The 57,671-nt window shown below is 28.0% G+C and carries 50 protein-coding genes, 1 pseudogene and 1 riboswitch (2 of these 52 cut by a window edge); of the genes and pseudogenes, 6 read left to right on the top strand and 45 right to left on the bottom strand.

The features are described from left to right. The 5 genes from KGF46_RS06500 to KGF46_RS06520 form a co-directional block, all read right to left on the bottom strand. On the bottom strand, positions 1-1,179 hold the beginning of the coding sequence (locus KGF46_RS06500; RefSeq protein WP_227861872.1) for an ABC transporter permease. Its footprint begins 1,368 nt before the window's first position; only the first 1,179 of its 2,547 coding nucleotides appear in the window; the start codon lies at positions 1,177-1,179; its stop codon lies off the left edge, out of view. 7 nt (positions 1,180-1,186) lie between these two features. Then, positions 1,187-1,864, bottom strand: coding sequence for an ABC transporter ATP-binding protein (locus KGF46_RS06505; RefSeq protein ID WP_227841658.1), 678 nt, complete (start codon positions 1,862-1,864; stop codon positions 1,187-1,189). A gap of 82 nt (positions 1,865-1,946) precedes the next feature. Continuing rightward, positions 1,947-2,936, bottom strand: a complete 990-nt coding sequence (locus KGF46_RS06510; protein WP_227861873.1) for a sensor histidine kinase — start codon at positions 2,934-2,936, stop codon at positions 1,947-1,949. After that, positions 2,923-3,609 (bottom strand): response regulator transcription factor, encoded by a 687-nt coding sequence (locus tag KGF46_RS06515; protein WP_227828074.1) that lies wholly within the window; start codon positions 3,607-3,609, stop codon positions 2,923-2,925. The genes KGF46_RS06510 and KGF46_RS06515 overlap by 14 nt, the downstream gene beginning before the upstream one ends. A 174-nt stretch (positions 3,610-3,783) precedes the next feature. After that, entirely contained in the window at positions 3,784-4,518 is a 735-nt protein-coding gene (locus KGF46_RS06520) for a class I SAM-dependent methyltransferase (protein WP_227828075.1), read from the bottom strand. A 376-nt stretch (positions 4,519-4,894) separates the two neighbouring features. Between KGF46_RS06520 and KGF46_RS06525 the strand changes: the two genes are divergently transcribed. Further along, a complete protein-coding gene (locus tag KGF46_RS06525; protein WP_227861874.1) occupies positions 4,895-5,944 on the top strand; it encodes an ABC transporter substrate-binding protein in 1,050 nt (349 codons plus the stop codon). Between the two features lie 130 nt (positions 5,945-6,074). Here the strand turns inward: KGF46_RS06525 and KGF46_RS06530 are convergent, their stop codons facing one another. After that, positions 6,075-6,422 carry a cupin domain-containing protein gene (locus tag KGF46_RS06530; RefSeq protein ID WP_227828086.1) on the bottom strand — a complete coding sequence of 116 codons (348 nt, stop codon included), beginning with the start codon at positions 6,420-6,422 and terminating at the stop codon, positions 6,075-6,077. A gap of 931 nt (positions 6,423-7,353) precedes the next feature. Between KGF46_RS06530 and KGF46_RS20315 the strand changes: the two genes are divergently transcribed. Beyond that, positions 7,354-7,461 carry a hypothetical protein gene (locus KGF46_RS20315; RefSeq protein WP_413840325.1) on the top strand — a complete coding sequence of 36 codons (108 nt, stop codon included), beginning with the start codon at positions 7,354-7,356 and terminating at the stop codon, positions 7,459-7,461. A 60-nt stretch (positions 7,462-7,521) separates the two neighbouring features. On the opposite strand, the gene KGF46_RS06535 is transcribed toward KGF46_RS20315, so the two are convergent. From KGF46_RS06535 to KGF46_RS06685, 32 genes and pseudogenes are all read right to left on the bottom strand, one after another. Next, a complete protein-coding gene (locus KGF46_RS06535) occupies positions 7,522-8,316 on the bottom strand; it encodes a YdcF family protein (RefSeq protein WP_227861875.1) in 795 nt (264 codons plus the stop codon). A 16-nt stretch (positions 8,317-8,332) separates the two neighbouring features. Beyond that, positions 8,333-11,788, bottom strand: a complete 3,456-nt coding sequence (locus KGF46_RS06540; protein WP_227829925.1) for a PAS domain-containing protein — start codon at positions 11,786-11,788, stop codon at positions 8,333-8,335. Between the two features lie 33 nt (positions 11,789-11,821). Beyond that, on the bottom strand, positions 11,822-13,174 hold the full coding sequence (locus tag KGF46_RS20320) for a putative bifunctional diguanylate cyclase/phosphodiesterase (RefSeq protein ID WP_413840484.1): 1,353 nt from the start codon (positions 13,172-13,174) through the stop codon (positions 11,822-11,824). 54 nt (positions 13,175-13,228) lie between these two features. After that, positions 13,229-13,906: pseudogene (locus KGF46_RS20325) on the bottom strand (cache domain-containing protein); the annotation flags it as partial. 372 nt (positions 13,907-14,278) lie between these two features. Next, positions 14,279-15,118: a prephenate dehydrogenase gene (locus KGF46_RS06550; protein ID WP_227829927.1), complete on the bottom strand. Its 840-nt coding sequence runs from the start codon at positions 15,116-15,118 to the stop codon at positions 14,279-14,281. 15 nt (positions 15,119-15,133) lie between these two features. Continuing rightward, positions 15,134-15,667: a shikimate kinase gene (locus KGF46_RS06555; protein ID WP_227829928.1), complete on the bottom strand. Its 534-nt coding sequence runs from the start codon at positions 15,665-15,667 to the stop codon at positions 15,134-15,136. Between the two features lie 11 nt (positions 15,668-15,678). Further along, positions 15,679-16,488, bottom strand: coding sequence for a shikimate dehydrogenase (gene aroE / locus KGF46_RS06560; RefSeq protein WP_227829929.1), 810 nt, complete (start codon positions 16,486-16,488; stop codon positions 15,679-15,681). A 46-nt stretch (positions 16,489-16,534) separates the two neighbouring features. Continuing rightward, a complete protein-coding gene (pheA, locus tag KGF46_RS06565) occupies positions 16,535-17,731 on the bottom strand; it encodes a prephenate dehydratase (RefSeq protein WP_227829930.1) in 1,197 nt (398 codons plus the stop codon). A 2-nt stretch (positions 17,732-17,733) separates the two neighbouring features. Then, on the bottom strand, positions 17,734-18,813 hold the full coding sequence (gene aroC / locus KGF46_RS06570; RefSeq protein WP_227829931.1) for a chorismate synthase: 1,080 nt from the start codon (positions 18,811-18,813) through the stop codon (positions 17,734-17,736). After that, entirely contained in the window at positions 18,791-20,104 is a 1,314-nt protein-coding gene (gene aroA / locus KGF46_RS06575) for a 3-phosphoshikimate 1-carboxyvinyltransferase (RefSeq protein WP_227829932.1), read from the bottom strand. Before aroA ends, aroC begins: the two co-directional genes overlap by 23 nt. After that, positions 20,104-21,168: a 3-dehydroquinate synthase gene (gene aroB, locus KGF46_RS06580; RefSeq protein ID WP_227829933.1), complete on the bottom strand. Its 1,065-nt coding sequence runs from the start codon at positions 21,166-21,168 to the stop codon at positions 20,104-20,106. Before aroB ends, aroA begins: the two co-directional genes overlap by 1 nt. A gap of 21 nt (positions 21,169-21,189) precedes the next feature. Beyond that, a complete protein-coding gene (gene aroF, locus KGF46_RS06585; RefSeq protein ID WP_227829934.1) occupies positions 21,190-22,203 on the bottom strand; it encodes a 3-deoxy-7-phosphoheptulonate synthase in 1,014 nt (337 codons plus the stop codon). A 468-nt stretch (positions 22,204-22,671) separates the two neighbouring features. Then, a complete protein-coding gene (locus KGF46_RS06590) occupies positions 22,672-23,628 on the bottom strand; it encodes a CorA family divalent cation transporter (protein WP_227829935.1) in 957 nt (318 codons plus the stop codon). A 313-nt stretch (positions 23,629-23,941) separates the two neighbouring features. Next, a complete protein-coding gene (locus KGF46_RS06595; RefSeq protein WP_227829936.1) occupies positions 23,942-24,640 on the bottom strand; it encodes a response regulator in 699 nt (232 codons plus the stop codon). A gap of 34 nt (positions 24,641-24,674) precedes the next feature. Then, a complete protein-coding gene (locus tag KGF46_RS06600) occupies positions 24,675-27,377 on the bottom strand; it encodes a sensor histidine kinase (RefSeq protein WP_227861876.1) in 2,703 nt (900 codons plus the stop codon). A gap of 297 nt (positions 27,378-27,674) precedes the next feature. After that, positions 27,675-29,492: an ATP-dependent zinc metalloprotease FtsH gene (gene ftsH / locus KGF46_RS06605; protein ID WP_227829938.1), complete on the bottom strand. Its 1,818-nt coding sequence runs from the start codon at positions 29,490-29,492 to the stop codon at positions 27,675-27,677. A gap of 30 nt (positions 29,493-29,522) precedes the next feature. Continuing rightward, positions 29,523-29,966: a MarR family transcriptional regulator gene (locus KGF46_RS06610; protein ID WP_227861877.1), complete on the bottom strand. Its 444-nt coding sequence runs from the start codon at positions 29,964-29,966 to the stop codon at positions 29,523-29,525. Positions 29,967-30,262: 296 nt separating this feature from the next. Next, a complete protein-coding gene (locus KGF46_RS06615; RefSeq protein ID WP_227829940.1) occupies positions 30,263-30,895 on the bottom strand; it encodes a TetR/AcrR family transcriptional regulator in 633 nt (210 codons plus the stop codon). A gap of 153 nt (positions 30,896-31,048) precedes the next feature. After that, positions 31,049-31,939: a homoserine O-succinyltransferase gene (locus KGF46_RS06620; protein ID WP_227861521.1), complete on the bottom strand. Its 891-nt coding sequence runs from the start codon at positions 31,937-31,939 to the stop codon at positions 31,049-31,051. A gap of 29 nt (positions 31,940-31,968) precedes the next feature. Then, positions 31,969-33,234 carry an O-acetylhomoserine aminocarboxypropyltransferase/cysteine synthase family protein gene (locus KGF46_RS06625; RefSeq protein WP_227861878.1) on the bottom strand — a complete coding sequence of 422 codons (1,266 nt, stop codon included), beginning with the start codon at positions 33,232-33,234 and terminating at the stop codon, positions 31,969-31,971. 109 nt (positions 33,235-33,343) lie between these two features. Further along, positions 33,344-33,446: riboswitch (SAM riboswitch) on the bottom strand. Positions 33,447-33,499: 53 nt separating this feature from the next. Then, positions 33,500-36,157 (bottom strand): cation-translocating P-type ATPase, encoded by a 2,658-nt coding sequence (locus tag KGF46_RS06630; RefSeq protein ID WP_227841668.1) that lies wholly within the window; start codon positions 36,155-36,157, stop codon positions 33,500-33,502. Positions 36,158-36,286: 129 nt separating this feature from the next. Next, a complete protein-coding gene (gene yaaA / locus KGF46_RS06635) occupies positions 36,287-37,030 on the bottom strand; it encodes a peroxide stress protein YaaA (protein ID WP_227829944.1) in 744 nt (247 codons plus the stop codon). Positions 37,031-37,039: 9 nt separating this feature from the next. Further along, entirely contained in the window at positions 37,040-37,504 is a 465-nt protein-coding gene (gene bcp, locus KGF46_RS06640) for a thioredoxin-dependent thiol peroxidase (RefSeq protein ID WP_227829945.1), read from the bottom strand. Positions 37,505-37,771: 267 nt separating this feature from the next. Next, positions 37,772-39,469 (bottom strand): adenine deaminase, encoded by a 1,698-nt coding sequence (gene ade / locus KGF46_RS06645; protein ID WP_227841669.1) that lies wholly within the window; start codon positions 39,467-39,469, stop codon positions 37,772-37,774. Positions 39,470-39,786: 317 nt separating this feature from the next. Continuing rightward, complete coding sequence (locus KGF46_RS06650) at positions 39,787-40,941, bottom strand: putative manganese transporter (protein WP_227841670.1); 1,155 nt, start codon at positions 40,939-40,941, stop codon at positions 39,787-39,789. Positions 40,942-41,201: 260 nt separating this feature from the next. After that, positions 41,202-42,041 (bottom strand): 4-hydroxy-3-methylbut-2-enyl diphosphate reductase, encoded by an 840-nt coding sequence (locus tag KGF46_RS06655; RefSeq protein WP_227841671.1) that lies wholly within the window; start codon positions 42,039-42,041, stop codon positions 41,202-41,204. 12 nt (positions 42,042-42,053) lie between these two features. Next, positions 42,054-42,650: a lysophospholipid acyltransferase family protein gene (locus KGF46_RS06660; protein ID WP_227841672.1), complete on the bottom strand. Its 597-nt coding sequence runs from the start codon at positions 42,648-42,650 to the stop codon at positions 42,054-42,056. 51 nt (positions 42,651-42,701) lie between these two features. Beyond that, entirely contained in the window at positions 42,702-43,352 is a 651-nt protein-coding gene (gene cmk / locus KGF46_RS06665) for a (d)CMP kinase (protein WP_227841673.1), read from the bottom strand. Between the two features lie 53 nt (positions 43,353-43,405). Further along, positions 43,406-44,659 (bottom strand): NAD(P)/FAD-dependent oxidoreductase, encoded by a 1,254-nt coding sequence (locus tag KGF46_RS06670; protein WP_227829951.1) that lies wholly within the window; start codon positions 44,657-44,659, stop codon positions 43,406-43,408. Positions 44,660-44,683: 24 nt separating this feature from the next. After that, on the bottom strand, positions 44,684-45,325 hold the full coding sequence (locus KGF46_RS06675; RefSeq protein ID WP_227829952.1) for a histidine phosphatase family protein: 642 nt from the start codon (positions 45,323-45,325) through the stop codon (positions 44,684-44,686). A gap of 210 nt (positions 45,326-45,535) precedes the next feature. Next, the gene (locus KGF46_RS06680; RefSeq protein ID WP_227829953.1) at positions 45,536-45,955 is read right to left on the bottom strand and encodes a DUF1653 domain-containing protein; all 420 of its coding nucleotides are present in this window, start codon (positions 45,953-45,955) and stop codon (positions 45,536-45,538) included. A gap of 241 nt (positions 45,956-46,196) precedes the next feature. Then, entirely contained in the window at positions 46,197-46,538 is a 342-nt protein-coding gene (locus KGF46_RS06685; protein WP_227829954.1) for a LytTR family transcriptional regulator DNA-binding domain-containing protein, read from the bottom strand. A gap of 508 nt (positions 46,539-47,046) precedes the next feature. On the opposite strand from KGF46_RS06685, the gene KGF46_RS06690 reads away from it, so the two are divergent. After that, positions 47,047-47,217 (top strand): LUD domain-containing protein, encoded by a 171-nt coding sequence (locus tag KGF46_RS06690; protein ID WP_413927278.1) that lies wholly within the window; start codon positions 47,047-47,049, stop codon positions 47,215-47,217. A 1,514-nt stretch (positions 47,218-48,731) separates the two neighbouring features. Here KGF46_RS06690 and KGF46_RS06695 read toward each other — a convergent pair. After that, complete coding sequence (locus KGF46_RS06695; protein WP_227829955.1) at positions 48,732-49,109, bottom strand: BlaI/MecI/CopY family transcriptional regulator; 378 nt, start codon at positions 49,107-49,109, stop codon at positions 48,732-48,734. A gap of 365 nt (positions 49,110-49,474) precedes the next feature. On the opposite strand from KGF46_RS06695, the gene KGF46_RS20330 reads away from it, so the two are divergent. Next, positions 49,475-49,777 carry an HXXEE domain-containing protein gene (locus tag KGF46_RS20330; RefSeq protein ID WP_413894758.1) on the top strand — a complete coding sequence of 101 codons (303 nt, stop codon included), beginning with the start codon at positions 49,475-49,477 and terminating at the stop codon, positions 49,775-49,777. A gap of 278 nt (positions 49,778-50,055) precedes the next feature. Here KGF46_RS20330 and KGF46_RS06700 read toward each other — a convergent pair whose 3' ends face one another. Together KGF46_RS06700 and KGF46_RS20335 are read right to left on the bottom strand one after the other, a co-directional pair. Continuing rightward, entirely contained in the window at positions 50,056-51,027 is a 972-nt protein-coding gene (locus KGF46_RS06700; RefSeq protein ID WP_413927277.1) for an MFS transporter, read from the bottom strand. A gap of 33 nt (positions 51,028-51,060) precedes the next feature. Further along, positions 51,061-51,258, bottom strand: coding sequence for a multidrug transporter (locus KGF46_RS20335; RefSeq protein ID WP_413840309.1), 198 nt, complete (start codon positions 51,256-51,258; stop codon positions 51,061-51,063). 243 nt (positions 51,259-51,501) lie between these two features. On the opposite strand from KGF46_RS20335, the gene KGF46_RS06705 reads away from it, so the two are divergent. Then, positions 51,502-51,975 carry a DUF2798 domain-containing protein gene (locus KGF46_RS06705; protein WP_227829956.1) on the top strand — a complete coding sequence of 158 codons (474 nt, stop codon included), beginning with the start codon at positions 51,502-51,504 and terminating at the stop codon, positions 51,973-51,975. A 535-nt stretch (positions 51,976-52,510) separates the two neighbouring features. Here KGF46_RS06705 and KGF46_RS06710 read toward each other — a convergent pair. Further along, entirely contained in the window at positions 52,511-53,722 is a 1,212-nt protein-coding gene (locus KGF46_RS06710; protein WP_227861879.1) for a pyridoxal-dependent decarboxylase, read from the bottom strand. A gap of 488 nt (positions 53,723-54,210) precedes the next feature. Between KGF46_RS06710 and KGF46_RS06715 the strand changes: the two genes are divergently transcribed. Next, a complete protein-coding gene (locus KGF46_RS06715) occupies positions 54,211-54,813 on the top strand; it encodes a flavodoxin family protein (RefSeq protein ID WP_227829958.1) in 603 nt (200 codons plus the stop codon). A 141-nt stretch (positions 54,814-54,954) separates the two neighbouring features. Here KGF46_RS06715 and KGF46_RS06720 read toward each other — a convergent pair whose 3' ends face one another. From KGF46_RS06720 to KGF46_RS06730, 3 genes are all read right to left on the bottom strand, one after another. Further along, complete coding sequence (locus KGF46_RS06720) at positions 54,955-56,703, bottom strand: cell wall-binding repeat-containing protein (protein ID WP_227841676.1); 1,749 nt, start codon at positions 56,701-56,703, stop codon at positions 54,955-54,957. A gap of 249 nt (positions 56,704-56,952) precedes the next feature. Beyond that, on the bottom strand, positions 56,953-57,414 hold the full coding sequence (locus tag KGF46_RS06725; protein ID WP_227828541.1) for a methyltransferase family protein: 462 nt from the start codon (positions 57,412-57,414) through the stop codon (positions 56,953-56,955). A gap of 88 nt (positions 57,415-57,502) precedes the next feature. Further along, a protein-coding gene (locus tag KGF46_RS06730) for an MBL fold metallo-hydrolase (RefSeq protein ID WP_227828540.1) crosses the window boundary here: on the bottom strand, positions 57,503-57,671 show its final stretch. 722 nt of this gene lie beyond the right edge of the window; 169 of the gene's 891 nt are visible here — the last part of the coding sequence; its start codon lies off the right edge, out of view; it ends in the stop codon at positions 57,503-57,505.

The raw sequence follows: 57,671 nt of genomic DNA on the forward strand, positions 1-57,671 counted from the left end.
CTTTCTGGCCGGAATATAAGCCGAGATTAAGATGGTAACCATGCTGACCACTGCCGCAACGACGATTGCGGGGATGGACAACGTCAAGGTCAAAGAGACGTTGGTGTAGAGAACATTTGCAAAATTTTTTGCGATAACAGAAATCACAAGCCCAATACTGACTATACCAACCGCAACACCAATCGGTATTCCAACAGCACCAATGCAAAGACCCTCAAACAGCACCGAATTACGTAGCTGCTTTGCTGTTGCTCCAACAGATGAAAGGATTCCGAACTGCTGTGTGCGTTCGTTCAACGACATGTTAAACGAATTATAGATTAGAAAAATCGAGCCGAGCATGATGATGGCGACCACAATACCCCCAACTGAGTACAAAAGCATATTGAACAAGTTGTTGTCGGAAATGCCCATAAAACGTAACACATTATCATTTAAAACGTAAGCATGGTCTCCAGTGTTTCTTGTATAGGAATGAACCTTATGTGGATTTTTCAACGTGACAAACAGGCTGAGGCTATCCGCTTTGACTTGTGCATCCGCTTTGGTTATCAATGTGTATCCTGGTGCGGAAGATTCCTCAAATACAGGCTTTCGGTAGGTACCAACAACTGTATAGCTTCTCTCGCCTTGTGACACAAGAGTTTCATCCCCAGCAGTATATGGATCACTCTGACTAAGCTTCTTATTTCCATTCATACGGTTTCCCACGGGCAAGGAAATAGTATCACCCACCGCGAATTTGACGCCACCGTCTGTTGCAACTTTCCCAGAAACAAGAATCTCACCACTGTTTTCAGGTAATCTTCCAGAAATCAAAGTTATAGGCAAAGTATCAAAGGCTTCTTTGCTGAATCCGGCTATAAAAAGATATGGCTTGCTCGGATTTCTGTTGCCATCAAGCGTTGCATAGCCAATATTTTCAAATGTTGCGGTATTTGCAACTTCATCGTTTCCTGTCTGTTCCTGTACGAAAGAGGGATTAACGTCCAAAAACTCGACATGCCAATCGCCATACTTCTCAATCGAGCCATTTACCATATAGTTTTGCAGGGAAATGGCAAGTGTAGCAACTGCTGTAATCATGGCAGCAGACAGAACAACTCCGATAACCGTTACAATCGTTCGTGTGCGCCTCTTTTTCATGTTTTGCAGAGCAACTTTGTTGAAAATGTTCATGACCTATCTACCTCCTCTCATCTCGTGTCACTTTGCCATCTGATATGCAGATAATGCGGTCTGCTTGCAGGGCTATATTTTCGTCATGTGTGACGATGATAAGGGTTTGACGATATTTTTTATTACTTAATTTCAGTAGATTGATAATTTCATGACCATTTCGGCTATCCAAACTGCCTGTGGGTTCATCAGCAAGCATGACCGCTGGAGCGTTCATCAAAGCACGTCCTATGGAAACTCGCTGTTGCTGACCTCCAGAAAGCTGATTGGGTAAATGTGTTTTACGGTCTTTTAGCCCAAGCAGATTCATCAAGTCATTCAAGCGTTCCTCGTTGACCTTTCGCTTGTCCATCAGTATAGGTAAAGTGATGTTTTCCACAACATTCAGAGTGGGAATGAGGTTGTGAAACTGGTAAATCAGACCGACTTGTCGTCTGCGGAAAATGGCTAGCTTTTCATTGCTTTGGGCGTATACATCCTGCCCGTCCAAATACACCTTTCCGCTTGTTGGTACGTCCACTCCACCGATGATGTGAAGCAATGTAGATTTTCCAGAGCCAGATGAACCTATGATTGCGGTAAACTCCCCCTTTTCTATTGTAAGTGAAACATTGTCAAGTGCAGTAACTTGGTTCTCGCCCTTGCCGTAGACCTTGCATAGATTTTCAATTTTTAAGAACTCCATTATGTAAGTCTCCTTTCTTATGGTTTACCCATATAATATAACTTTCAACTTACATCTCTGTGACTTTCAGGTGAGAGATTAGTCACTTTGGGAAACGAATGACAAATATCGCGCCACCTTGTTGGTGATTTTTTGCGGTAATCGTCCCACCCTGACGTGTTATAATTATCTTACAGAGAGCCAATCCAATTCCATATCCTGTGGCTTCTGAGTTTTTCCCACGATAAAACCTGTCAAACAAGTAGGGTAAATCTTCTTTTTCAAAGCCTGCTCCACTGTCATGGATAGCAATTTCAGTAAACAGTGGGTTGTCCTCACAAACAATCTCAATCTTCCCACTATCACCTGCACTTTCTATGCAATTTTTGAGAATATTTTGAATTGCTTCCGAAAGCCAACCTGAATCGCCCTGAATAATCATTCCTTTAGACACGTCTATTTGCAAAGCAGTGTTATGCAGTTCAATTGGGATTAGAAATGGTCGAAGTGAGTTGCATATCAAGTTGTTCACATCTATCTGCTCGCTTTGGAAAACTACAATACCTGCGTCCAAGCGAGATAATTTCAATAGGGAAGTAATCAGCCAATCCATCTGTACAAATAATTCCTCTGTTTCCCGCACTAATGCTTTTCGTTGATTTTCATCAGGGTTATTTGATAGCAATGACAGAATAATGTTCGCAGATGTGAGAGGTGTGCGGAGTTGGTGGGCTATGTCAGCTAACGAATCGGCAAGATGTTCTTTTTCTTTTTTTAGCGCATCATTTTGTTCCCGAATACACAGCGTCATTTTTGTTATCTCGCTGTGCAGAATGGAAAGTTCGCCTTCATCCGATTCACCAATATACAGATGGTCATCATTATGAAGCACAAGATCGATTTGATTTGAAATCTGTGCAATGCTTTCATATCGAGCTTTGGTAAAAGCGAAAAACGCTATGCCAAAAGCAGTAACAGAAGCAATGGCAAGGATTCCCGCAGCCATATTTATTGCAAATCCAAGTGTTACAGTGGTGACAGCCATTAAAGAGAATAAAATGGCAAACTTCTTAAACTCTCTATTCCGAAGCATAACCGCCCCCCAATCTATATCCTGTACCACGAACGGTCAGAATTATTTGTGGGTTTGCTGGGTCACTCTCTATCTTCTCCCTCAAGCGCTTTATGTACACAGTCAATGTATTATCATTGACAAACTCACCCGCCGCGTCCCATAATTCGTCAAGTAGCCTGCTTCTTGTAATAATACTTTTTGGGTTACTGATAAACACCAACAACAAGCGGTACTCTAAAGCTGAAAGAAAAACCTCATTTCCATTTTTTTTCACGACACCACTTGCCATATCTACATGAAGTCCACAGATTTCAAAAGCCGATTCTGAACGTCCGCTTTTTCGTAGGGCAGTTCCAATTCGCGCAATCAATTCACGCGGACGAAAAGGCTTGGTTATATAGTCATCTGCCCCTATATTCAGTCCAGTAACAACACTCGCCTCATCGCCTGAAGCTGTCAGAAAGATAACGGGAACATCTTGCATTTCTTTAATTTCCGTGCAAACTGTAAAGCCATTTCCATCAGGCAAGGAAATATCAATCAATGCCAAGTCAAACTTATTACTGGCAAGTGTGGCAATAGCTTCACCTCGCGTAGGAGCGTGGGTAACTGTAAATCCCTCCGATTGTAGCAAAAGCATAAGATTTTTAGCAATTGCCTTATCATCCTCAACCAAAAATATTCGTTTCATTTATTTTCACCATCCTTTAGTTTATACTACTATGTAGTCTGTTAGCTGAAACAAACCACATATTCCTCATTTTTTTGCCCACTTAATCCGCATAGCAGAGCAACGGCAGATTACCATCCAGGTTTGCCCCAATTTGCCCATAATCACTTGCAACCAAAATTCCACTATTTTTTATTACTTTTTTCTTGCAGAAACAAGTAACATCATAGGTCTACGTAATTCATCTTTCATTTCAGGAATTGTATTTAATAATTTCTCTTCTGGTTGAGGTTCAATGATTTCTAATATCTCAAATCCAGCTTTAACTAAAGTATTTAGATAAGTAGTTAATGTTTTATGATATTTTATAACTTCTTCACCTAAAAAATTTGATTTTCGAAGTCCCTCTGTAAAATAGTTATCTACTGGCCAGTGTAAATTGTTTCCATCTTTATCACAGTACCATTCTTGAGTTCCATATGCAGTGAATATAGGATGTTCAACCGAAAATACAAAATCTCCTCCGCTTGAAAGACAATTACTTATATTTTTACATATCTCTTCAAATGATTGAATATAATGAAAAGCCAAAGAACTAATTACTACATTAAAACAATCTTTTGGGAAATCTATATCTTCAATAGGCATACATATGTATTTTATATTATCAGATTTTGTTTTATTTCTTGCTTCTTTTAGCATCTTTTCTGAAATATCAATTCCAATAGCAGACTCTGCACCATTTTCAACTGCATATTGACAGTGCCATCCAAAACCGCACCCTAAATCTAATACTCTTTTTCCCTCGAAATCAGGTAACATTTTTTTTAGAGTGTGCCATTCTCCAGCACCTTCAAGCCCTTTTTTAGAGCGGTCCATATTACTGTATTTGCCAAAAAATTCATCATTGTCATATTTATTTTTTTTCATTTAATTTCCTCCATTTTAACTGTACTTGTTTAAATATATTCGTTAGAGTATAAAATGTAAACTTTCACTATCTTACATAAAAATATTTTTAAATTTATAGAATTAAATTATTGTTTATATGGATTAATTTAATATCTATTATTAATAAACTTTATGCCTATATAATTTATATAAAAATATTACTGTTTTAATTTTATATCTTAATTTACAAATAATCAATACAATCTATTTAATATAGTTGATTACTTGAAATCAAACATAAAAATTATTTTTAAATTCTTGTAGAAATAAATTCTATATATATGTATTTTTGTAACAACTACAATAAATATTTAATATTATATATTATTCGGATGTCTTATAGGAGGTATTTATTATGTTTAAAAAAATAATCGCAATTGCAAGTTCTATTGTTATGAGTACAATATGCTTAACTGGATGTGATTTTAACTCTAACGATAAAAATGATAACTCTGATTCAGCTAAAGACTTAGATAAAGTAACTATTGCAGAAGTTACTCATTCTGTTTTTTATGCTCCACAATATGCTGCTATTACAAAAGGATTTTTTGAGGATGAAGGAATAAATGTTGACCTTATAAATACTCAAGGTGCGGATAAAACTATGGCAGCTTTAATTTCAGGTGAAGCAAATGTAGGCTTAATGGGTCCTGAAGCTTCCATATATGTATATAATCAAAACAAAAACGATTATGCTGTAAACTTTGCTCAATTAACTAAAAGAGATGGGAGTTTCTTAGTTGCTAGAGAAAAAATGCCTAATTTCTCCTACGATGATTTGAAAGGTAAAGAAATATTAGGTGGTAGAAAAGGTGGAGTTCCATTAATGACTTTTGAATATGTTTTAAAAGACAAAGGGCTTACTATTGGAGAAAATTTAAAAGCAGGCAATGTTAATGTAAGAACTGATGTACAATTTGGAGTAATGGCTGGAGCTTTTGCAGGTGGTGAAGGTGACTTTACAACAGCATTTGAACCTACAGCAACTGCTATGGAAAAAGAAGGTAGTGGATATATAGTAACATCTATAGGAAAAGATTCTGGAGAAATACCATTTACAGCTTACTCTACTACTAGATCTTACATGAAAAATAATAAAGATTTAATTCAAAGATTTACAAATGCTGTTTATAGAGGTCAATTATGGGTTCAAAAAGCTCCTAGTAAAGAAATCGCAGAAGCTATGCAACCTTTCTTTGAAGATATCTCTCTAGAAGATTTAATAACAGTTGTAGATAGATATAAGTCAATAGATGCATGGTCTCAAAACCCTGTATTAAAAGAAGAAGGCTTAAATAAACTAATGGATGTTATGAAAGAAGCTAAGGAATTAGATAAAGAAGCACCTTATAAAGACATCGTAAACACTGAGTTTGCAAATAATGCAATAAAAAATATAAAATAAATATGTATCAATTTTAACTAAAAGCTTACAAAACTTATAAAAAGAGTCTTTTAAAAGACTCTTTTTATAAGTGAGATTAAAGTTTATATTAAAAAATAGAAATCAAAGTATTGTAAGAATACCTATATATCTATCCTCTGTATTCTGCTCCAGCATTGATTTTTGTGATTTGAACAGCAACCATTTCCTCATTGCTTCCATTAGTAATTTCATGCCATTCTCCTGTTGGCACAAAAACAGTGTCACCTTTTTTTACATCACATTCATGTTCCCCAAGTTTCATTTTCCCTGCTCCTTTTAAGAAAACAAATATTTGTTCACCATTAGGATGTCTATGGGCATTAAGAACTTGATTAGGTTTAAAATAATAAACTTCTGAAGTTATATCATTACCAGCAAATACTGGTATTTTTGGTACTGCTGCATCATTATATTGAGCTAAGCTTCCATCTAATAGATTCTTTTTATTTTCATGCATACTATAAATACCTCTTTTCTATATTATAGATTTACTATTATTATTCCAATATAAAAAAATAGTATTCTCCTCATATACAATAGGAATAAAATTCTTTTCTAAATATAATGAATATGTGTTACTATATTTTAAATAGTATATATCCATATATTTATAAAAAAAAGGCATAAAATATACTATTTTATGCCTTTTTTTATAAATGCAGCTTTTTCAATACTTACATAAATATAATTTATTTATTTGTCAGTGAAATGTCAGTAATTTTTTTGGATTTTTTTATTGATTTTTCCTCTTTTTATGATTCTCATAAACATTATCTTTGTATTTATATTTTTAAAATTTATAGAAATCAAACATATTAATTTATTACTCTAAATAGTTTTTGCATTGAATTATTTATACTTTATAATTTTTTTGTTTTAGCTATACCATATTTCTATCATAAAGAGTTCATCTAATTTTATTTCCATTCAAATTCTTTTTAAATTAAAAATTAGTTATACTACATAAATTTCCATCGAAAATATTTGCGTTTCTGTTTTTTTATTTTAACAAACTTCGCTTTTAATTTTTTAATTAAATTCATAAATTTTATTTTTTATAAATTTCATCTAAAATTTACCTCTTTGTATTTTAGATTTTAAATACATTCTATAAAATCATGCGGTGTTTTATACCTATCCCATATAAAATTCCTTAAAATCCATTTAAATGTGTAATTAGATGCTTGGGTTATAAATGTGCCTAAAAAGTTAACTATATTTATATTATGTAAACTTAAATGGATTTTGAAAGCTTCATTTATATTTTTAAATAATCAAGATAAACTTGCAATTATTTTCGTAGTGATTTATATTAATATTATGAATATTTATTTTATATTCATAATATTAATATAAAACATAAAGGGGGTTTAGTTACGGAAAAAATAATGAATTTTTTTAAAGAAAATCCAATCTTCTACTTTGCTACAGTTGAAGATAATAAACCAAGAGTCAGACCATTTGGATTCCTTTATAATTATTGGATTTTTACATAAAAAATACTAGATATAAATTTATGATTTATATCTAGTATTTTTATTTGTCGCCTACTACTTTCATCTATCAAAAACAATTGTTTTCCATATTGCAAAAAATTCTCTTGTATAATATGTCGGAACAAATGAAAGCTTTGACTTACTAGCGTAAAAAGCAATATTTTTATATTCATTTCTAGATGCTAGTATTTTACTTCTAAGAACATGAAAATCAGTTGTTACAATTTTTACTTTTATATCTTTTATTCTTTTTCTACTATGCTCTTCTATCTTTAGCTTTGAATATTTAAAGTTTTCATAAGTATTTGTAGATTTATCTTCTTCTATTATTCTATTATTATCTATACCATTTTTAACAAGATAATCCTTCATAGCTTTTGCCTCAGTTATATTTTCTCCATTACCCTTTTTAACAAGATAATCCTTCATAGCTTTTGCCTCAGTTATATTTTCTCCATTACCCTTACCACCTGATACTACTACATAGCACTCATTATTAACTTTTAAATATTTTAAAGCAGTGTTTAATCTTCCCTTTAATGTAGTACTTGGCGTAGTCTTTTTTACAGAAGCTCCTAAAATCAAAAGATAATCACTTTTTGTCTCAAAACTATTTTTAGGATAAAAGATTATTAAGCTTTCAGTAATTATGAATACTATTAAGAAAACACTAATTAGTATTTTTAGCACTTTATAAAAAACCTTCTTTTCTTTAATTTTCTTTTTTAAGATTTGATAAACAATTAATAGCGTTCCTATAACTAAGAAAAATCCACTAAATGAAATACCACCAAAAACTATTTTAAGATAGAAATAGTAAATTATAAATATTAAACCCAATATTAAATTAATCATATTTCCATAATCCTTTTTATTTGTTTTTATTTTTATATAAAGAAATATCTATGCACTCTATAAGACAGTTATATTCTCCATCTATCCAATTAATCCAACTTGCCATCGATACATTTTCTCCAAATATATTTGTCTCCGTTTTAAATTTTGAATCTTTATTTTCTTTTAATCCATTAATCGGACAATTATTACAAGGAATATTAGATTTTAATAACGACTTATAACATTTATCTCCTATTTTTATTTCTAAACCTAAACTTGAGACCTTGTTATTAACAAAAAGAAGTTCATAAGTATTCGTATTTACTATATATATATAATTATCAATAGAATCAAGAACTTCTTTTAGTGATAGATTAGAATCCTCATATTCAATTTCCTCTTTAAGATTTTCTTCTTTCACGCTATCATTACTTATATTAGTTTCGAGTTTATTTTCACATATGCAATCATTATAAAGTGCATACTTATCTTTCCCTTTACTCTTTGCATAGTAAAGTGCCATGTCTGCTTTTTGATAAAGCTCTTCAAATACAGTTCCATGTTCTGGTACAAATGAAATTCCAACTGTACCAGATATCTTATACGTTTTTTTATTTTCAGTATAAGAATTTCTAAATATATTACATATTTTATCTGCTTTACTTTTAGCATTTTCAAAAGATTGTATATTCTTTAAGAATACTATAAACTCATCACCACCAATACGCCCCACTATATCATCTCTTCTAAATATAGGCTTTAATTGTTTAGAAACTTCATACAGAACTTTATCTCCAAAAACATGTCCTAAATTATCATTTATTGATTTAAAATTATCTATATCAATAATAAAGAAAGCATGAATCCCCGAATTTGATTCTTCTGAATTTAGAAAATCTTTAATAAGATTTTCTGTAGTACCTTTATTATATAATCCCGTCAAAGTATCTCTTTCAGCTTTTAATTTTAATTTGATTTCTTCATTTTTCTGTTCGTCGATGTCTTTAATATAAGCAAGTGCTTTTATATCATTCGTAATAGAATCTTTTATTAAATGCATTGTACAAAGCACCCAAATCATTTTATCATCTTGATTCATTCTTCTATATTCTAACTTTATTTCACTTATATTATTTTTATAGGCTTCTAATAAATGTTTACATAAAAATGTATTTAAAAATACTTCTTTATCATCTTTATGAATAACAGTCTCTGATATAGACTTCACAATTTCAGAGTAGTCATTACTTGGTTTAATTCCAAATTGTTGATACCAATTTTCATTTCCCATTATAAAAATATCCTTTGATACATTTATTTCATAGGTTATTATCGCTTCTGATAATATAGCAGAATGATATTTGTCTGCTTGATTATATCTTATTTCTGCTTCTTTTTGTTCACTTATATCTTCTTGTATCCCAATAGCTCTTATAGGTTTACCATCTTCATCAAAAATAGTAGTTAGTGTAATTTTGTTCCATATGTAGCCTTCATCTGGAACTCTTATTTTGACAACACAACTTGCAGTTTTTTCTCCATTTATTATCTTCTCATACATTTTTATAAAATCTTCACTAAAATCTTTATAAATAATTCCCGCTTCAACTAAAGAGTAAGGAACATTTTCATTTATTTTATCAATATTATAATTTCCCATGCTCTTATTAGTATTTACAAGCGATTTTGTATTTATATCATACTCAAATATAATATTTGATGTTTGATTTAATGCAATTCTAAATCTTTCTTCATTAATTTTGAGTTTTTGTTCTGCATTTTTTAAATCAGTTATATCAGTTAAAATCCAAATTCCTTTTTTACTACCATCGCTATCAGTAATGAGCCTTCCTTTGAGAGAAACCCATATAATATTACCATTGCGTTTTTTTATTCTATGTTCACCTACAGCAATATTTCCAATAATCAACTGATGCCTTATATTTTCAAGAATCTTTTTTCTATCATCATAAAAAACAAGATTACATGATTTATATTGAAGTTCCTCTTCTAACTGTTTACGTGTATATCCAATCATTGATAGATAACCAGAGTTAGCATATTGTATAGTAAAATCCTCATCAAATTCTGTTATAAGTATTCCACCTAATATATTTTCTGATACCATTTCAAGTTCTAAATTCTTTTGTTCCATCTCTTTTTCTAATTGTTTTGTTTTAGTAATGTCTACTGTAACACAACAAAGATATTTTTTACCATTAGGTTCTACTATAAGTTCCCCCTTATCAGCTATCCATACTGTATCACCACTTTTAGTTATAACTCTGTATTCCAATTCAATGGTTTTATTTTTATAGAGTTGTTCAGAAATTTCTTTTTTTACTCTTTCAACATCATCTTTGTGTATTATTTTATAAAAACTATTATTAAATAGTGTTTTTATTTCTTCTCTTGTATAACCAAATAAATCAACAAATCCATCACTTAAAAATTCAAACTCACATTTTTCATCAACAGTACATTTTTGAACTCCTCCAGGAATGCTATTTGTAATAGATGATATTTCCTTATTAGCTTTTAGAATATGCTTTTGCGATTTATTATTTTTATAAAAGATATATATTATTAGTACAATAAATAATAAGAACACTTTACAAATTAAAGAAAATGCTAATTGATTTATTTTATCAATATTTTTTCTTACAGTGTATTGTGGTATTACTGAAAGGACATACCAGTCATTTACACCTATTGGTGTATATGTTGCATAACGTTCTTTACCTTTATATTTATATGAAATAAAGCCACTCTTTTTATGTTTTGTATCTTCATATACTTTTTTATAGCTATAACCAATATCAAAAGAAGCTTCCTTGAATATATCATATATATTACTACTTGCTCCAACTATAGCATTTGTATGTGAAGATTTCAAAACAAATTGTCCACTAGATTCAAATATATCTATATATCCTTCACTATTGAAACTTGTTATATCAATAAATTCAGCTAACTTGTCATTATAGTATGAACCATATAAAACACCAATAACTTTATTGTTTTTATATACAGGTGTAGCTATAACAAAAGTATCCTTCCCATCAATAGGAGATTTTACTACTTCAGATATATTACTATCTCCACTAATTGCTTTCTTAAAATATTTATAATTTGATATATCAACAACTTTTCCATCGCTAGTATGACTTCTTCCATCAGGAGAAGCAATAGAAATTCTTTGAAAATCAGATTCCTTTGATATTTTAGCCAACAATGGAATTATCTCAGGATTATCTATAGTATCAAAATATGAAACCATATTCGCTACACTCTTAACAAATGATAATGAACTGTCTAGTTTTATTTTTATGGCATTAGAGCTCTGTAAAGATATTTCTTTTAAATTAACTCTATTGTTTTCTTCTTCTTGAACATTAGTTTTAAATGCAAAATCAGAAAAAGAAATTATTGTGAATAAAAATATTAAAATAATACTCATTGCGCTTTTTAACGATTTTGCTCTTATCACTTACTTACCACCTCCAAATTAAAATTCATTGACCTATATTTTATAGACTAATTTTTCAAATTCTTTAACTGGTAATGGTTTTGAAAAATAATAACCCTGAATAATATCACAATTTGCTTTTCTTAACATTTCTACCTGACTTTTAGTTTCAATTCCTTCAGCAACTACTCTTATTCCCAATTGCTTAATAAGCGAAACTATACTTTTTATGACAATTTGACTTTTATCAATATTCTTATCATCAATAAAAAATCCTCTATCTAGTTTAATTACGTTTAAAGGTATATTTTTAAGCATATTCACAGAAGAATATCCTGACCCAAAATCATCCATCGAAAGTATAAATCCAATATCTTGTAGACTTCTACTTACCTCAAACAGAGTATCCGTATCTCCAAACATACTAGATTCAGTAATTTCAATTTCTATTAAACTATATGGTATTTTATATTTATCACATATATTAACTATTTTTGTAATAAAATCTTTTTTAAAAAAATCAACTCTTGAAAAGTTTACAGATATAGGTAAAGGTGAAATACCTTTATCAAATAAAGTTCTAATTTCTTTACAAGCTTGTTCTAATATGTACATATCAATTTTTGTAATAAACCCATTCTTTTCAAATATAGGAATAAAATCACTTGGATATATAAATTCTTTTTCTGTATATTGCCATCTAACTAGTGCCTCACTTCCACAGAATTTCTCTGATTTAATATTGTATTTTGGTTGTAAATACATTATGAATTGATTATTTTCAAGTGCATATTCCATCTTTTTTTCTATTTTATCTTCAAGTAATAACTTATCTCTTAGCTCGTCATTAAAAAAAGCAAAATTTATATCTCTATTATTTTTTATTGATAATTTAGCAAGTGAAGCTCTATCACTATATGCACTTATAGATAAGCTCTTATCCTTAATTTCATATATTCCAAAAGATAAGTTTACAACATCATTATTGATAATGATTTTTTTAATAACATTTATTATATCTTCTCTTGTGTCATACGATAACAACATATTAAAATTATCAGAACTCACACGAGCAAAAGTTTCATTATTATGAGTTATACTATCTAATGTATCCGCAATATCTTTTAAAATTGAGTTTCCTTTTTTATGACCATATATATCATTAATTGCTTTGAATTTATCAATATCAAATATAACCATTGCATGTTTATCATTTTGTGATGCTTTCTTTAGCAGATTTCTAACATCTAACTCAAATTTTCGCCAGTTTGAATAACCAGTTACAAAATCTGTATATGCCATTTTTTCTATAGTTTTTTGACTCTTTGCTTTTGAATATAATATGTACAGTATAACACCTAAAAACAAAAATGAAAGTATAATCCATCCAATAATTGTAATTATCATTAAATTATTTAGTTTTTTAGATACGACCATCTTTGGAACGACTGATATTATAAACCAATCATTTATTCCTAAAGAAGTATATGCCATATAAAATTCTTTTCCTGATTCTTTAGCCTCTACTACGCCTTTATCTGATATTTTCATATTTTTAAAAGTAAATATTTTTTTAAAATTAACTTGTGAAAGATTTGTAATATTTGAATTTGAATTTTTATGATAAGATGGAATGATTATTTCACCATTGCTATCACATATAAGCGAAAAACCTTCACCATTAAAGGTTGAAATAGACAAAAATTCAGATACAAACTCAACATCATAATCAGCTGCAATAACAGCAACAATTTTACCATTATTGTATAATGGGACTGCATATGTTTTAGTCAATTTTCCAGTATCTTTATCTATTAGGGGCTTTGATATATTAGCTGTACCTTTAATGGCCAACTTAAAATAATCCCTATCTGAAAAATCTGTTCCAAAAATACCTTTAGCATAACCTTTACCATTCGGTAAAATCATACCAATGTTATTATAGTTGCTATTTTTATTATATGATTCCAAAATTTTCAAAGTTTCTTCTAAATCAAATTTATCTTCTATTTCTAAAAGCTTAGAAATATTTTCCAATTCGTTTAAATTACTTTTTAATTTACTATTAATTGCAATTTTACTCTCTTCACTAATTTCTGACAAGTAATTTTTTGTTTCATATTCAAGTACATCATCCATATTACTTATATAAAAAAACGCAAATACACTAAAAAAGAATACTACTATAAATGATATTAATATACTTTTTAATATTTGCCTACTGTATTTCAAGTGGCTACACCTCACCCTCTCAATTAGTTATATTTAGTTGATTCACTTTATTTTACTATTAAAAACTCTTTTTTACAATTGAGTTTCATAAATTGTTAATAAAGAACAAGTTAAATAAATATATTACTTATGGAATAATAAATTTAAAGGGTATAAATACAACAATAACATATTTAATCATATTAGTCTTATAGTTACTAATGTAATTAAATATGCTATTTTTTATATTTATACCCATTGACATGTACTTTTAAATTTATATAGCTTATATGAAGGTTTCTATTTTTCCAAATGTTCTCTTCTTATTGAAGATGTTTTAAAATATTCAACTAGTTTATTTTTATCGTTATTAAAGATAGCCTCTTTTATTAAATTTACTTCTATCTCAAAATTTTCTATACATTTTAATAAATTATCTCTGTTTCCTAAAAAAAGTTCACTCCATAGGTCTTCATTCATATTTGCAATACGAGTTAAATCTCTATAACTATCTCCAATAAATTTACCTGTATCTCTACCTTCTTCGTCACTATTTATAAGAGCAACTGCCATTACATGAGGTAACTGAGATGTAAAAGCTATCATTTCATCATGTTTTTGTGCAGTCAATTTTTTTACTCTTTTAAAACCTATTTCTAAAATTAAATTCTCAACAAACTCTAAGTTTTTTATATTATTTCTGCCAGTTGGAGTAATTATATAATTTGCTTTTTTAAATACCTCATCGCTAGCAAAATCAATTCCCTTTTTTTCTCTACCTGCCATTGGATGACCAAATATAAAATCTACATCATCTGGAATAATTTTCAAGACATCATTTATAAGAACTTCTTTTATTCCTGTGGTATCAGTAATTATAGTTCCTTTTTTGAAAAATTCTTTGTTATTTTCTAAAAAATTTACAATTAATCTAGGATATATAGACAATATAATCAAATCAGCTTGTTTAAAAAACTCCTTACCTGTAGTACATCCTTTTTTGATAATTTTTAACTCTTCTGCTTTTTTCAGAGTTTCAGAATCTATATCTACTCCAAACACATCTTCATATCCAGCTTTTTTTAATGCCTTAGCAAAAGAACCTCCTATAACTCCTAATCCTACAACAACAATATTCATTATTCTTATTTCCCCCTAGATTATTTTTTCGTTAAATTCAAATTTAAGATTTTTATTAATTGCATTTTTGATATTATATACAGCATCATTTAATGATTTAGCATTTAAAATTTCTATATCTGCAGCATTTTTATAAAGATTTATCCTTTCATTATAAAGATTATATAATTTCTCTTTTCCATCTTGTAATAAAGGTCTTGAATTAATATTTATATCCTCTAAAATTTTTTCTATAGGTCTATTAATAAAAAGTATTATTCCTACTTCTTTGAGTATCTCTATATTAATATCTTTTTTTATTACACCACCACCAGTAGAAACTACTGTTTTATCACTAGCAGAAAGTTCTCTACATGCTTGTGTTTCATAATTTCTAAAAACATCTTCTCCTTCCAAAAATAGCTCTGCTATACTTTTTTGAGATATTTTATTTATATAATCATCCATATCACAAAAACTACAATTATATTCCTGTGATAAAAGTTTTCCAATTGTAGTTTTTCCACTACCCGGCATACCTATTAATATTACCTTTTCTTTGTTTATCATAATCAATCCCCCTATAAAAAGTTTAATTTTATTTCTTCATATATAATATTTAAAGCACCACTATCTATTTTAATATTTTGCCATATTTCTTGAGACTTTACTGCTTGCCCAACCAACATATATAATCCATCACACGTTTTTTTACCTAGACTCTGACCAATTTCTAAAAAATAAGTTTTTTTAGGATTGTAAATCAAATCTACTAACATATCAAAATTCTGTATAATAGATTTTGGGACAGGTGATACTCCTACATTAGGATACATTCCTACTGGAGTTGCATTTAATATTATATCTCCTTTTATATTCTTAAGCTCTTCATAATCTATTAATATAGCTGAATTATTTGATAGCTTTTTATTATCTTTTTTTCTAGTTGAAACATAAACTTTACCTATTCCAGAATCAAGAAGGTATGTAATGGCTGCTTTAGATGCACCGCCAGTACCTAATATAACAGCTGTCTTTCCTTGAATATCAATATTAGCTACTTTGAACATAATATCAAGTCCAAAATAATCTGTATTATAGCCATATAATTTGTTCTCTTTAAGTAAAATTGTGTTAATTGCCCCTATACGCTTTGCTTCTGGAGATATAAAATCTAAAAACTCCATGACTCTTTCTTTATATGGGACAGTAATATTTACACCTTTGATTCCCAATAATTTTATAGCATCATCCAACATTGGTATATTTTCTTTTGAAATCTCAAAGTTCTTATAAGCACCTTCAATATTCAATATTTCAAATAACCTCTTATGAATTTGAGGGGAAACACTATGAGATAGCTTTTCACCTATTAGACCAAAAAAATTCATCTTTACACCTCCTAATCATTCTGTTTAAATAAAAAATTATATTTATCTATTCAATTTTATTTCTATATACACCGATAAATTTAAAGTATGCTGTATTACGTTCTATCATGTCTAACAAACTACATACTTTTGAATCATATATAGAACATTCGAAATCTATATAAAAGAAATATCTCCAAGAAGCATTTTTCATTGGTCTTGATTCTATTTTTGTCATATTTATATTGTTTTCAGCAAAGTATCCAAGTATTTTATAAAGCTTTCCAGCTTCATGCTCAACAGAAAATACGATACTCATCTTGTTTGACTCTTCTTCAATGTGTATCTCATTACTAATTACCACGAATCTAGTATAATTGTCTGTCATATCATTTATACATGGACTTATTATTTCTAATCCATAAATCTTTGCAGCTTTTTTACTAGCAATTGCTGCCTTTGTTTTATCCTGAAGTCTCTTAACAAGTTCAGCACTAGTTGCTGTGTTATTAAAAGGTATCAATTTCCATTGACTATTTTGTTTTAAAAATTCACTACTTTGACCTATTCCTTGTGGATGTGAATATATTTCTTTAATATCTTCAAGCTTTGTACCCTTTATCCCAATTAAATTTTGATTTATTTTTATACATTCTTCTCCAACTATATAAAATCCATATTTTCCTAAAAGGTCATAAGTCTCAGAAATCGCTCCTGTAGACGAATTTTCTATAGGTATTATTCCATAATTTATTTCTTTATTTTGAAGTGCTATAAAGACATCTTCAAATTCTTTAAATTGTTTTTTTATGATTTTAGTATTAAAAAATTTTGTTAGTGCTTCTTCTGTAAATGAACCTGACATACCAGGAAACCCTACTAGGAGATTTTTTTTATTAAGTTCGCTTTTTACTGATTTATATTTATATATATTTAACAAATCAAAATTTTCATTTAATGAATTTGAACTATTTTCATTTTTTTCCTCTACATTATTATCTATTAATCTTTTTTGCAAATTCTTACTAACTTCCATTATTGAATTAAAAAATTGCACAGTCTCTTGTGAATATTTTTTATCTTCTAGATTATTTACTGCTTTACTCAATACTTTTTCTTCTCTATCTTTTTGAAGTATAGTAGTATTATTTCTCATTTTATGCCTAGCAATTTCGAGAACTATATTCATCCTTTTTTCAAATAATTTGACAAGTTCCTTATCTATATCATCAATTTTATTTCTATATCTCGTTAAATCCTCCATTATTATCGTCCTTTCATCAAATCAAAAATTCCAATAGCTGTTACTGCTTCTATTACAGGTATAGCTCTTTGAACTATACAAGGGTCATGTCTACCTTTAATAGCTAAAACATCATCTTTTTTATCTTCTATATTAACAGTGTTTTGTTGTTTACTAATTGATGGAGTTGGCTTAATTGCTACTTTAAAAATTATTGGCATTCCATTTGTAATCCCTCCAATAACCCCTCCATTATTATTAGTTTTACTTTTTACTGTATCTCCAACGTAGTACATTTCATCATTGCTTTGAGAACCATACATATCTGTAATATCAAATCCCAATCCAAATTCTACACCTTTTATGGATGGAACAGAAAATAGTAAATGTGATAGAGTAGATTCAACAGAATCAAAAAACGGATTTCCAACACCTACATTGACACCTATCACTGCACATTCAATTATACCTCCAACTGAATCTCCCTGATTTTTTGCATCTAGAATAGTATTTTTTATGGCTTCTTCCTTTGATAAATCAAGTAAAGGTAATTCTAAATTTTGTAAATTTAATAATTCTTGTTTTGAAATGTCTACATAATTAAAACCCTTATCCTCTATATTCTTGATTTTTTTAATATGAGCTCCTATCTCTATACCTTCTTGTGATAAAATTTGTTTACATATAGCACCACAAAATACTAATGGAGCAGTTATTCTTCCTGAAAAATGTCCTCCTCCTCTATAGTCATTAAACCCAGAATATTTTATATGACCTGTATAATCTGCATGACCTGGTCTCATCAAGTTTTTAACTTTTCCATAATCTTTTGAACGAGTATCACTATTTCTTATAATCGCACATAATGGAGTTCCTGTAGTTTTTCCATCAAAATATCCACTTAAAATTTCTGGTATATCACTTTCATTTCTTGAAGTTGATATAGAATTTTTTCCTGGTGCTCTTCTTTTCATTTCTTTGTCAATCTTATCAAGGTCTAACTCGATACCTGCAGGAAGTCCATCTATATTTATACCTATAGCATTTCCATGAGATTCTCCAAAGATGGATATTTTCAAATTATTTCCCCATATTCCACTCATCAATTCTTCCTCCTAACATCTCAAAATCTTTAAAAAAATGTGGATAAGACTTTGATACACACTCAAAATCTTTCAATATGATTGGCTTATCACATCTACAAGAAGCAATTGCAAGTGTCATTGCAATCCTGTGGTCTTTGTGACTCCATACTTCTACACCTCCATTTAATTTGCTTACTCCTTCAATTATCAAACTATCCTCTTTTTCTTCTATATTCGCCCCTAGCTTACTCAACTCAATATTTATTGCATGAAGTCTATCACATTCCTTAATTCTAAGTCTTCCAGCATTTATTATGGTCGTCTTCCCTATACTTAAAGCTGCTACCACAGATAAAACTGGTATTATATCTGGACATTGAGATGCATCTATCAAAGTACTATTTAAACAGTTTGCTATTCCTTTGATTTTGTTGTCTTCTCTTAAAATTTCCATACCCATTCTTGATAAAATCTCGATAACTTCACTATCTCCTTGAAGAGAATTTTCTTTAAGGTCAAGTATGTTAATATCTTCTCCAATAGCATCTGCTGATAAATAAAATGCACCTTGAGAATAATCTCCTTCAACTTTATAATCTCTAGCTTTATAAGTTTGATTTCCTTTTATGATAAATTCTTTATAATTATTATTTACAATTTCTACTCCAAAATCTTTCATAGTTGAAATAGTTAAATCTAAATACCCTTTAGATTCTAGTTCAGTGGTAATTATTATCTTTGAATCACTATCTAATGTAGGCAATATAAATAATAATCCTGTTATAAATTGAGAACTTATATTTCCTTTTACTCTAAATTCATCTGGTTTAAGTTTTCCTGATACAATTAAATCCAGTTTATTTTCTTTGTAGCTATATTCTATCCCCTGTCTGTCAAATATCTCATAATAAGTATCAAGTGGTCTTTTTCCAAGATTACCTCTTCCTATAAATCTTTTTACTCCATCAAAAGCTAAAGATATAGGTACCAGAAATCTTAAAGTAGAACCTGACTCATTACAATCTATAGTCAGTTTAGGTTGATTCAATTGATTCTCTTTATTTAAGATTGCTTCTTTAGAATAGATTCCTGTGATTTCTAAAATATCTTCTTTTTTTTCTATAGTTGCTCCTAATGATATCATTGCTCTTATAGTAGCTATAATATCATCAGAAAAATCTATATTAGAAATTCTACTTTTTCCATCACTTAAAGCTGCACAAATAACTGCTCTATGTGCCATACTTTTTGATGGAGGAATTTTTACATTGCCTGATAATTTGCTTGGATATATTTTTAAGCTTCCCATCATTTTACCTCCTGAAAAAATTTAGAAGTAGTATCATATATAATACTTTCTCCAATATCCTTTAAAAGTATTATTTTTAGTGTATCACCTAGATTTTTTTTATCGAGAGATATAGTATCTATTATAGATTTATTATCTCCTAATTCAACTTCATAAGGTAAATCATAATTTATTAAAATTGATTTTATAAGTTCTGATGTACCTTGTTTTGTAATCCCTCTTTTTTCACTCTCTAATGTTATCTTATACATACCTACACCAACAGCTTCTCCATGAGTATAACCTGTAAAGTTATAGTGTTTCTCAATAGCATGACCTAGTGTGTGCCCAAAATTTAAAAGCATCCTATCTCCTAAATCTTTCTCATCAGCTTCAACTACAGTTTTTTTGAGAAGGCAACATTTGTGTATAATGTATTCTATATGGTGCATCACTTCTTCCCTGTTTTTTAAGTTTACAAGCTTATTAAAAAAAGTTTTATCTTTTATACATCCATACTTTATAACCTCTGCCATTCCATCTCTATAAAATTTTTCTGGAAGAGATGATAATACATCTGGGTCAATAAATACTGCTTTAGGCTGATAAAAACTTCCCACTAAGTTTTTTCCTCTTTCAAGGTCAACTCCAACTTTTCCACCTACAGAACTGTCCACTTGAGCTAATAAAGATGTTGGAATTTGAATAAAATTTACACCTCTTAAAAAAGTTGCTGCTGTAAATCCTCCTAAATCTCCAATTACCCCTCCTCCTAGTGTAATAATCAAATCTTTTCTAGTTAACTTAAAGTCAAGTAAACTATCATATATTTTAGGTAGAGTGTTAAATGACTTTGTCTCTTCACCAGCTTCTAATATTATAGCTCTAGTTTCAAATCCAGATTCAATCAAATTATTTTTAACTTCATCTAAATATAATTTTGCTATATTTTCATCTGTAACAATAAAAATCTTATTCCCAGAATATATTTTTTTAATTTCTTTGCCTATATTTTTTAATATACTTTTTTTTATAAATATATTGTAACTATTCTCTTTTAGATTAACTAATAATTTTTCTTCCACGTTTAACCATCCTTCTATAGATTATATTTCTCTTCCAACTGCTGATGCGATAGTTTTTAGTTCATTTATTAATCCATCATACTCATCTGGTTTAATTGATTGTTTACCATCACAAAGTGCATGAGCTGGGTCATTATGAACTTCTATTATTAAACCATCTGCTCCAACCGCAATTGCTGCTTTAGATAGAGAGTCAACCATCCATGATTTTCCTGCTGCATGACTTGGGTCAACTATGACTGGTAAATGGCTAAGTTTTTTTACAGCTAAGATTGCACTTAAATCCAAAGTATTTCTAGTGTATGTTTCAAAAGTTCTTATACCTCTTTCACAAAGAACTACATTTTCATTTCCTCCAGCCATTATATATTCAGCTGACATTAGCCACTCTTCAATTGTAGCAGATAATCCTCTTTTTAAAAGTATTGTTTTATTTGTTTTTCCTAATTCTTTTAATAAATCAAAGTTTTGCATGTTTCTTGCTCCAACTTGAATTACATCTACATTTTCTTCAAATATATCTATATCTTGTGTTGACATTATTTCTGTAACTATAGGAAGACCTGTTTTTTCTTTTGCTTTTTTTAATAAATCTAATCCATCATATCTTAATCCTTGGAAAGCGTATGGAGATGTTCTTGGCTTGAATGCTCCTCCTCTTAAAAATCCTGCTCCTGATTTTTTTACATCTTCAGCTATAGAAACTATTTGTTCTTCTGTTTCAACAGAACAAGGACCAGCTATCATAGTAAGTTTTTTTGACCCAATTTCCATACCATCGACATTTATAATTGAAGGTTCTGGATGAAATTTTCTATTTGCTTTTTTAAAAGGTTCTACTACATGCATAACTTTTTCAACTACCTTATTTGCTTCTATTCTTTTAGCATCTATCTTACTAGTATCTCCAACTAACCCTAAAACAGTTAATTCTTTTCCATCTATAGGATTCACTTCTACACCCTCTCTACAAATAGCTTCTATTAATTTCTTAACTTCTCTCTTATCTGCTCCTACTTTTAATACTACTATCATCTTTACTACCCCCTAATATTGTAATTCTATATTTGAGTTTAAAATAAAAAAGAGAACTCATTAATGAGTTCTCTAAAATAATCTATTAAGCATCAAATCTTACATGACCGTATAAAATAATCATTTTTATAAAATTTACCTATGCCCAAGGTTATTAAAATCAAGGCCTCACCAGAAAGGAATTACATGTATTTTTGTAAAAGAAATAGCCAGCGCTAAAATAAAAGCCCCAGAACATAAAATAAAAAAAGCTATAAAGTTTTGCCACTAGTTCTTTTAAAATCCCTTTCATAGTATTATCCTCCATTTTTATAATTTATTACTCTTCTTGTTTAATAATTATAGCAAAGAAAATATAATTGTCAATATTTTCTATAAATATTTTCAATTTAAAATATTTCTTTATTTTCTTAATTCACTTTTTCTTTTAATACCTTTTTCTAAAATCGTTTAAAAAGCATCTTATTTTTACAATAATTTTTTTATTTTAAATATTATAATTCCAACAAAAACTATGCCTAACATCAAAAGTAATGTTGCTGGATATCCATAAAGCCAATTTAGTTCTGGCATATACCTAAAGTTCATTCCATATATTCCCGTTATAATTGTAAGTGGTGCAGAGATAGCCGTAAGTAAAGTCAATTTTGTAATCAAGTGATTCGTTTTTTCACCTACTCTAGAAGAATAAATATCTAGGAGTTTATCTGCCAGCTCACGTGTTGATAATGCAAAATTATATAATTTATCAATACCAAAATCTATCCCTTGAAAATTTTCAAGATTATATTTTTTTACATTGGAGTATTTTAAATATCGTATATTTTCTTTAATTATTCTATCTCCAATATATAAAAGTGGTCTGGTGTTTTTAACTATAGTTCTAGTCAATCCTCTTACATCACTTATTCTAGAAACATGATTTTTATGAATATTGTCCATCATCTCATCTTCTATTTCAAGAATTAACTCTTCAACTTTTTCTAAAGATTCGAAGCCATTTTTTATAACTTCTCTAAAAATTAAATAATTTATCTTAAAAAGGTTGATGACAGGATTTTTTTCAAGTTGAGAATTTTTTAAAATAAGATTCTTTACAAATTCAAATAAAAAATGCTCTTCATTTACAACAACTAATATAAAATTATCTGATAAATACATATTTACTTCTTCTATAACAGCTTCTCCATTTCTCAATTCAAAGGTATTTAGGCTCAAAAAATCATAATTATCAAATAAATCAAGCTTTGTTATTTCATCAAATTTAAGACAATCATTAAATGTTATTTCATCTATATCCAAAGTTTCCTTGAGTAATTTTAAATTTTTTGGAGCACTTAATATAAGATATGAATTTTCTGGTATATAAAATTTCACTCTAAAATCTTCCACAATCTCTCTTGTATTCAAATTCAATATATACATAAATCTACTCCTAAACTTCAGTTTACATTTTAAAAATTACATATATTTATTACTGTAATTATTTTTCACTATTTCAGTAATTATTATTTAATATTTATTTATATTAAATTTATTAGAAAATAAATATTAAATCTTTTATCTTTTAACTTAGACTTTTCTTACAAATTATACCATACTTTTATTTTAAAATGTATTTAATATTATCAATGCTAAAAAAGTACTAAAAAATGAAATGCATATACTTAAATTAATAATAGCATACACACTTCATTTTAACTTAATCTAAATTATACAATTGTAGCATCCATTTTGTCTATTCATCATTTAGTCTATATCCAACACCAACTTCTGTAATTATATACCTAGGGTCAGCAGGTTGCTTCTCTATTTTTCGTCTTAATGTTGCCATAAAAACTCTTAAGGACTTAGTTTCATTTCCTATAATACTACCCCATATTTCTTTTATTATAAAATTATGAGTAAGTACTTTTCCATGATGCTTTGCAAGTAATGAAAGAATATTATATTCAATTGGTGTCAAATGTACTTCGTTATTGTCAACAATGACTTTTCTTTTATCAAAATCAATAAATAACTCATCTACTTCAAACGTAGACCTAATCTCTTCTTTTTGCTGTAATTCTACTTGTGAGTGTCTAAACGCCACTCTTACCCTAGCTAATAACTCTACTATAGAAAATGGTTTTGTTAAGTAATCATCTGCACCTGCATCAAACACTTCTACCTTTTCTCTGTCTTGTTCTCTAGCTGAAACTACAATTATTGGTATATTTGAAAACTGCCTAATAGCTTTTATTACCTCTATTCCATCCATATCTTCTAGCCCTAAATCCAAGAGAACGACATCTGGAGAATATGAGACAGCAATTGATATTCCTTCTTTACCAGTTATAGCCTCTTTAACATCATAATCTTGTGTTGCAAGTGCAGTAGATATAAATTTTCTTATTGTTTTATCATCCTCTACTAATAATATAAGTTTTTTACTCATTTCTTCCTCCAAAACTAGATTTCAAAATTTCATACTATTCATTTTCTTTGGGCAAACTAAATTTAAAAGTTGAACCTTTATCTTTATTATTTACTACTAAAATTTCACCTTTATGAGCTTGAATTATAGATTTACAAATTGATAATCCAAGTCCAACACCTTTTCTAGAATCCTTAGTACCTTCTTCTCCAGTAAAGAATCTATCAAATATATGCTCCTTCAGTTCTTTGGATATTCCAGGACCATTATCAGACACTTCAAACCAAACATAATCTTCTTTTTCATATACAATTATATTTATTTTACAATCCTCTTTTGAATATTTTAAAGCATTATCTATTAGATTAATTAAAACCTGTTCTATTAATTTGGCATCCATAGGAACAAATAATATTTGCTCTGGTATATTAATATCTATAATTGCATTTTCAATTCTTTTTTTAATATTTTGTAATGCCTCTGATATAATTTCCTCAACAAGTTCAGAACGTTTTTTGACTTCTAACTTTCCTTCATCTATCTTAGTCATGCTAAGTAAATTTTCAACAAGTCTTATTAACCACTGAGTATCTTCATATACACCACTAAGTAGCTCGTCTATTATATCCTGACCTATAGTATCTTTATTTTTTATAATTGTACTAACTGCTCCAGATATTCCTGCTAATGGTGTTCTGAGGTCATGTGAAACTGCTCTTAAAAGATTACTTCTAAGCCTCTCTCTTTCTATCTCAAGATTAGTATTTTCTTTTGCTTCTGATAGAATTTCTCTATCAAGAGCTATTGCCATTTGAGCAGTTATTGTTTCAATTAAACTTATATCTTCTGTATCTAATTTTGAATCAACACACGATATACCAATAACCCCCAAAGTTGAATTCATACCTATAATTGGTATATAATATCCTTTTGAACCAGGAAGTGTATCTGTATCACTACCTGCTACTGTTGAATTAGACAAGACCCAACTTGCAACAGCTTTTTCATCTTCTATATTTAAATCGTTTTTATCCTTATTAGCAGTATTTTTTTTATAGAACTTTGATTTCTTATCCTTATCCATATTTAAATAGCAAACTATATCTCTACTTAGACTAAGACATAAAAGTTCTATACCCTTATTTACTATATCATCTTTATTTGACAATCTTAAAAATCCCTTAATTATTTGATATATCATTTTTGTATTTTCTTCTCTTTTAGCAGCTGTATCTGCCTCATGTTGTATCTTAGATGTAAGAGTACTAGTTATTATACCAACTATTGAGAATACAACTAATGTTACTATATAATTTGAATCAGCTATTGACAATGTATATAAAGGTGCTGTAAAAAAATAATTTAACAGTACTATATTAAATACAGAGCTTATTATCCCTGTACTATATCCTTTAGTCCACATAGAAACCAAAACTACACCTAACATATATATTAGTAATATATTTTCTCTTATAAATCCCATACTTTGTACTATATATGCCAAAATGCTTATCACTAAAGTAATAATTATAAGTTTTATAAAATCAATTTTACTGATTTTAAATTTTGATTTTATTGATGAGTTATCCTTTTTAGGTCTATATTTAACTTCTGAAGCAAATTTGTAAGGGATTATATGTATATCTATATAATCAACTTCATCTATCAATTTGTCAACTATATCTTTTTTCAGTTTTTTACTCAATTTTTTAGTATTTGAATGATTTCTACCTATTACAATTTTTGTTACGTTTCTTATCTTGGCAATTCTAAGTATCTGTTCTATTACATTTTCACCATGTAAAACAATTATCTCACCACCTAACTTCTTAGCTAGTTTTAAATTGTTTTGTAATTGTTTTTGTTCCTCAAAAGGCAATTTTGCTGTATTTGGAGTTTCAACATATAAAGCTATCCACTTAGCAAATGTACTATCTGCTATCCTAGACGCGGTTCTAATAACCTTTGCTGAAGATGGAGATGGGCTTATACATGCAAGAAGTGTATCTGATGTAGGTATTACTGTTACATCACCCTTTGATAATCTAGTCATTTGAACTTCTTTATTTACTCTTTCAGCTGTTTTTCTAAGTGCAATTTCTCTAAGTGCAACTAAATTGTCTTTTATAAAAAAATTATCTTTCGCTCTAATTGCCTGTTCCTTTTTATATATTTTACCTTCATTAAATCTTTCAAGAAGTACATCAGGTTCAACATCTATAAGCTCTAATTGTGTACTTATATCTAAAAATTTATCTGGTATAGTTTCTTTGACTGATACATTTGTAATTATCTCCACGATATCATTTAAACTTTCTAGATGTTGTACATTTACAGTAGTATATACATTTATACCTGCTAGTAATAATTCCTCTATATCCTGCCATCTTTTGGTATGCCTTAACCCAGTGACATTGGAATGAGCAAACTCATCAACTAATATAACTTCTGGCTTTCTTGCTAATGCCGCATCTAAATCAAACTCTTTTAATTTTATAGACTTATATTCTATTTCTTTTACAGGAAGAGTCTCTAATCCATCAAGTAATGCTAATGTTTCTGGTCTAGTATGTGGTTCAATATATCCAACTACTACATCAATCCCTACTTTTTTTAAATTTTGTGCAGACTCCAACATAGAATAAGTTTTACCTACACCTGCTGCATACCCAAAAAATATTTTTAACTGACCTCTATTTAGTTTTTTCTCTTCATTCTTTATTTTTTTTAATAGAATATCAGGATTTGGTCTGTCCATCAAACAACCTCCTTGTACATTTCATTACTATTATAATATCAATTCTAGTATAAAAATGTAGTTAAGATGTATTTTTAATGATTAAGATTATGTAAAGATACAAGTATGTACTTTAATTGTAAAATAAAAATGCCTAAATAATAGGCATTTTTATTTTTTATACATTCCTTTTTGTCAATTCTCTTGTTTTGATTTATATATTTTTGATTTATATTTTATTGAAAATGCATTAACAGTTTTAAATATGCAAATACATATTTAAATAAAACTATTACTACAATCTTTATTTCAACATATTTACTTTAAATTCAGTATTTCCATGAATTCATCACCTGTAATTGTCTCTTTTTCCAATAAATATTCAGCAAGTTCATGTAGCTTATCTATATTATTCTCTAAAATCTCAATTGCATTTTTATGACAAGTCTTTACTATTCTAAATACTTCTTCATCAATTTTAGCTGCAGTATCTGAAGAACAAGCAAGAGAAGAGTCTCCTCCTAGGTACTGATTACTTACTGTTTCAAGAGCAACCATATCAAATTCCTCACTCATACCAAGACGAGTAACCATAGCTCTTGCAATCTTAGTAGCTTGCTCTATATCATTTGATGCACCTGATGTACAAGTATTAAAAATAACTTCTTCAGCAGCACGACCACCTGTAAAAGTAGTTATTTTATCAATTGCTTCTTCTTTGGACATAAGTACACTTTCATCTTCTGCAACTTGCATAGTATAACCCAATGCACCTGAAGTCCTAGGTATTATTGTAATTTTATGGACAGGTGCAGAATGTTTCTGCATTGCAGCAACAAGTGCGTGACCTATTTCATGATAAGCTATGATTTTCTTTTCTTTATCAGAAATCACAGCTCCTTTACGTTGATATCCTGCAATTACGGTCTCAACAGATTCCTCAAAATCTTGTTGCTCTACTACATCTCTGCCAGATTTAACTGCTAAAAGTGCTGCTTCGTTTACAATATTTGCAAGTTCTGCTCCAGATGCACCTGATGTAGACCTAGCGATTGCATTATAATCTATATTTGAGTCTACATTTACATTTTTAGCATGTACCTTTAATATAGCTTCACGTCCTCCAAGGTCTGGAAGTTCAACTGGTATACGTCTATCAAATCGTCCTGGACGAAGTAATGCTTTATCAAGACTATCAGGTCTATTCGTTGCAGCTAGTATTACTACACCTATTCCACCATCAAATCCATCCATCTCACTTAATAACTGATTTAAAGTTTGTTCACGTTCATCATTTCCACCTAGTCCACTTCCATTATCACGCTTTTTACCTATAGTATCAATTTCATCTATAAACACTATACATGGAGCTTTCTCTTTAGCTTGCTTAAATAAATCACGTATTCTAGATGCTCCCATACCTACAAACATCTCAACAAATTCAGAACCAGAGATTGAGAAAAATGGTACATCTGCTTCGCCTGCTACAGCTTTTGCAAGTAATGTTTTTCCTGTTCCTGGAGGTCCTACTAAAAGTGCACCTTTTGGCATTTGTGCTCCTATTTTTTTATATTTTTCTGGGTTGTGTAAGAAATCTACTATCTCACTTAGAGCTTCTTTTGCCTCATCTTGACCAGCTACATCATTAAATCTTTTTCCACTTTGGGCAGATACATACATTTTGGCATTGCTCTTTCCAAATTGCATACTATTACCACCCATTCGTTTTTGCATTGATTTCATCATTAAATTACCAAATAGCATAAGAATACCTATAGGTACTATCCATGTAAGTAAAATACTTAAAAGAGGTGAATTTTCTTTAGGAATAATCTTAGTAAATTCTACTTTTGCATCTTTTAATCTATCAACTAGTTCTGGATCATCCATTCTACCAGTTATGTATATATTTTTATCCTTACTACTAGATGGGCTTATTGCAATTTTATTACTTTCTATCTCAACAGATTTAACCTTTCCTGTATCTAACATTGTAAGAAATTTTCCATAATCAATCTCAACCATTTTTTTATCCATTAGACTTGGAAATATTAAAGCATTTAAAAACATTACTACTATTATTATTATTGTATAGTAATAGAGTATTGACCTCTTTTGTGGTTTGTGTTCATCCATAATTTTGTTCTCCTTTAAATTAATTTTATGTTATTTGCAATCAATATGAGTTAAAAGCTTATTTAATTTTTTTAAGCCCTCTATTATATCTTCCATATCTTGCAATTTTTCACTAGTCATATTTTCAAAATAGTCATCAAAAATACTACTTGAAATATTTTCTTGTATATCTAACGATTTTTCTGTTACTTTAACTTTTACAATTCGTTGGTCTTCTTTATCTCTTATACGATTTAAAAATCCATTTTTTTCTAGTCTTTGGCATATTACTGATACATTGCTATTTGTCATATTCAAATTTTTACCTAAATCACTTATTTTTTTCTCTCCATGTTCACATAGTTCTGATAAAATCAAAGCTTGTACTGCTGTAATCCCAAGCGGTTGATAAAACTGACTTAATGAAGTTGTAAATTTAATATTTATATCTCTAGTTAATTCTAGCAGTGCTTTTTTATAACTTATCTCATCCATATAAATTCTCCCTGTAAAAATACTTTATTTTACTAATATTTTTAACTTTAAATTCAAAAATATTTTATAAATAATGCTTAACACTATAAATATTTAATGTATTAAATATTATAGTATTAAGTATTTATTGTCAATAACAATATTGTAACTTCAGTCATAAATAGTTTATCTTATTATTGAAATTTTTGTATAAAATATTTTTAATAAAAAATCGATGTATTTATTTTACACCGATTCCTCTCATTTTAATCTTATTTAAAAATTAAAATCTAAAGTTATTTACTATTACAATAAATTTAATCTTCTGTTAACATATTATATACAAAATCAAAACTTCCTTTATGTGCACCCAAAGTCGTTTCCATAATACAAACAAATGCCTTTGCTTTTTGTAGTATTTCATCATTATCCCAATCAAACATACCTTTATCAAATATACATTCAGAAGAAACAAGTAAAAACTCTATTGTCTCTTTTGGATATTTTGTATTGAATATTCCTTCTCTTATACCTTGTTCTACTACCTCTGTTAAAATAGGTGTAAAATTTAAAATAGTTTTAACTATTGTCTTTTGATGCATCTCAGCATTGTTGGGTTGGTGAAATTGATTAATCACTTTTTCTTTACTTCCTCCAACTTTAGGTCTTTGAGATATTAATATTTGAAAAAACTTTTCAACAACTGGAATGTCTGGATTTGAAGCAATTTCTTTTAACATATTTATATCATTATCTATAATTCTAGTTATAATTGCATCCATTACCTCTTCTTTAGATTTAAAGTAGTAATAAAATGTTCCTTTTGCAATTCCAATCTCATTTAAAATATCATTTATAGTAGTTTTTGTGTATCCTTTAGTACAAAAAAGCACTTCAGCTGTGTTGAGGATTTCACTTTTACGTTCTTCAGGGTCTTTTATAATTCTCATATAGTTTCTCCTTTCAATAGACCATCAGTCGGTTTAGTCTTATTATATAAAACTACTTTTATAATGTCAATTTTATAAAATAAAAATAAGGTATAAAGAAGTATTATAATTACTTTTATACCTTATAGATTCTCATATTTTTTTGGTTGTATTTTATATTATTAAATAGTTTTTTATCCAATTTCTAAACAAAAGTTCTGAATGTTTTTTCCATTTAACAGTTGGTTCTTTTGAAGGATCGTCATTTATATAGTAATTTTGAGGTATTGAGATTTTATCACCTCTATCTACATCTCTTTTATATTCTCTATCTAAAGTATATTTATCATATTCACTGTGACCCATTACAAATACATCTCTTGAATTTGTAATTATATAAGGACCAGCTTCTTTAGAATGACTTACAATGCTTAATTCATCATTATTTTTTAAAGTTTCAATATTTACAGTAGTGTGTCTTGAATGTGGAGCAAAAAACTCTTTTTCAAATCCATCTACTATCTTACTATTTTTATCTACTTCATGCTTAAATACTCCAAAACATTTTTGACTTAATGGAAGTTTTTTTACATTGTAGTATTTGTAAAGACCTGCTTGAGCTGCCCAACATATATATAATGTAGATTTAGCCTTACTTTTAGAATAATCCATAATATCTTTTAGTTCATGCCAATAATCAACTTCTTCAAACTCCATTTGTTCAACTGGAGCTCCTGTTATTATAAAACCATCAAAAGATTCTTTTTTTGCTTCATCAAATGTTTTATAAAAATTCTTAACATATTCATTACAACTTCTTTTACTCTCTCTTGTTGAGATTTTAATAAATTCTACAGATACATTAAAACCTGTCTTATCTATTCTTCTAAGTAAATCTAACTCTGTATCTATTTTTATGGGCATTAGATTTAATATAGCTATTTTAGTATCTATATTTTCTTTGTATTCTAAATGTTTATTAAAGTCTTCTTTACAAATTACATCTATTCCTTCATCTAATAATTTATTAATAACAGGTAACCCCTTTGGTAGTATTAAAGCCATCTCTTTTCACTTCTCTTTCTCTTATACTATTAGAAATTTAAAGCTTGATTTAAATCAGCTATTAAATCCTCTACATTTTCTATTCCAACAGATAATCTTATTAGTGAAGGTAATACTCCAGATGCAATTAATTGTTCTTCTGTTAATTGTCTATGAGTAGTTGAAGCTGGATGTATAACACAAGTTCTTACATCTGATACATGAGTGACTAATGCTGCTATTTGTAGTTTTTCCACAAATTTTTTAGCATTTTTAAGTCCCCCTTTTACTCCAAATGATAAAACTCCACTGCATCCTTTTGATAGATATTTCTTGGCATTTTCATAATACTTATTATTTTCAAGTCCTGGATAGTTAATCCAATCTACATTTTTATGTTTTTCTAAAAACTTAGCTATCTTAAGTGCATTTTCACTATGTCTCTCCATTCTAAGATGTAGTGTTTCAATATTTAAATTAGTAAGATATGCGTTAAATGGACTCAAACAATTTCCATAGTCTCTAAGTAATTGAACTCTTGTTTTAGTAGCATATGCAGCATTGCCAAACTTCTCAGTATAACTTATTCCATGATATGTTGGGTCTGGCTCAACTAATTCTGGAAATTTTCCATTGTCCCAGTTAAAGTTTCCACCATCTACTATAATTCCACCAACACTTGAAGCATGGCCATCTAAGTATTTTGTAGTAGAATGAGTGACTATATTTGCTCCATATTTTAGTGGATTACAAAGTACTGGTGATGCTAATGAGTTATCAACTATAAATGGAACATTAATTCTTTTAGCTACATTTGCTATTTTTTCAAAATCTATAACTTCAAGAGTTGGATTTGCAAGTGTCTCTGCAAATACAACTTTAGTATTTTCATTTGCAAGTTCTACTATTTCATCCTCGCTTGCATCTAAATCAAATGATATTAAATCTATTCCAAATTTTTTAAGACTAGGTCCTAATAAATTAAATGTTCCTCCATATACTTTTGAAGAACAAAGTATACTATCTCCAGATTTACATATATTTAAAACTGCCAACATATTTGCAGATTGACCTGATGATACGGCAACAGATGATACTCCTCCCTCTAACAAACTTATTTTTTCTTCAAAAGCTTGAACAGTAGGATTACTTATTCTGGAATACATATGACCATCAGCTTTTAAATCAAATAAGTCAGCAAGTTGGTCTATACTACTATATTTAAAAGTTGTACTTTGATATAAAGGTAAAACTCTTGGTTCTCCATTTCCTGGCTTATAATTTCCTTGCACGCATATTGTTTCTTTGTTATACATTTTTGTATCCCCCTTAGATTTTAATTAAGAAAATTAAACTATTTGTCAGATGAGATTTAAAATAAATAAAGCCTGAGTATATAACTCAGGCTCTGTATAAGCTTAATTATACTCATCTCTCAGCTTTCGCCGCAGGATTTAGCACCAATGTATATAAATATACTGGTTGCCGGGTTTCATAGGGCCAGTCCCTCCACCTCTCTGGATAAGATTTATTTAATTTTTCTATGTTTTATATCTTATATTTTTTTCCTAATTTTGTCAACTATTTTTTATATAATTTTCTTTTAATAAATTTTCCAACCTCTACTTGCACTACAGACATTATAGCTAAAATCACTGTTACAAGCCACTGTGAGCTATTTAAAACAGTTAAATTAAATGCATCTCTAAAATTAGGGACAAATAATATAACTGCCATAAGCAAAGCAGAAGTTAAAAATGAGATTAAAAGAAATGGGTTTTTACCACTATTTTTAGTAAACATAGAGTCTGTATTTGAACGTTGGCTAAATGCACGCAACATTTGTGAAAATGCTAATACACAGAATGCCATTGTTTGACCTACAGTATGGTTTCCTATATTAAGACCAATTTTATATGCTAAAATGGTCATTATTGCTACAAATATCCCCTGAGTAATAACTCTTTGTACAAGATTTTTTTCAAACAAACTTTCTGATTTAACAGGTTGATGCTTCATTATGTTTATACTTGGTGGGTCAACTCCAAGAGCAAGCGCTGGAAGAGTTGCTGTTGCAAGGTTTACCCATAGAATATGCACAGCAAGAAGTGGAGTATCCCAGTTTAACAATATTGCAACAAATAGTGTAAGTATCTCTGCTATATTTCCAACAAGCAAGAATTGTATAACCTTTTGTATATTTCTATATACACGCCTACCCTCTTTTATTGCATAAGCAATTGTGGTAAAACTATCATCCATTAAAATCATATCTGAAGAATCTTTTGCCACATCTGTACCACTTATACCCATAGCTATACCAATATCAGCAGACTTTAATGCAGGGGAGTCATTTACCCCATCTCCAGTCATCGCTGGTACTTCTCCTATTCTTTTTAGAGACTGTATAATTCTGAGTTTATCAAATGGTGATACACGAGCAAATACTGTAGTATTTTTAACAGCTTTATCCAGTTCCTCATCACTTAAATTATCAAGTTCATCACCAGATATAACAGTATTTCCTTCATTCCAAATTCCCAATTCATGAGCTATTGTTGTGGCAGTGACTTTATGGTCACCTGTTATCATTATGGTTCTTATGCCTGCTTCTTTACAAGTTTTTACTGCATCAATTACCTCAGTTCTTGGTGGGTCAATCATACCAACCATACCAATAAATGTCAAATCATATTCTATGTTTTCACTATCTTCCTTTGGTATCGATAAAATTTCACGCTTAGCAAAACCAAGTACACGTAATGCATCTTTAGACATAGCGAGACATAATTCGTGTATATTTTTTTTATCCAACTCTGTAATGTTTCTTTCACCTTTTGATGTTAATATTTTGGTACATAAATGGAGAAGTTCATCCACTGCACCTTTAGTATATACTGTGATTTTTCCATCTATATCATGAACAGTTGTCATACATTTTCTGTCGGAATCAAAAGGTTGCTCAAATACACGTGGATATTTCTCTTCAAGAGCTTCTTGATCTATTCCAAATTTATTAGCCATAAAAATCAATGAACCTTCTGTTGGATCACCTAATATTTCATCTGTTTTATCTGGATTTATACATGCATCATTACAAAGTGCACCAGCATAAACAATCTCTTTGTATACTAGTGGATGTTTCTCAGACGCAGTATCTATTGATGTTACTTTTCCAGATTCAAAATCGCCATTTACAGCAATATGTGTAACAGTCATTTTATTTAAGGTTAATGTACCAGTTTTATCACAACATATTACTGTAGCTCCTCCTAATGTTTCAACTGCTGGCAACTTTCTAATCAAAGCATTTCTTTTAGCCATACGTTGCACACCTAGAGCCATTACAATGGTTGCTGTTGCAGGTAATCCCTCTGGAATGATTGATATAGCAAGGGAAATTGCAATCATAAACATTGGTAAGAGAGGTCTCTGGTAAAATGCACCTATTGCAAATATAATAACGCATACAATAATACCTATAACACTTAATGTCTTTCCAACAGTATTAAGTTTACGTTTTATAGGAGTATCAAAATCATTTTGTGAATCTAAAAGATGTGCTATATTACCTACTTCTGTGTCCATACCAGTTGCAACTACAACGCCTACACCTCTACCATATGTGACAATTGAAGACGTATAAGCCATATTACTACGGTCTCCTAATACACTTTCTTCAGGTAAAAGGTCATCTGAATCTTTTTCTGATGGTACAGACTCTCCTGTTAAAGAAGCTTCTTGAATTTTTAAACTAGATGTATCTATTAAACGAATGTCTGCTGGAATCATTGCTCCATCTTCTAAAAAAACAATATCTCCTATTACAAGATTACTTGCTTGGATAACATTTTCTTCACCATCACGCATAACACGTGCTGTAGGTGAATTCATATTTTTTAGTGCTTCTAATGATGATTCTGCTTTTTTTTCTTGAACAATACCAATAACTGCATTTACTGTTACAATTATTAGAATTACAAAAGCTTCTGTAAATTCTCCAAATGCTAAAGATAATACTGATGCACCTATTAGTATCAATACCATAGCATCTGTAACTTGGGTCCAAAGCATTTGTAAAACTGTTCTAGGTGGTCTTTTTCTCAGTTCATTTAAACCATGCTCTTTAATCCTGTTTTCCGCCTCGGTATCGGTGAGCCCCTCCTCTGATGAGTCTAAACTCTCTAATACTTCATGTGTTGCCATCGAATGCCAAGGCATCTGTTTGTGATTTTCCATTTTGGAAGATCACTCCTTTCTTTTTTTGATTTAAGAATAATTATATTTTAAAATCCAATTCAATTCAATACTCAACAATTATATTTTACCTAAATTTAACAATTTAGTTTAAAATCTATATAAAAATATCTACTCTTTTACAAACACATACTCATTATTGTTAGATAAGTTTTCTTGATATTTATACCCTTCTAAATTAAATTTTTTTAAGTCGTTAATATCTTCTATTTTATTTTTAATAATATATTTTACCATCATTCCTCTAGCTTTCTTTGCTTGTGTTGATTCAACTTTTAATATATTATTTTTATTTATTTTAAAATTACATGTTACATATGTATGATTATCATCGATAAATTTTCCCACAGTTTTACTGTATTCACTTGATGCAAGATTGACAATAGCTGTATTTTCTTTACTTAATTCTTTATATATACTGTCTCCCCAATATTCATATAAATTTTTAAATTCTCTTATCTGTAGCTTTGTCTGCATTTCTAGTCTGTATTCATATATACTATCATAAGGTTTTACAACCCCATACAATCCACTTATGATTCGAATACAATTATTTGCAAATTCCTCATCTTGCTTTGTAAAACGCTCTGCTTCTATATTTTTATATTGTATTCCATCATAAGTTAAGATTGCAGGACTTCCTAGACTGTCAAATTTAAAATTATCAAATCTACTCTTGTTCAATATGGCTAACTTCTCGTTGATTTTCATTTTATTTTTAAAATCTTCTAAACTAAAATTTTTTATATTCTTTGATATTTCTTTTGCATTATCTATAAAACAAGGTAAGCTTAAATCTCTATCAACTGCTTGTGCATGTTTCATATTTTTAGCTGGTGATAACATTATAATCATAAATTCTTATTACTCCTGTTTTTCCAAATATTCAAGAATCTCTTGTGCATTTGTATCTGGTTTTGCTTTTTCAAAAACTTTTTCAATAATTCCACTTTCATCTACAATATAAGTTGCACGAACGACTCCTAGAGCAGTTTTCCCATACATTTTTTTCTCTTTCCACACATCAAAAGCCTTAATAGCAATTAAATCTGGGTCAGAAAGTAAAATAAAAGGAAGCTCATGTTTTTCTGCAAATTTTTGATGTGATTTAATACTATCTTTACTTATTCCAATAACTGGTATATCATTATTTTTAAATCCTTCATATGCGTTTCTAAATGCACATGCCTGACGTGTACATCCTGGTGTATTATCTTTAGGATAAAAATATATTACCACTTTTTTCCCCTTAAAATCTGACATACTGACTTTATTTCCATCCTTATCTTCTAATGTAAATTCTGGTGCTTTTGTACCTATACTTAACATAAATATCTCTCCTTTTGTTTTTTAATCAATAATTTATACTATATTTATATTAATACCCTATATTTCTATATATAAATAAAATATTTTACTTTTTTATATGGAAAATTTCATGGATATGTAAATTTTATATACTAAAAATTTCAACTTTATTTGATTAGAGCATTTAAACTGGAATTTATGTTAAATAACTATAGTAATTAAAATAAACAGGATTTAATTTATGTATTAAATCCTGCTTATTTATTTTTAATCTTCTAATACTCTAATCTATATAAATTTAAATTCTTCTACATCAAATAGACCTAAATCAGTAAGTCTTATTTTTGGAATAACAGGAAGAGCCATAAATGAAAGTGTAATAAAAGGGTCTACATACTTTGGAACTCCCATTTTTCTTGCTATTTTTAACATATTATCAGTTGTTTCTTGCACTTTATCTGCTGGAAGAGTACTAATTAATCCAGCTACTTGAAGACTTAAGTGAGCAAGTACTTTTCCATTTGATACAATTACATAGCCACCCTGTATATCTCTCAAGTAATTTACTGCAACTATAATATCTTCATCATTATCTCCTGCAACTATGATATTATGTGAATCATGAGCTACAGTAGTTGCTATTGCTCCATTTTTTATACCAAAACCTTTTAATGGTGCAACTGATATGTTTCCAGTCATTCTGTGTCTCTCAACAACACAAAGCTTTGAATATTCTTCATTTGGATTGAAATATCCATTTTTGTTTGGTATAGATTCAAATAATTTATTTGTTAGAATCTGATATGGTACAATTTCCATTACATAATTTTTCTCATTTGACTTTAATTGTATTTTTTCTCTATCAATATCTTTAAATTTAACTGTATTAAGCAGCTCTTTATCCTTAATTTCATAATTATAATCAGAAAAAATTCCCTCATCTATCAATTTACCATCTTTATAAACACTACCTACCTCCATATTTTCTAAATTGTTTAGAACAACAATATCTGCTTTATACCCAGCACCTATTGCTCCAATTCTATTTAGACCATATGCTCTTGCTGAATTATAAGTTGCAATTTTAATAGCTTTAATTGGCTCCATACCCAAATCGATTGCACATTTTATATTCCATCTTATATGCCCTTGTTTTTCTATATCATCCAAATGTTTGTCGTCTGTACAAAACATAAATTCTTCAATTGGTAAGCTATATTTCAATAATCCCTTTATTATAGCTTCTAAGTTTTTTGCTGCACTTCCTTCTCTTATAAAAATTTTTAGACCTGCTCTTAATTTTTCATACACTTCATTAAAAGTTATACATTCATGGTCATTTTTTATTCCTGCACATACATATGCTTGAAGTGACTTTCCAGTTATATTTGGTGCATGTCCATCTGCCATTTTATCTTTAAAAGCCTCTAATTTATCTAAAATTTCTTTTTCAGCAGATATAACATCATTAAAACACATTACCTCTCCTAATCCTAAGATTCTAGGATTATTTATGTAGGCATCCATATCTTTTGCACTAAAATTTCCTATTCCATTAGTTTCGAATCTTGTTGCAGGTACAGATGATGGTAGCATAATATATACATTTAAAGGTATCTCTTCTGTTGATTCTAGTAAAAAGTCTATTGCACTTGCTCCTTTTACATTGACTAGTTCATGAGGGTCAGCTATAACAGTTGTTGTACCTGACTTTAGTAATTTTTTTGATAATTCAATTGGCATTACCATTGTAGACTCAATATGCATATGTGCATCAATAAAACCAGGTGATAAGTATTTACCACTACAATCAATCTCTACTTTTCCACTATATTCGCCGATTCCAACAATTGTATCCTCTACTATTGCTATATCTCCTACTATTAATTCTTCTGTGAATACATTTATAATTGTTCCATTTTTAAGTACAATATCAGCTTTATCTCTTCCACTTGCTACATCACACTTTTTTTTCAAATTACTCATTTTTACAACTCCTCTTAAATTTTTTATATCAATATACTTGTTGTATCATATTAATTTATATTAGCATATTTTATGCTTACATCTCTACCCTACTTACGTTGAGTATGGAGTATTTGGCCTATCTTCGATAAAAAGCATTTATTCCATAATTTATTAAATTAAATACAAAAACATGAGAAACAATAATATTATTTCTCATGTTCTTTATAAATATTTTAATTATATTAAGTTTTATTTTTTATATTTTTAATATTTGTTACTATATCCATAGTATAGATTTATGTATTTTTATCATTTATACTAATAACTACTTTTAATTAACCTAAAAATGCATAAACTATCATTCCTACGATTATAGCTGGTATAGTAGTAATAATCATAGCCCATAAGGAAGATTTTTTGTCCATTGCTAAAAGTGGAAAAAGAGCATCTCCATCTTGAGATATGGAATTAGCTATTACTGCACCAAGTGGTATAGTTCCTTTCAAGTAAAATGACATAAGTACAATTTGTATACCACACCCTGGAATAAGCCCGAGACCTGCACCTATAAATACACTAATTACACCTGTTGATAAAACTAAATTAACTAAGTATTCATCTCCACCTAAAACCAATATTATCAAATCGTAAATAAGATATGCAATAAAAATCCATGTAATAACAAATGAAATTTCACCTACAGAATGTATAAGCATTTCTCTTAAGGAAATCTTCTTATTTTCTTCCTCTTTTTGATTAGAATTTTTAAATACTTTTTTAAAACACCACATATAAACTATTGAGAATAGTATTCCTATAACTGCTATTGCTTCTTCTAGTGAATGTAATTTTTCAATAATAGGAAGATTTATTCCAGAATGAGCAAGAGACATAAATATAAAACCTATTAATACAATTCCTATATAAATTTTGTACCCTTTACCATGTGTTATTATAAATGCAAGTCTATTCGTATTTCCATGAGATTTAGCTAAATTATCCAAAATGATACCATCATGATTATGCGACTCTTCATTCTCTTTATGGTCACTTTTATCTATATTATGTTTGTCTGATTTTCTATATTTATTTAATTTCAATTTTTTTTCTAATTTAAAATAATCTACTAGTTGTCCCGTTATTATTCCTGTAATTGTACTAACTATAGTCACAAAAAAATACATTTTAATATTTGATGAAATAAGTATAAATGCAGCATCCCCCATACTTGCTATTAAACTTGCAATGATTGCTCCAAAGCTTAATTTTCCACTTATATATAATGGCATGATTGCCAAACTCCCACCACAACCTGGTATAGCTCCTATCAAAGCTCCTATTAAAGGTTGATATTTTCTATTTTTTGATATAATATTAGTAAAATTACCACTAGTTTTATAGTTTATATATCCAAATAGCAAAATAAAAAATCCAATCATAGAACCCACATGTAAAAATGCTTCTTCAGAAGCAGATATTAACATTTCCATTAATTTACCTCCTATATTAATTTCGCAATAATTATATTATTTTTCATTTGTTATTGATAATCAATATCATTATACCTTTTAAATTTCTAATATTAAAAAGTGCATATCTTATATTGTTAATTTCTTGCATATTAAGATACACACTTTCTGATATTAGGTTATCTAGTTATGACATGTAATAGTATAAAATTACATATAGATATTACAATAAATTTTATATATTATACCAATAGTACACATGTTTTTATTGTTTACTATATTTATAAATTCTCAATAAATGTTATTACTTCCTCTATTATCCAATCTGGTGTAGATGCTCCTGCTGTAACTCCTACATTTTTATACTTCTTAAGCATATTTACATCCAATTCGTCTTTAGTTTCTATTGCAAAGGTTGGAACTAAATCTTCACAAACTTTTACTAACTTTTGAGTATTAGAACTGTGTTTTCCACCTATAACTATCATACAATCAACTTCTCTTGCTAATTCTTTAGCTGCTTCTTGTCTAGTTTTTGTAGCTGAACAGATTGTATCATTAAACACTATATGTTCTAGTTTATCAGCTAATTTGTCAACTATATTTGAATATAAATCTGGATTTATCGTTGTCTGTGCAACAACACAATATTTTTTTGAATTGTCAAATTCCATATTCTCCATTTGCTCTACAGCTTTTATTATTATTGCTGAGTTTTCGCACCATCCATTTATACCTATCACCTCTGGATGTTTCATATCTCCAATAACTATTATTTCATAACCCTTATTATGATACTCACTCACTACTGTATGTATTTTCTTTACAAATGGACATGTAGTATCTACAATTTTGAGCTTTTTATTTTTAGCTTCTTTGTATACTTTCTCAGGAACTCCATGAGATCTTATTATCATATTTTCATAATCTGGTATTATATCAATTTCATCTACAGTTTTAAGACCTTTCTGTTCATATCTTGCTACTGCTTGTTTGTTATGAATAAGAGGTCCTAAAGCATATATTCCAGAATCATTTTTCTCTACTTCATCCCATGCCATTTTCATTGCTCTCTTTACTCCAAAGCAAAATCCTGCATTTTTTGCTATTTTAACATTCACAAAATTCCCCCCTTATTTTGAATATTTAAAGTAATTCTGTTTTATTATTTCTAAAACTTCTTGTGACATTCTTTCGTGGTCATCATTACTTAACTTTTCTTTAAAATGTTCTTCAAATGATATTGGCTCTCCAAAATACACAATTACCTTACTAAAAGGTTTATACTTAGATATTATCGACACTGGTACAACCTTAGATTTACTCTTTATTGTAAATAGAGAAAGACCTGCCTTAGCTTTGCCAAAGTTATCTCCTTTAATTCTTGTTCCTTCTGGAAATATTCCCAACACATAACCATCTCTAATTGACCTTAAAATAGTTTTTATAGTAGATACATCTGGCTTTTCTCTATTTATAGGCATAACATGCAATTTTTTTAATATAAAACCTAATGGTTTCACTTTAAATAATTCTTGTTTTGCAATAGCTGCTATTTCCCTATTCTCTATAGCTGCTGCTAAAAATACAGGATCAAGATTTGACTTATGATTTGAAGCCACCACTATATTTCCTCTATCTGGTATGTTTTCGGCACCTATAACTTCATATTTAAAAAACACTTTAGAAAAACATCTAAAAATATTTATTGCAAATCTATAAAAATTCACGTTTATCTCCCTTCAATACTACATTATATTCTCATTTTAGATACATTGAGCTTAAAAACTTATCTTAGATACAACTTCTTGTACAACCTGCTCTATAGTCTTTCCTGTAGTATCTATTTCTAGTGCATCATCAGCTTTTACTAGTGGTGCAAATTCTCTATTTGAATCAATTTCATCTCTCTTTACTATATCTTCAATTACTTCTTTTAAAGTAGTATTATATCCTTTATTACAAAGTTCTTTATAGCGTCTACTTCCTCTTTCTTCTGGTGTAGCTACTAAAAAGAATTTATAATCTGCATTTGGAAAAACATATGAACCTATATCTCTACCATCTAATATTACTGAACTTTTTGTTCCAATTTTTCGTTGAACTTCAACCATCAACTTTCTTACTTCTTTTATCTTAGCTACATTGGAAACATTATTGCTTACTTCTATTGTTCTGATTTCCTCATTTATAATTTTTTGGTCTAAATATATGATATTATTTTTAAAATCTATATCCGAATTTTCAGCTATTTTAATAACTTCTTTTTCATTATTGACATCAATATTATTTTTTAAACACTTATAAGTAACAGCTCTATACATAGCACCTGTATCTATATAATTTATATTTAGTTTTTCTGCTACTATCTTAGCTATTGTACTTTTACCAGCCCCTGCTGGTCCATCCACAGCTATAATCAAATTACTCATATCTACACCTCTATTTTATTTATATTTAATAATCGACTTATTAAAAACTATACTTATACACTAGTCCCTGCAAGATATCCAGTTGAAAATGCTATTTGTAAATTATATCCACCAGTTTCTGCATCTACATCTATTACCTCACCTGTAAAAAATAAATCCTTTATTAACTTAGACTCCATTGTAGAAGAATTAATTTCTTTAACTGAAATACCACCAGAAGTAACCATTCCAGTGTTTATGCCTGTAGTTCCATTACAAGTTAGTTTCATATTTTTTATATACTCAATAATTTTAATTTCATCAGCCTTAGACAACTCATTTGCTTTTTTATCACTTAAAGATAATATAGAAAGAATTTCTCTTAAGAAGTTTTGAGGTAATATCTGTTTAAGATTATTTAAGATATTTTTATTTGGAATTTCTCTAATTATATTAGAAATTTCATTGACATCTAAATTTGGTAAAAAATCTATATTTAATTCTACCTTATCTTTTTCAATAATCTTATTGATATAAGAAGACATTATAAGTACACAAGGACCTGTTATCCCAAAATGTGCAAATAGCATGTCTCCTGATTTTGATATTTTCTTTTTCTTAATCTTACAAGATATTTCTACATTTCTCATAGATATTCCTTGTAAAGCTTTAATCCATTTTTCTTCTATTGTAAGTGGAGCTAAAGCAGGATATAGTTTATTTAATGTATGTCCATGATTTTGAAGAACCTTATACATTAAACCATCTGAACCTGTTTTTGAATAACTAACTCCTCCAGTTGATATAATAACTTTATCACCTAATATATTATCTCCATTATCTAAAATGACACCCTTTATTGAATAATTTGCTTTATTATTGTTATGGTCATCTTGTTCAGTGATTTTTTCAATTATAATATCCACAACTTTTTTATTATACATTATCTTTACATTATGATTAATTAAGTCCTTATTTAATACTTCTATTACTTCTATCGATTTATCATTCTTAGTATAAACCTTATGGTCATTTTCTTCTTCAATCTTATACTCTAAATTTTTACTTTCAAAATACGATATAAGATTTTTATTTGTAAATGCATAAAAGCTACTATATAGAAATTTTTTATTGTTTACAACCTTATCAAAAAAAGCTTCTATCTCTCTATTGTTGGTAAAGTTACATCTACCTCCACCAGTTGCTCTTAACTTTCTCCCTAACTCTCCATTTCTTTCAATCAATATTACTTCATTATTGTTTTTTGAAGCTGACAAGGCTGCCATCATGCCAGATGGACCTCCACCAACCACTATAACTTTACTCATAAACTTCTCCTTATAATTTGATACTTACTCAAGTGCAGAATTATTTATTTTTACATGATTTTTTATATGACTTGTATCATTCATCTTTATTACTACTGGACCGTAATCTTTAAATTCTACTATATTTAAAGCAGTGTTATCTTGCTTAATTCTGTATATATTTTCCATACCTGACTCTAGGAATGATAGTAACATAACCCTCAATGTAATTGAATGTGTAACAAGAACTATATTTTTATCATTGTATTTTTCATTTAATTCCTTTATAAAAGTATCTACTCTTTCTTTTATAATTTTAAGAGTTTCTCCTTCTGGTATATTTACTAAATGTGGCTCATTTCTCCATGTTGAATATATATCTGAATAGTCTTTTTGAATTTCTTTTATTAAAAGACCTTCCCAAACTCCAAATCCCATTTCTCTAAGTGCTTCAGTTTTTTGGACTTCAATATTGAGCTTATCACCTAAAATTTGAGCTGTTTGCATTGCTCTTCCTAAATCACTACTAAAAATATAATCAATTGAATACTTACCAATGTCTTCAGAAAGTTCTCTTGCTTGTTCTATCCCTTGTGCTGTAAGGTCAGAATTACCATGACCTTGTGTTTTTCCTAATAAGTTCCAATCTGTTTGTCCATGTCTTACTATATAAAAAGTATTTCCCATATTTCCTCCTAATATATCTGTCTATTTTTTATTAAATATAAATTGTCACTTCTCAAAATTTAATTATATCATATAACAGTTTACTATGTTTCTATTTTATAACTTAATCTAAGATATTCTTCTCTTCTCAGCTCATCCTATTTATATTTACCACAATTTATTATATAATAACAGTTTTTTTCTTAAATTATAAAATGTAATCATCATATTTTATTTATAAAATTCTTCAAATCTATATTCTTGAATCGGATTAAAATATTTATCTCTATCTACTTTTGATAAAAACATGTCTAGTGGCCTTACAAATACTCCTGTATCATCATATAAAGTTTTATATAAGACCAAATTATTATTATCTTCTTCTTTTTTATGATAAAAGTTTCCATTCAAGTCTCTATATATAAAAATATTTTCATCTAGCTCAGTATGCTTAACATCTAGCTTATACCTAACTGTGTTTTTAGTTAACCCTTTTTCATTATATGTTTCACAGATTTTTTCTATATCATTACTATCAATGGCTTTGCTCAATCCCATTGTAGCATAATATTTTCCTTTAAAATGTTTATAAATACAAGGATATTTTAATTTTCTTTCATCAATGTTTAGACTATTTTTTGGTTTATCCATTTTACTATCCTCTCCTACATGTATTGTTTGAAAAAGTTGTTTATGAGTTTAATTTTTATTTATATAAATATATTCTACTTTTCTTATTACGCAGTTATATAAAATCATGTAACTAAATAAAACTTATCCTATATTTTATTTATTAAAAGCAATACTTGTCTTATATTTTATCATAATTTAAAGTTTATTAATAATACAATAAAATAAATAAAGAGGCTGTATAAAATACAGCCTCTCAAAGTTAATATTTATAATCATATAATTTTTCTAACTTCTTTTCTAATTTCTTTTTTCTATCTAAACCTAAAACTCTTATAAAGTTATTTCCTACAAAAATACAATTATTGCTGAGATAAAATTCACACTTATCTAAATTTACAATATAACTGTTACTACATTTGAAAAAATTTTCTTCTTTCAGTAGTTTTTTTATACTAGAAGAATTTTCTCCAATATAATAAGTTTCATTTTCTGTATAAATTTTTGATTCATACTCTTGCTTTTCTATGTACAAAATCTCTTTAATGTTAATTGAAAAACGTTTATCTTCGTGTTCAATATTAATAAAACATTCCTCTTTCATTACCATCCCTCCAAGTATTCTTATTAATTTAATTTTAGTGTTTTTTATCAATTTAATCTATCGGAAATATATGTAAGATTAGTCTATTTGAAATATTTATAAAGTTATTTTTGATATTGACTTACAAACTCATTTTTTGGCATTAATTTTTAAAGTTAAAATAGCCTATTATAAATAATATCAGTAATTATAGATACATATTTCTTTAATAAAATAACTCTTCAATAAAGTTGTGTAAAATTATACATATAAAAGTAAATATTGACTTTTATATGTATAATTTTAAGGATTAAGATTTAATTACAGATTTGTTAAAATAATTTTATACTTCTTAATTATCAATTGAAAGTTCATAGACATATCACAAATATATAGCCAAAATCAATCTTGTGGTAACAACTAACAAACACAGATTATCTATAAAGTCTAAAGTAAAAAATATGGAATTATATAACTTGCAAAAGATTTCAGATTTGCACAAAGGATACTACAAAGTGTCTCTTGTCTTATTCACAGTCCAAAGACAATTATTATAATAGCTGGAATGAGCAAAGTAGTTGATGATGTTCAGTCTGCCATTGGAAGAATTCGAACATTTACTTGTTCTGCACTAGCATTAAATGGAAAACGTAAGACCCCTTTAGAAAAAACTACTCATTACAATGTAAGCATTTCTTGAAATTATTAAAAAATTGATAAGTAATATTACATGGTATAGTTATGGACATAAAAAAAACAGTCTATATGTTAAAATAAACTGCTCTATAAACTAAAACTTGATAATTTTTAAAATTGAACCTGTATAATTATATCTATAGATTCACAATAACAATCAATCCTAAAAATCCTATCATAAGAATTGTTCCAATCAAAGCTAATGCATTGATAATTATTTTTGTCTTATGTTTTTATATACTATCAATAATCATTTTGTAATATTGTACTGTCTAGACTTCATACTTTATATCCTTTCTAATTACTATTTTCCATCGTTTATGTGCTTCTATTTTTTCATATCCAAGAATCTTGTATTCACAAAAGATATGTGAAAATACTCTTTTTTATTCTGAATAACTTGCTTCAATTTATTTACAAATCTGCATAATATGCTGCCACTATCAGTTCTTCATAGTATTCTAACTTTAATACCATCTAATAATAGGAAGAATTTATGAACTACTTAATAGTTTTCTTAATAAGGTTATTTATATATTTTTTACTCCTACCATACAACTTAGGAATATCTGATGTAATCTTACTTATTTCACTAATACGCTCATTTTAAAGAGTCTTAGCACAATCAACTTTATCTACTTCACCAGATAATTCAAGTTTCAATATTTTAAAACAAATAAGCTATAATATATCAATTAGAAATATTCACTAAGCTATTTTTATATATATTAATTAATTTATTATATTATCTTTTTTAGCTTTAATTTTAAGTATTATACGTATTAATACAAATATTGAGATATTGGACAATATAAATAGTAAAACTATTAATAGAAAAACAACTCTCCTTTCAGGAGAAATCTTTATGAGATTAATAATATAATCATAAAGTATAAAAAATGATAATAAATTTGCTATCATTGGAACACATATATACAATTCTTTTTTACTAATTTTAAAATTAGTAAAAGAAATTTTATATATGTACAATAATATAATTAAAATCAATTTTCCAAAAAAGATAGCTTCATATCTGTATAAATTTCCGCTAAGTAAAATATTCATATTATCTAAATTGTTCATTGAAACTACTAATAGCATACTCAATGCATTTATACCTATTAACACCATCCAATAAAAAAACAAAATCACTAAACATTTATATATATTGACCTTATAATTTGACTTATAAAAAATAACGGTTATAAGAATACATATCCATATTCTATCATTAGCTCCTACATTTTAAGGTAGTTTGATATGATTAAATAAAATAATGGCTTGAATTAAGAAAAAATAGTGAATTAAAAGATTATTTTTAAAACTAAAAACATAGAGCACTAAAATAGGTGGTATCATTTAATTTGATACCATCTACTTTAATCATTATAGGTATTTTATTGAATTTATGCCTATTAATCATCAATTTATAAATAGTTGGTAACTTATTAAATAATACCAGCATAGATTTTTGTATATATCTATCTATTAAAAACTTAAACATACAAACACATATACTTATTCATCCTTTAAATTTTTAAAATGATTTTCAAATAAATCTAATGCATTTTTGTCAATAACTTCATCTTCATGTAATGCTGAAAGTAAACTTTGCAAAGAATTATCATGTATATTACTTAAAAAATCTTTTGTCTCAACATTTAAATATTCTTTGTGTCCAACAACTATTGTATAATGAGTATATCTATCTATTTTTTCTGCATCCAAGAAATGCTTTTTAACAAGTCTTGATAAAAGTGTCAATGTTGTTGTTTGTTTCCATCCATATTTTTGTTCCATAGCTTCAATAGTTTCTTTTGATGTCACTGTATCATTTTTTTCCCAAATAAACTTCATAACTTTTAACTCTGCTTGTGGTATTTTTGAAATTGTCATAACCTTACGCCCCTCTCAAACTTTTATTAAATTAATACTATCGCAATATAGTTTTTAAGTCAAAGATTTTGTCGATAATAATATTTTCCAATTTTTTCCATAAGTTATTTCTTGATATAATTCTATAACAAATTACATAAGAAATGTTTATTCTACATTATGAAATTAAATATATACACTATTAAAAAACTAAAAATTTAAACTTTTCTTTAATTGATATATAAAAATTGGATATATAGCATTTATATTTGACATTTTATTTGAAAGAATCGTACAAAAATTAAAAAATAATTTGTGTTCGATTTTCTTATAATATCACTTTTTTATTATTACGCTTTCAATTATAACTTTGCTATCTTGTATCTTTGACAACTATTTCATTTGGTATGGATGTTTATTTGCTTTTACATTTTATATTTCCTCACTTTAACTTATATATCCGATTTAAACACCATGTTCCTGGCGTATTCACATCCATAATCTTTTTACCAATCTGTATCTGGCTACTTTATATTACATCGAATATGCTTAATTATAGTCTATTTAAACTTGCACTTTTCTGTTTTATTGGTACAGTTTTACTAGTAATAATATTTGTTTCACTTCCTAAAGCTATGAAATTTTTTGAATATTTACTAATAATGTATCAGGTTGAAAATAATTATTAGTTTTAGATTCTTTTATTGGCTTGCATTATTAAATTCCTCCGTATTGTATTTTAGAAATATAATAAAACACTTACTTCAAATATATTGAAGTCTATATTTTTATAATTTCTACCATTATACAACAGGCAAACAAATGCTACAAGGAGGTTGTAAAAACACAATTTTAAGGTTAATAAAAATAAAAGAATTCATAAAAATGAATTCTTTTATCTATAATTTTGATTAGTTTTTTAAATATAGTACTAAAGCTACTCTTCTTTTTTATCAAAGTTTAAAAATTATTTTACATTATCTTTAGTAAATAATCCAGTAAATTTATACATCCAAAGTGCATTCAAAAATAATAATATACTTGTTGAGAAAAATACTGTTCTAATACCTAAATGGGCCGATATTTGTCCCCCTAAAAAAGCTCCTGATGAACATCCCATATACTGAGCAGATGCATTATATCCAAATATTTTTCCAACATATTCTTCTGGTGCAATTTTTTTTAATAAACTATTTACAGAAGGATTAAGCCCTGCCACTGATAATCCTAATAAAAATCTCAGCAACATCAGTTGCCATGCAGTTCTTACAAAAGCTTGTGGTATAAATATAATTCCTGCCCATAAAAGTGAAATTAGTAATACCTTTTGAGGTCCTATTTTATCTGACATTTTTCCAAGTTTTTGAGCTGCCAATAGGTTTGCTAATCCTGATGCAGAAAATGTCAATCCTGCTATTAAAGCTACATTTGATGCAAAATTTGTAAGCTGTGATATATATATTGTTACAATTGGTTCTATAGAATATAATGCCAGCTGAGTAATAAATGTAGTCACAAAAATAGATGCAATTAAAAACTTATTTGGCAATGGATTTAATTGTTCTTTAGGTATAGAAATTAACTCTTTTATTTCTTTAGGTCTAAAATTATCTACTACAAACAGAATAGATATGATAAATGATACAAATAATAATCCTCCTGTTATAATAAATACACTTTTAAGTCCTAAAATTGATTCTATATACCCTCCTACTGTTGGCCCAATTAATGAACCAGTAGTTGATGCAGTTGCAAGTGTACCTAAGGCCCAACCAGAATGATTTTTATCTGTCTGAGTTGCAATCAGTGTAGTACATGCAGTTGCATAACCTGTAAAAACACCTTGAAGAATCCTTAGCCCTAATAGCTGATAAACATTTTGTACAAATGCCATGGTAAATATCACTATTCCCATACCAATACTTGCACGTAAAAGCATTGATTTTCTTCCATATTTATCAGCAGCTTTCCCTCAAATTGGCGAAAAAAATGCTGCTACTACAAAAGTACATCCAAAAATCATACCTGAATACTGTTGTATTAAGCCTACATCAGTTACACCCAACTGCTTAATATATAATGGAAGTATAGGTGCTATTTGGCTCATACCTATAGAACTAAAGAACATCCCTATCCAACATACAAATAAATTTCTTTTCCACAATTCCATATAGAACTACACCCCCTAAATTTTAAATTTCTTTGACAGCACTATAATTTTATTACCTTATACTATTAATTATAAAGTTTAAAAAACTTAATTTCCATGGATATCCATAAAAATAAAAATATTTTATGGATATTTCTATCTATTTCAAAAATAAATTTCAAATTTTTAAAAATTTACTTACGACAAAATTTTTCTTCATGTATAATCCTAATAGAAATAAATTACACTTGGAGGTAAATGAATATGCCACAAAATAGAAAAGAAAGTTTAATATTTACAGTGATTATGTGTGCCTTTATGGTATTTTTTATGAGTGTCTATAATGTCTCTTTGCATGAAGGCCTTTCGCTAGAAACTGTAAAAAATGCTTGGATGAGTTTTCCACTAGCATATGTAGTAGGTATGATTTTTGATTGGTTTGTTGTTTCTAAAATTGCTAAAAAAATCGCATTTCGCATTGTAAATCCAGAAAGTAGACAAATTGCAAAGGCCATTGTTATATCAAGTTGTATGGTATGTGGAATGGTTATATGTATGTCTTTATTTGGAGCCATTGAATCAGTTGGTTTTTCTAGTACAATCTTATTTGTATGGGTTGTTAATATATTCAACAACTTTATTATTGCATTGCCATTACAACTACTAATTGCAGGCCCTTTAGTGAGATTTGTTTTTAGGAGGTTATTTCCTGAAGGAACAATTGTAGATTGTTTATAACTATACAAAACTACATAAGACTTTATACTATAAGTATACTTATCCCAAATCAAGCTACTACACTATACAATAATTTTTAATTAGTGGCAAATAAATTTGTTACCAAATTTATTTGCCATCAAATTCATCGTTAATTATATTTTAGATTTATGAAATTCCATTCAAATTTATTAAATTTAATTTTCACATTATGTTCAAATTCACTCTTGGCAATGTATTTTTCATTTTGTAGAATCAAGTAAAAATTTTATTATATAGTAGACTCCCACTATTTTCATACTTACTCCCCTCTAAAAATAAAGTATGCTTATCATAATCAGTCATTACCAGTTAATCTATGATATAGGTGACAAATTAAATTCTTTTATGAATATTTTAATAGGTACTTTCGATAATTCTGAACAACACGAGGAATTACAAAATAGAAGAATCAAATTGACTTCTTATGAAATTCCAAATGGTTATGATAAAATAGCTTTTACTTATTAAAAATTAGGAAATATAGAATATTCCAGTTTGAAGATTTCAGAAAAATTCACTCAATCCACCCATCTTTTTTTTTATAATATTGTCTAGGAAATTCATAGTTTGAAAACATTAATGGAGATAGAGAATACGAGTAACTACCAGCATTATTAATTGAAACCACATCTCCTATAACTGCCTTTTTTAATTTAACATTATTGGCTAATACATCTAATGATGTACAAAGATTTCCAACTATTGTTACATACTCTTCTTCTTCTGAACTACTTAATACTGAAAAAGAAAATGCATGATTTGATGTATATAATGGTTCTTGCCCTTCTAATTCTACACCACAAGTTACTTTCTCAATTAAATTAGAAATAATAGGTCTCATAAATCCATTAAGACCATTTCTTACAACAAGATACTTTGTCCCTCTTGATACCTTAATATCGACAATTTTAGTATAGTAATTGCCTGATGTGCAAACTACAAAACGACCTGATTCAATAAAGAGTCTAGCCTTTAATGTATTTGCATTAGTAGAAACAATCTTTTCAGTTAATATCGAAAGCTTTTTAAAATTAACTGGACTTTCTTTAAGATTGTCATATGCTACTCCAATACCACTACCAAAATTTATAAACTCAATGTTTATATGTTCACTTTTATTTAAATTTAATGCTATGAGAAAACATTTTTCATAATAACATCCTAACTTTTCAAAATCTAACACTTGATATTTAATATGTATATGTATCCCAACTACAGATATATAGTTACAAAGATTTAATATTTTAAAAACATTATCTATATCTTCTATATCAATACCAAACTTGCTTGATATAGAGCTATCATCATCCATAGTAAAATCAGGATTTATTCTAAGACCTATTTTAATTTTTTTATTATGTTTTTTTGATATTTTATTTATAAGTTCTATTTCTGTTATACTATCCGCAATAATTATACACTTATCTAAAACAGCTTCTATATCTTCCTCTGTCTTTCCTGGTGCAGAATAGTAAATATTATCTCTAACCACTCCACATTCTTTTGAAATCAATACTTCTTTCATTGATGCCGCATCTGTTCCAAACCCTTGTTTAGCAATACTTTTCACAATTTTATTATATGGATTTGTTTTTATGGAATATAAAAAGTCAAAACCTAAAATATTATTTTTTAACTCCATACATCTTTCGATTATATTAACCTCATCATATATATAACATGGTGCATGTTCTTTTATAAAGTTATATTCTTGATTTAAATACATATTTTATACCTCCATGGTTATAGATGATTTTATTAATTAAGTTCCTATACTAATTATAATATATTTTACTATAGAAATAATTTATTTCAACTTTGTTACAGATTAAAAAAGTATATTGTTGTTAATGTATTCTCGTAGTATCCTAAGTTTATATTAAACTTTAAAATTGTGAGGTTATATATGAAATTTTTAATAGTCTTTTTAGCATATTTTTTAATGTATATTTTACTGGTACGTATTGGAAAAAGAATTAATAAAGTATATCCATACAAAAATCATATTTTTACATGGATGATTTTAATTTTACTAGCATTCTACATAGTTACTAATATTGCTAGTTTTCTAAAAGTACTTCTTTAGACTATTGGTTTTAAACTACCAAATAAAATAAAAATCATTCTATGTAATATATATTTAAAAAGTTTTTATAAAATCTAAATATTACTATATGATTAAAAATTATTTTAAAATAATATGGAGGTGTTAATATGAAAGTATGTATTCTTATGGGAAGTCCTAAGAAGAATGGCAATACAGCTTCTATTTTAGAGCCATTTATAGAAGAACTAGAAAACTATAATGCAAATCTTGAAATGTTATGGTTATATGATTATCAAATAGAACCTTGTATTGCCTGTAAAAAATGTCAGAAAAATTTATCTTCTTTTGGATGTTGTCATGATGATGATGTTCATAAAATTTTCAAAAAAGTTCTTATGTGTGATTTGATTATTCTTGCAACTCCAATTTATTCTTGGTATTGCACTGCTCCAATGAAAGCTTTGCTCGATAGATTGGTATATGGTATGAATAAATACTATGGTGATGAAAAAGGACCAGCACTATGGTCAGGAAAATCACTAGCACTTATTACAACTTGTGGATATAGACCTGAAAAAGGAGCTGATATCTGGGAAGATGGTATAAAGCGTTATTGCAAACATTCACAGTTGAAATATATAGGAATGCTTGTTGAACGTGATTTAGGTAAACCTAATTTTATGGATACTGAAAAAGAAGAACACTCTCGTCAATTTGCAAAATATATTTGTAACATTGTACATAATTCATTTAAAGCAGATAACTATTAACTATACTACAATAAAATACTATTTTTTTGAGACACAATTTTTTATTTACAGTTATCTAAATTTTATAACTTAATAATACAAATAAAACAAATAAAGCTTATATAATTTAAAAATTATATAAGCTTTATTTCCACCTGTATTTTAGTTTTGAAATGATATATCATTTATACCACTATTTTTCACCTCTATAATTGGATGTCCATTACCTAAAGTATAATCATTAGACCAACCTTCTGGTAACTTGTTTAATCCTCTATCACCCAATTTTAAGTGTAAATTTGATGGTTCTTTTTTTAATTTTAATTTAAATACACCACTAAATATATCTGTGTCATCTTCCCCAAACACGCTTATATTTCCATTTATATTTGTAGCAGTTACCTCAACAACACCATTATTAGCTCTAAACTTTATTTCAGACAATATAGATTCAGCAACTACATTTGAAACTCCATTATTAATATTTATATTAAAAGGATATGTTATATCACTACCTTCAACTTTTACAGTTCCATTATTAACATTAATTGTAGCTCCTCCTTTGATATTATAAACTCTTACTGACCCATTTCCAGTATCTATCTTAAAATTAGAATAAACTCTATCAGGAATTCCTATCTTTAATATATTTACCATCTTATCTTTACTTGCATTTATAATATTATCACCATTCATATCTTCTACAGTATTATCTGTATTTTTTTCTATTTTTTTCTTAGCACTTACAACCATCTTACCATCTTTTACATTATTAGAAGATTCTTCTTTATTTAAAGAAAAAGTACAATTTTTTTCATTGCTAACACTAACATAATCAAATTCAAATTTATTAGTATCTGTCTTTTCAATAATTACACCTAAATTATCCATCTCTATAGACATTTCAGATACTTCATTTCCATCAATTGTAGTTAAATGTTTTATTATATTTGGTGTTATGTCCATGTCACTATACTCTGCTATATCTAAACATTGTTTATATGTATTTGAATCGATTCCTCCAACTTTAATTATACTTTTAGCTCCTTTTAATATGCTTTTATTACTTCCATCAGCAACTAAAACGATTGGTTTTTCTTTTGCTAGAGGAGATAATGTCAATGCATCTATTAATTGATATCCTTTTGTTATGTAAAAACCATTTGCCCCATTATAAAACTTTTCTATTACTTTTTTATTAGTTTCAAATCTATCATTTCCCCCAACTCTAGTTGCATTGGTCTCTTTTATTAACTTTTCATCTATTGCAGAACTACCTCCTATAGCATAAACACTTAACTCTTTAGTACTAAACGGAATTTTTTTACCATCTGTAAGTATTATTGGCACCTTATTTTTTGCTGCTACAGGTGCTATACTCATAGCATCAGCCTCACCGACAAATCCATTTGTCATCATAACTTCTTTTACTTTACTAACTTCATTTATTTTTTTTGCTACATTGTAACTAGTTTCAATTCTACTATTTCCACTTATTCTTTCTACTTCAATATTTTTTCTTTTTATATCTTTTTCTACTGAATTATCAATTGTATTATAACCACCAATTATATATACTTTTTTTACGACATTCAAATTCTTATTATTTAATCTATTTAATGTCGCATTTGGCAGTTCATTTTTTTTAGTTAAAAGTATTGGAGCATTGATAGTACCTGATAGTCCACTTGATGAAAGCCCATCAGATAAATTTTCATCTCCATTAACTAATATTACAGTGTCATAAGTCTGCTTATCTGCTATAAGTCCTGCTGTTTCATATCTATCAGTTCCTATTATAGAATCCTCTTTAATTTGTGCACTTGCAGTTAAACTATTAAAAAGAAATAGAGTCAAAGCCAAAGTTGATATACCTATTTTTTTACTGAATTTTTTGAACTTTTTATTCATAATCCCTACTATTTCCCCCTTCTTATAATTAATTATTTTTTTAATTTTTATAAATTTACCTCTTTATTTACAAATTATAGCATAATTTTATAATTAAATAGCTATTCTCTTAAAATTATTTAATATAAAAAAGCTGTATTTCTATTTATTAATTAATAGTCAAGTAAGTAATAAATAGAAATACAGCTTAAAATATTCGACTTTTTACCAAGGTTATTTCATCTGATTAATAAACTAGAAATTTACACTTTACCAAATATAAGGTATAATACGATATTTCGTTTTTTGACAATATTCCTTATATCCATCAAGTTCAGCACTAAGTAACTTCTCTTCATCTAATATCCGAAACACAATTATTATGCATAAAGTAATTGCAGCAATCATTCCCCACCATGAATTCAGTGCTAGAGGTGTAAAAAGTATAATTAATATAGCACCTAGATACATAGGATGTCGCACAACTGAATATGGTCCATCAGTAATCACTTTTTGATTACTCATAACAGTTATAACTTTTGATGTAAAGGAATTGTATCGAAAAACAAAGAATACAATTATAAATCCAATTAAAATAAGTACATCTGATATTATTGTCAAAATAAGTGGAATACTAGACCAAGCAAAGCGGTTATCTAGAGCTGGTACTCCTAGCAATCCAAATAAGAAAAGAAATCCAGCAATACTTTGACCAAGTATTTGTTGTGGCAATTTGATGGCAAATTTTATTTTTATCTCTTTTTTTCGAAGATACTTGTATTAAAATATTTTTATTGCATAGTTTGATATTTTTCAGTATTTATACAGCCTTTATCATCATCTTGCCACCATCAAATACATATTCAACCATATTGTGTTCATATAAATATGTTATATAAGAACGTATTGTACTACCAACTAGAACGTATTGATTAGCATCTAATTTAACGTTGTACACATCACACATTTTTTCAATGACTTCATCAATC

This window comes from Clostridioides sp. ZZV14-6153 (assembly GCF_020657855.1).
Taxonomy (GTDB): domain Bacteria; phylum Bacillota; class Clostridia; order Peptostreptococcales; family Peptostreptococcaceae; genus Clostridioides.

What these genes read in the sequence shown, in the direction of transcription:
- KGF46_RS06505 (WP_227841658.1), bottom strand. Translation starts at nt 1,864, where the DNA reads ATGGAGTTCTTAAAAATTGAAAATCTATGCAAGGTCTACGGCAAGGGC.
- KGF46_RS06510 (WP_227861873.1), bottom strand. Translation starts at nt 2,936, where the DNA reads ATGCTTCGGAATAGAGAGTTTAAGAAGTTTGCCATTTTATTCTCTTTA.
- KGF46_RS06515 (WP_227828074.1), bottom strand. Translation starts at nt 3,609, where the DNA reads ATGAAACGAATATTTTTGGTTGAGGATGATAAGGCAATTGCTAAAAAT.
- KGF46_RS06520 (WP_227828075.1), bottom strand. Translation starts at nt 4,518, where the DNA reads ATGAAAAAAAATAAATATGACAATGATGAATTTTTTGGCAAATACAGT.
- KGF46_RS06525 (WP_227861874.1), top strand. Translation starts at nt 4,895, where the DNA reads ATGTTTAAAAAAATAATCGCAATTGCAAGTTCTATTGTTATGAGTACA.
- KGF46_RS06530 (WP_227828086.1), bottom strand. Translation starts at nt 6,422, where the DNA reads ATGCATGAAAATAAAAAGAATCTATTAGATGGAAGCTTAGCTCAATAT.
- KGF46_RS20315 (WP_413840325.1), top strand. Translation starts at nt 7,354, where the DNA reads ATGAATTTTTTTAAAGAAAATCCAATCTTCTACTTTGCTACAGTTGAA.
- KGF46_RS06535 (WP_227861875.1), bottom strand. Translation starts at nt 8,316, where the DNA reads ATGATTAATTTAATATTGGGTTTAATATTTATAATTTACTATTTCTAT.
- KGF46_RS20320 (WP_413840484.1), bottom strand. Translation starts at nt 13,174, where the DNA reads ATGATAATTACAATTATTGGATGGATTATACTTTCATTTTTGTTTTTA.
- KGF46_RS06550 (WP_227829927.1), bottom strand. Translation starts at nt 15,118, where the DNA reads ATGAATATTGTTGTTGTAGGATTAGGAGTTATAGGAGGTTCTTTTGCT.
- KGF46_RS06555 (WP_227829928.1), bottom strand. Translation starts at nt 15,667, where the DNA reads ATGATAAACAAAGAAAAGGTAATATTAATAGGTATGCCGGGTAGTGGA.
- aroE (WP_227829929.1), bottom strand. Translation starts at nt 16,488, where the DNA reads ATGAATTTTTTTGGTCTAATAGGTGAAAAGCTATCTCATAGTGTTTCC.
- pheA (WP_227829930.1), bottom strand. Translation starts at nt 17,731, where the DNA reads ATGGAGGATTTAACGAGATATAGAAATAAAATTGATGATATAGATAAG.
- aroC (WP_227829931.1), bottom strand. Translation starts at nt 18,813, where the DNA reads ATGAGTGGAATATGGGGAAATAATTTGAAAATATCCATCTTTGGAGAA.
- aroA (WP_227829932.1), bottom strand. Translation starts at nt 20,104, where the DNA reads ATGGGAAGCTTAAAAATATATCCAAGCAAATTATCAGGCAATGTAAAA.
- aroF (WP_227829934.1), bottom strand. Translation starts at nt 22,203, where the DNA reads ATGATAGTAGTATTAAAAGTAGGAGCAGATAAGAGAGAAGTTAAGAAA.
- KGF46_RS06590 (WP_227829935.1), bottom strand. Translation starts at nt 23,628, where the DNA reads ATGTATATATTGAATTTGAATACAAGAGAGATTGTGGAAGATTTTAGA.
- KGF46_RS06595 (WP_227829936.1), bottom strand. Translation starts at nt 24,640, where the DNA reads ATGAGTAAAAAACTTATATTATTAGTAGAGGATGATAAAACAATAAGA.
- KGF46_RS06600 (WP_227861876.1), bottom strand. Translation starts at nt 27,377, where the DNA reads ATGGACAGACCAAATCCTGATATTCTATTAAAAAAAATAAAGAATGAA.
- ftsH (WP_227829938.1), bottom strand. Translation starts at nt 29,492, where the DNA reads ATGGATGAACACAAACCACAAAAGAGGTCAATACTCTATTACTATACA.
- KGF46_RS06610 (WP_227861877.1), bottom strand. Translation starts at nt 29,966, where the DNA reads ATGGATGAGATAAGTTATAAAAAAGCACTGCTAGAATTAACTAGAGAT.
- KGF46_RS06615 (WP_227829940.1), bottom strand. Translation starts at nt 30,895, where the DNA reads ATGAGAATTATAAAAGACCCTGAAGAACGTAAAAGTGAAATCCTCAAC.
- KGF46_RS06620 (WP_227861521.1), bottom strand. Translation starts at nt 31,939, where the DNA reads ATGGCTTTAATACTACCAAAGGGGTTACCTGTTATTAATAAATTATTA.
- KGF46_RS06625 (WP_227861878.1), bottom strand. Translation starts at nt 33,234, where the DNA reads ATGTATAACAAAGAAACAATATGCGTGCAAGGAAATTATAAGCCAGGA.
- KGF46_RS06630 (WP_227841668.1), bottom strand. Translation starts at nt 36,157, where the DNA reads ATGGAAAATCACAAACAGATGCCTTGGCATTCGATGGCAACACATGAA.
- yaaA (WP_227829944.1), bottom strand. Translation starts at nt 37,030, where the DNA reads ATGATTATAATGTTATCACCAGCTAAAAATATGAAACATGCACAAGCA.
- bcp (WP_227829945.1), bottom strand. Translation starts at nt 37,504, where the DNA reads ATGTTAAGTATAGGTACAAAAGCACCAGAATTTACATTAGAAGATAAG.
- ade (WP_227841669.1), bottom strand. Translation starts at nt 39,469, where the DNA reads ATGAGTAATTTGAAAAAAAAGTGTGATGTAGCAAGTGGAAGAGATAAA.
- KGF46_RS06650 (WP_227841670.1), bottom strand. Translation starts at nt 40,941, where the DNA reads ATGGAAATGTTAATATCTGCTTCTGAAGAAGCATTTTTACATGTGGGT.
- cmk (WP_227841673.1), bottom strand. Translation starts at nt 43,352, where the DNA reads ATGAGTAATTTGATTATAGCTGTGGATGGACCAGCAGGGGCTGGTAAA.
- KGF46_RS06670 (WP_227829951.1), bottom strand. Translation starts at nt 44,659, where the DNA reads ATGAGTAAAGTTATAGTGGTTGGTGGAGGTCCATCTGGCATGATGGCA.
- KGF46_RS06675 (WP_227829952.1), bottom strand. Translation starts at nt 45,325, where the DNA reads ATGGGAAATACTTTTTATATAGTAAGACATGGACAAACAGATTGGAAC.
- KGF46_RS06680 (WP_227829953.1), bottom strand. Translation starts at nt 45,955, where the DNA reads ATGGATAAACCAAAAAATAGTCTAAACATTGATGAAAGAAAATTAAAA.
- KGF46_RS06685 (WP_227829954.1), bottom strand. Translation starts at nt 46,538, where the DNA reads ATGAAAGAGGAATGTTTTATTAATATTGAACACGAAGATAAACGTTTT.
- KGF46_RS06695 (WP_227829955.1), bottom strand. Translation starts at nt 49,109, where the DNA reads ATGACAATTTCAAAAATACCACAAGCAGAGTTAAAAGTTATGAAGTTT.
- KGF46_RS06700 (WP_413927277.1), bottom strand. Translation starts at nt 51,027, where the DNA reads ATGCTTTTACGTGCAAGTATTGGTATGGGAATAGTGATATTTACCATG.
- KGF46_RS20335 (WP_413840309.1), bottom strand. Translation starts at nt 51,258, where the DNA reads ATGGAATTGTGGAAAAGAAATTTATTTGTATGTTGGATAGGGATGTTC.
- KGF46_RS06705 (WP_227829956.1), top strand. Translation starts at nt 51,502, where the DNA reads ATGCCACAAAATAGAAAAGAAAGTTTAATATTTACAGTGATTATGTGT.
- KGF46_RS06710 (WP_227861879.1), bottom strand. Translation starts at nt 53,722, where the DNA reads ATGTATTTAAATCAAGAATATAACTTTATAAAAGAACATGCACCATGT.
- KGF46_RS06715 (WP_227829958.1), top strand. Translation starts at nt 54,211, where the DNA reads ATGAAAGTATGTATTCTTATGGGAAGTCCTAAGAAGAATGGCAATACA.
- KGF46_RS06720 (WP_227841676.1), bottom strand. Translation starts at nt 56,703, where the DNA reads ATGAATAAAAAGTTCAAAAAATTCAGTAAAAAAATAGGTATATCAACT.